40 protein-coding genes are annotated in these 42174 nt (G+C 68.6%); 20 read left to right on the plus strand and 20 right to left on the minus strand.

Features of this window, described 5'->3' with window-relative positions; all coding sequences use genetic code 11:
- The first annotated feature begins 158 nt into the window (after positions 1-158).
- On the plus strand, positions 159-2099 hold the full coding sequence (gene mrdA / locus LWW96_RS06530; RefSeq protein ID WP_291485218.1) for a penicillin-binding protein 2: 1941 nt from the start codon (positions 159-161) through the stop codon (positions 2097-2099).
- Positions 2100-2160: 61 nt separating this feature from the next.
- Here the strand turns inward: mrdA and LWW96_RS06535 are convergent, their stop codons facing one another.
- The 5 genes from LWW96_RS06535 to LWW96_RS06555 form a co-directional block, all read right to left on the minus strand.
- Positions 2161-3051 carry a DMT family transporter gene (locus LWW96_RS06535; RefSeq protein ID WP_291485220.1) on the minus strand — a complete coding sequence of 297 codons (891 nt, stop codon included), beginning with the start codon at positions 3049-3051 and terminating at the stop codon, positions 2161-2163.
- Positions 3052-3143: 92 nt separating this feature from the next.
- Positions 3144-3896: an amino acid ABC transporter ATP-binding protein gene (locus tag LWW96_RS06540; protein WP_291485222.1), complete on the minus strand. Its 753-nt coding sequence runs from the start codon at positions 3894-3896 to the stop codon at positions 3144-3146.
- Positions 3893-4675, minus strand: a complete 783-nt coding sequence (locus tag LWW96_RS06545) for an amino acid ABC transporter permease (RefSeq protein WP_291485224.1) — start codon at positions 4673-4675, stop codon at positions 3893-3895. Before LWW96_RS06545 ends, LWW96_RS06540 begins: the two co-directional genes overlap by 4 nt.
- Before the next feature lie 127 nt (positions 4676-4802).
- On the minus strand, positions 4803-5567 hold the full coding sequence (locus LWW96_RS06550; RefSeq protein WP_291485226.1) for an ABC transporter substrate-binding protein: 765 nt from the start codon (positions 5565-5567) through the stop codon (positions 4803-4805).
- A 244-nt stretch (positions 5568-5811) separates the two neighbouring features.
- A complete protein-coding gene (locus LWW96_RS06555) occupies positions 5812-6570 on the minus strand; it encodes a TSUP family transporter (protein ID WP_291485228.1) in 759 nt (252 codons plus the stop codon).
- A gap of 359 nt (positions 6571-6929) precedes the next feature.
- On the opposite strand from LWW96_RS06555, the gene LWW96_RS06560 reads away from it, so the two are divergent.
- Positions 6930-8279 (plus strand): ammonium transporter, encoded by a 1350-nt coding sequence (locus LWW96_RS06560; RefSeq protein ID WP_291485230.1) that lies wholly within the window; start codon positions 6930-6932, stop codon positions 8277-8279.
- Between the two features lie 62 nt (positions 8280-8341).
- Positions 8342-8677, plus strand: coding sequence for a hypothetical protein (locus LWW96_RS06565; RefSeq protein ID WP_291485232.1), 336 nt, complete (start codon positions 8342-8344; stop codon positions 8675-8677).
- 28 nt (positions 8678-8705) lie between these two features.
- Here the strand turns inward: LWW96_RS06565 and LWW96_RS06570 are convergent, their stop codons facing one another.
- Positions 8706-10397 carry a GMC family oxidoreductase N-terminal domain-containing protein gene (locus tag LWW96_RS06570; RefSeq protein ID WP_291485234.1) on the minus strand — a complete coding sequence of 564 codons (1692 nt, stop codon included), beginning with the start codon at positions 10395-10397 and terminating at the stop codon, positions 8706-8708.
- A gap of 295 nt (positions 10398-10692) precedes the next feature.
- Between LWW96_RS06570 and LWW96_RS06575 the strand changes: the two genes are divergently transcribed.
- The 4 genes from LWW96_RS06575 (at position 10693) to LWW96_RS06590 (ending at position 14486) form a co-directional block, all read left to right on the plus strand.
- On the plus strand, positions 10693-11820 hold the full coding sequence (locus LWW96_RS06575) for an ABC transporter permease (protein ID WP_291485236.1): 1128 nt from the start codon (positions 10693-10695) through the stop codon (positions 11818-11820).
- A gap of 172 nt (positions 11821-11992) precedes the next feature.
- Positions 11993-12835 carry an ATP-binding cassette domain-containing protein gene (locus tag LWW96_RS06580; protein ID WP_291485239.1) on the plus strand — a complete coding sequence of 281 codons (843 nt, stop codon included), beginning with the start codon at positions 11993-11995 and terminating at the stop codon, positions 12833-12835.
- Positions 12835-13797, plus strand: a complete 963-nt coding sequence (locus LWW96_RS06585; RefSeq protein ID WP_291485241.1) for an MlaD family protein — start codon at positions 12835-12837, stop codon at positions 13795-13797. Before LWW96_RS06580 ends, LWW96_RS06585 begins: the two co-directional genes overlap by 1 nt.
- A gap of 8 nt (positions 13798-13805) precedes the next feature.
- The gene (locus tag LWW96_RS06590; RefSeq protein ID WP_291485243.1) at positions 13806-14486 is read left to right on the plus strand and encodes an ABC-type transport auxiliary lipoprotein family protein; all 681 of its coding nucleotides are present in this window, start codon (positions 13806-13808) and stop codon (positions 14484-14486) included.
- 33 nt (positions 14487-14519) lie between these two features.
- On the opposite strand, the gene LWW96_RS06595 is transcribed toward LWW96_RS06590, so the two are convergent.
- The 3 genes from LWW96_RS06595 to LWW96_RS06605 are packed head-to-tail and all read right to left on the minus strand — an operon-like array spanning position 14520 to position 19317.
- The gene (locus LWW96_RS06595) at positions 14520-15911 is read right to left on the minus strand and encodes an NAD(P)/FAD-dependent oxidoreductase (protein ID WP_291485245.1); all 1392 of its coding nucleotides are present in this window, start codon (positions 15909-15911) and stop codon (positions 14520-14522) included.
- A 43-nt stretch (positions 15912-15954) separates the two neighbouring features.
- Positions 15955-17385 carry a DUF1501 domain-containing protein gene (locus LWW96_RS06600; protein ID WP_291485247.1) on the minus strand — a complete coding sequence of 477 codons (1431 nt, stop codon included), beginning with the start codon at positions 17383-17385 and terminating at the stop codon, positions 15955-15957.
- A 48-nt stretch (positions 17386-17433) separates the two neighbouring features.
- Complete coding sequence (locus tag LWW96_RS06605; RefSeq protein ID WP_291485249.1) at positions 17434-19317, minus strand: DUF1800 domain-containing protein; 1884 nt, start codon at positions 19315-19317, stop codon at positions 17434-17436.
- 353 nt (positions 19318-19670) lie between these two features.
- On the opposite strand from LWW96_RS06605, the gene LWW96_RS06610 reads away from it, so the two are divergent.
- From LWW96_RS06610 to LWW96_RS06620, 3 genes are all read left to right on the plus strand, one after another.
- Complete coding sequence (locus LWW96_RS06610) at positions 19671-19889, plus strand: CsbD family protein (protein ID WP_291485251.1); 219 nt, start codon at positions 19671-19673, stop codon at positions 19887-19889.
- An 83-nt stretch (positions 19890-19972) separates the two neighbouring features.
- Positions 19973-20554, plus strand: a complete 582-nt coding sequence (locus tag LWW96_RS06615; protein WP_291485253.1) for a hypothetical protein — start codon at positions 19973-19975, stop codon at positions 20552-20554.
- A 163-nt stretch (positions 20555-20717) separates the two neighbouring features.
- Positions 20718-21236 carry a hemerythrin domain-containing protein gene (locus tag LWW96_RS06620; RefSeq protein ID WP_291485255.1) on the plus strand — a complete coding sequence of 173 codons (519 nt, stop codon included), beginning with the start codon at positions 20718-20720 and terminating at the stop codon, positions 21234-21236.
- Positions 21237-21528: 292 nt separating this feature from the next.
- Here LWW96_RS06620 and LWW96_RS06625 read toward each other — a convergent pair whose 3' ends face one another.
- From LWW96_RS06625 to LWW96_RS06650, 6 genes are all read right to left on the minus strand, one after another.
- On the minus strand, positions 21529-21852 hold the full coding sequence (locus LWW96_RS06625) for a hypothetical protein (RefSeq protein WP_291485257.1): 324 nt from the start codon (positions 21850-21852) through the stop codon (positions 21529-21531).
- Positions 21849-23288: a cell envelope integrity protein CreD gene (creD, locus tag LWW96_RS06630; RefSeq protein WP_291485259.1), complete on the minus strand. Its 1440-nt coding sequence runs from the start codon at positions 23286-23288 to the stop codon at positions 21849-21851. The genes LWW96_RS06625 and creD overlap by 4 nt, the downstream gene beginning before the upstream one ends.
- A 193-nt stretch (positions 23289-23481) precedes the next feature.
- Positions 23482-24951: a two-component system sensor histidine kinase CreC gene (gene creC, locus LWW96_RS06635; RefSeq protein ID WP_291485261.1), complete on the minus strand. Its 1470-nt coding sequence runs from the start codon at positions 24949-24951 to the stop codon at positions 23482-23484.
- A gap of 71 nt (positions 24952-25022) precedes the next feature.
- Positions 25023-25718, minus strand: coding sequence for a winged helix-turn-helix domain-containing protein (locus LWW96_RS06640; protein WP_291485263.1), 696 nt, complete (start codon positions 25716-25718; stop codon positions 25023-25025).
- A 6-nt stretch (positions 25719-25724) separates the two neighbouring features.
- Positions 25725-26360, minus strand: coding sequence for a MarC family protein (locus tag LWW96_RS06645; RefSeq protein WP_291485266.1), 636 nt, complete (start codon positions 26358-26360; stop codon positions 25725-25727).
- 159 nt (positions 26361-26519) lie between these two features.
- A complete protein-coding gene (locus LWW96_RS06650; RefSeq protein ID WP_291485268.1) occupies positions 26520-27269 on the minus strand; it encodes an SDR family oxidoreductase in 750 nt (249 codons plus the stop codon).
- Positions 27270-27360: 91 nt separating this feature from the next.
- Here LWW96_RS06650 and LWW96_RS06655 point away from each other — a divergent pair, with 91 nt between their 5' ends.
- Positions 27361-28056, plus strand: a complete 696-nt coding sequence (locus tag LWW96_RS06655; protein ID WP_291485271.1) for a dienelactone hydrolase family protein — start codon at positions 27361-27363, stop codon at positions 28054-28056.
- Between the two features lie 87 nt (positions 28057-28143).
- Here LWW96_RS06655 and LWW96_RS06660 read toward each other — a convergent pair whose 3' ends face one another.
- The 5 genes from LWW96_RS06660 to hemB all read right to left on the minus strand — a co-directional run bounded on the left by LWW96_RS06660 (position 28144) and on the right by hemB (position 33750).
- The gene (locus LWW96_RS06660) at positions 28144-28650 is read right to left on the minus strand and encodes a midcut-by-XrtH protein (RefSeq protein WP_291485273.1); all 507 of its coding nucleotides are present in this window, start codon (positions 28648-28650) and stop codon (positions 28144-28146) included.
- Between the two features lie 78 nt (positions 28651-28728).
- Positions 28729-30327 carry a methyl-accepting chemotaxis protein gene (locus tag LWW96_RS06665; protein ID WP_291485275.1) on the minus strand — a complete coding sequence of 533 codons (1599 nt, stop codon included), beginning with the start codon at positions 30325-30327 and terminating at the stop codon, positions 28729-28731.
- Between the two features lie 856 nt (positions 30328-31183).
- On the minus strand, positions 31184-31363 hold the full coding sequence (locus tag LWW96_RS06670) for a hypothetical protein (RefSeq protein ID WP_291485277.1): 180 nt from the start codon (positions 31361-31363) through the stop codon (positions 31184-31186).
- 159 nt (positions 31364-31522) lie between these two features.
- The gene (locus LWW96_RS06675; RefSeq protein WP_291485279.1) at positions 31523-32683 is read right to left on the minus strand and encodes a magnesium transporter CorA family protein; all 1161 of its coding nucleotides are present in this window, start codon (positions 32681-32683) and stop codon (positions 31523-31525) included.
- 56 nt (positions 32684-32739) lie between these two features.
- Entirely contained in the window at positions 32740-33750 is a 1011-nt protein-coding gene (gene hemB, locus LWW96_RS06680; RefSeq protein ID WP_291485281.1) for a porphobilinogen synthase, read from the minus strand.
- Between the two features lie 305 nt (positions 33751-34055).
- Here hemB and LWW96_RS06685 point away from each other — a divergent pair, with 305 nt between their 5' ends.
- The 9 genes from LWW96_RS06685 to LWW96_RS06725 form a co-directional block, all read left to right on the plus strand.
- Positions 34056-34484 (plus strand): CopD family protein, encoded by a 429-nt coding sequence (locus LWW96_RS06685; protein WP_291485283.1) that lies wholly within the window; start codon positions 34056-34058, stop codon positions 34482-34484.
- Positions 34485-34572: 88 nt separating this feature from the next.
- Positions 34573-35670 (plus strand): VanZ family protein, encoded by a 1098-nt coding sequence (locus tag LWW96_RS06690; RefSeq protein ID WP_291485285.1) that lies wholly within the window; start codon positions 34573-34575, stop codon positions 35668-35670.
- Between the two features lie 74 nt (positions 35671-35744).
- On the plus strand, positions 35745-36092 hold the full coding sequence (locus LWW96_RS06695) for a (2Fe-2S) ferredoxin domain-containing protein (protein WP_291485287.1): 348 nt from the start codon (positions 35745-35747) through the stop codon (positions 36090-36092).
- Between the two features lie 266 nt (positions 36093-36358).
- Positions 36359-37012 (plus strand): alpha/beta hydrolase, encoded by a 654-nt coding sequence (locus LWW96_RS06700; RefSeq protein ID WP_291485289.1) that lies wholly within the window; start codon positions 36359-36361, stop codon positions 37010-37012.
- A 131-nt stretch (positions 37013-37143) separates the two neighbouring features.
- Positions 37144-38313 (plus strand): D-alanyl-D-alanine carboxypeptidase family protein, encoded by a 1170-nt coding sequence (locus tag LWW96_RS06705; protein WP_291485291.1) that lies wholly within the window; start codon positions 37144-37146, stop codon positions 38311-38313.
- Between the two features lie 293 nt (positions 38314-38606).
- On the plus strand, positions 38607-38984 hold the full coding sequence (rpsL, locus tag LWW96_RS06710; protein ID WP_015012185.1) for a 30S ribosomal protein S12: 378 nt from the start codon (positions 38607-38609) through the stop codon (positions 38982-38984).
- A gap of 175 nt (positions 38985-39159) precedes the next feature.
- Positions 39160-39633 carry a 30S ribosomal protein S7 gene (gene rpsG, locus LWW96_RS06715; protein WP_005798541.1) on the plus strand — a complete coding sequence of 158 codons (474 nt, stop codon included), beginning with the start codon at positions 39160-39162 and terminating at the stop codon, positions 39631-39633.
- A gap of 159 nt (positions 39634-39792) precedes the next feature.
- Positions 39793-41895: an elongation factor G gene (gene fusA / locus LWW96_RS06720; protein WP_291485293.1), complete on the plus strand. Its 2103-nt coding sequence runs from the start codon at positions 39793-39795 to the stop codon at positions 41893-41895.
- A 140-nt stretch (positions 41896-42035) separates the two neighbouring features.
- Positions 42036-42174: GTP-binding protein (locus tag LWW96_RS06725; RefSeq protein ID WP_291483475.1), on the plus strand; the 139-nt coding region annotated here is incomplete at its 3' end.

Here is a 42174-nt window from a genome sequence, read left to right on the forward strand (position 1 = left end):
CCAGCTGGGTGCTGCTGGCGCCCCAGCGCCGGCCGCCTGACAGCGACCAGAACCGGCCTTTGTGACATGACGCACCGTGTGAGCTGCTTCGCGTCGTTTTGCTGGGCTGCGCCTGTGGCGCGGTCTTCTGCGTCCGTGTGGCGCCCGGGAGTTCACGCATGACCGAGGTGCGCAGCAGCGAAGCCGACGCCTCGCGATTCCGGGTCCGCGCCGTGGTGGTGGGCTTGGTGGTGATGGCAGCGTTCTGCCTGGTGGCGGCACGCCTGGTGTACCTGCAGGTGGTGCGCCATGAGGACCTGGCTGCCCAGGCCGAAAGCAACCGCACGGCCGTGGTGCCCATCGTGCCCAACCGGGGGCTCATCCTGGACCGCAACGGGGTGGTGCTGGCCACCAACTACTCGGCCTACACGCTGGAGATCACGCCGTCGCGGGCCGGCACGCTGGACGAGACGATCGATGAACTGTCCAAGGTGGTCGAGATCCAGGCCCGCGACCGCCGCCGCTTCAAGCGGCTCATGGAGGAATCGCGCAATTTTGAGTCGCTGCCCATCCGCACGCGCCTGACCGACCAGGAGGTGGCGCGCTTTACGGCCCAGCGCTACCGCTTCCCGGGCGTGGACATCAAGGCGCGGCTCTTTCGCAACTACCCGCTGGGCGAGGTGGCCAGCCATGCCATCGGCTACATCGGCCGCATCAACCAGACCGAGAAGGCCCGCATCCAGGACTCGGAGGACGAGGCCAACTACCGGGGCACGGAGTACATCGGCAAGCTGGGCGTCGAGCAGAGCTTCGAGAGCGCCCTGCACGGCACCACGGGCGTGGAGCAGATGGAGACCTCGGCAGGCGGCCGCGCGGTGCGCAAGCTCTCCAGCCACGCGGCCACGCCGGGCGACAGCGTGATGCTGTCCATCGACATCAAGCTGCAAAAGCTCATCGAGGACATGTACGGCAACCGCCGCGGCGCGCTGGTGGCCATCGACCCGCGCAACGGCGAAATCCTGGCCCTGGTGAGCAAGCCCACCTTCGATCCCAACCTGTTCGTGGAAGGCATCGACGTGGAGAACTGGACGGCGCTCAACGAGTCCATCGACAAGCCGCTGCTCAACCGCGCGCTGCGCGGCACCTACCCCCCGGGTTCCACCTACAAGCCGTTCATGGCGCTGGCGGCGCTGCAGCTGGGCAAGCGCTCGCCCAGTCTGGTGATGAACGACCCCGGCTTCTACACCTTTGGCGGACACACCTTCCGCAGCCACGAAGGGGGCCTGGGAGCGGTGGACATGCACCGCGCGATCCAGTTTTCGAGCAACACGTATTTCTATTCGCTGGCGGTGGACATGGGCGTGGACACCATCCACGACTTCATGAAGCCGCTGGGCTTCGGCCAGTCCACGGGCATCGACCTCAACGGCGAGGTGCGCGGCGTGCTGCCCAGCACCGAATGGAAGCGCAACACCTACAAGCGCGCCGACATGAAGCGGTGGTTTCCGGGCGAAACCGTGTCGCTGGGCATTGGCCAGGGCTACAACAACTTCACCATGCTGCAGCTCGCGCTGGCCGAAGCCACGCTGGCCAACGGCGGCACCCGCTACCGCCCGCACCTGGCCAAGGCCGTGCGAAATGCCGTGACCGGGGTGGTGACCGACATCGAGCAGCCGCCGGGCGAGAACCTGGGCTACCTGGCACGCAATGTCGAGATCGTGCGCAACGCGCTCGTGGCGGTGAACAAGGGCGGAACGGGCACGCGCGTGTTTGCCGGCGCGCCCTACACCTCGGCGGGCAAGACCGGCACCGCCCAGGCGGTGAGCCTGGGGCAGAACGTCAAGTACAACGCCAAGGCGCTGGAAGAACACCAGCGCGACCACTCGCTGTTCGCGGCGTTCGCCCCGGCCGAGAACCCCACCATCGCCCTGGCCGCCATCGTCGAGAACGCCGGCTTTGGCGCCGCCCACGCCGCGCCCATCGCCCGCCGGGTGTTCGACTACTGGCTGCTGGGCGAGTACCCCAGCGAGGAAGACCTGGCGGCCGTGCAGAAAGGCCAGGCCTCAGCCCCCATCGGCAAGCCCCGCAAGGTCAGCGAGGTGCCGCTGGCGGCGCCGTGAGTTTGCTATATAAATAATAGCTGCTTGCGCTTGCTGGATAAGCGCCAGGGCCGTATTTGATTCAAACCGGTTTGCCGGTGCTTGGTGCCGGCTGGATCTGGCTGAACACCAGGGCCCCGACGATCAACGATGCGCCACCGATCCCCGCCCAGCCCAGCCGCTCGCCCAGCAGCACCCAGGCCGTGAGCGCGGCGAACACCGGCTCCAGGCCGAACACGATGGCGCTGCGCAGCGCGTCCACCCGCTGCTGGCCCCAGGCCTGCAGCGTCACCACCACCACGCTGGCCAGCAGGCCCAGGTAGAGCAGTGCCAGCAGCGCGTCCGCGGGCAGTTCGCCCGCCGTGCGCAGCCAGCCCATGCCGCCGTCGCGCGCCAGCAGCAGGGCGGTGGACGCCAGCGCCATCACGGTGGCCTGCGCGGCGGCCATGCGCGTGGCCCGCAGCGGCTGCGCTGCCGTGCGGCGCGCGCATTCTTCCAGCGCCAGGATGTACAGGGCGTAGAACACCGTGCTGGCCAGTGTCAGCGTATCGCCCAGGTTCCAGGGCTCGTTCTCGTGGAACATCAGCGCCATGCCGGCGCAGGCCATGGCGCAGGCCGCCCACAGCCGCCAGCCGTAGCGCCGGCCCAGCGCGGCCATGGCGATCAGCGGCACCACCAGCACGTTCAGCCCGGTGACGAAGGCATTGCGGTTGCTGCTGGTGCGCGCCAGCCCCTCGATCTGCAGCCAGAACGCCAGGAACAGCAGCAGGCCCAGCGCGCAGCCCCAGCGGCGCTCGTGCGGCAGCATGCCGCGCCACAGCGGCGCCAGCACCACCAGCGCGATCGCGAAGCGCAGCCAGATGATCTGCAGCGCATCGAGGTGGGCCGACAGCAGTTTCATGGCCGGGAAGGTGGTGCCCCACACCACGGTCACGGCCAGCAGGGCTGCCAGGCCCCAGCGTTCAGTACGCATCGGAAAAATTCCCCAAACCCATAAGAACCTGTTCAAAGAAAAAGGGCCGCCGGTTGCCCGGCGGCCTCTGCGCTGCGGCGCTTCGCACCGCGTCAGTGGCTCACCTGCCCCAGGAACGCCCGGATGCGGTCGCTGGCCGGGTTGCCGAAGAACTCCTGCGGCGCCGCATCGTGCGCGATGCGGCCCTGGTCGAAGAACATCACCCGGTCGGCCACCTCGCGCGCAAAGCCCATTTCGTGGGTGACCACGATCATGGTCATGCCGCCGCGCGCCAGGCTGCGCATCACGTCCAGCACTTCCTTGACCATCTCCGGGTCCAGCGCCGAGGTGGGCTCGTCAAACAGCATGACCTTGGGCTGCATGGCCAGCGCCCGCGCAATGGCCACCCGCTGCTGCTGCCCGCCCGAGAGCTGCCAGGGGTACTTGTGCGCGTGGTCCTGCATGCCCACGCGCCGCAGCAGCTGCAGGGCCTCGTCGTTGGCTTGCGGGCGCGGCGTGTGGCGGATGCGGCGCGGCGCCAGCGTCACGTTGTCCAGCACGCTCATGTGGCCGAACAGGTTGAACTGCTGGAACACCATGCCCACCTCGCAGCGCTGGCGCTGCAGTGTGGCGTGGTCGTCGCTCACCTCCACGCCGTCGATGGTGATGCGCCCGCTGTCGTGCGGCTCCAGGCGGTTGATGGCGCGCAGCAGGGTGCTCTTGCCCGAGCCGGATGCGCCGATGATCACGGTGACCTCGCCCGTGTGGAACACGGTGGAGACATCCTTGAGCACCTGGTGCGTGCCGAACGACTTGCACACATGCTCGGCCACGATGTAGGGCTTGGGGGGAACCTGGGGGTTCATCGGTTGCGGCCCTCCACGTCGAAGCGGTACTCGACCGCGTTGGAGATCTGCGTCACCAGGGTCGTCAGCAGCAGATAGGTGATGGCCACGGTGGTCAGCGTGGCAATGGGCTGGAAGGTGGCCGACTGGATGCGGTTGCCCACATTGGTCAGCTCCACCACGCCGATGGCGTAGGCCAGCGAGGAGTCCTTGAGCAGCGCCACGAAGTTGCTCACCAGCGGTGGCAGCGAGATCTTGAACGCCTGCGGGAACACCACGTCCAGGAACACATGCATGCGGCCCAGGCCCAGCGCCTTGGCGGCCTCGGTCTGCCCGCGGGGCACGGCCAGCAGGCCGGCGCGCAGCGCCTCGGCGTTGTAGGCGCCCACGTTCAGCCCCAGGGCCACCACGGCGGCGGCGAAGTCGGGCAGGTTCAGCCCTGGCACCAGCACGGGCAGGGCAAAGTACACAAACAGGATCTGCACCAGGAGCGGCGTACCGCGGATGGCCCAGATGTACACGCCGGCCACCCAGCGCAGGGGCACCCAGCGGGCCGTGCGCGCCAGGGCGGCGGCGGTGCCCAGCACCAGCCCCACGGCGCCGCTGACCAGCGTGAGCCACAGCGTGGTGCGCGCCCCTTCCGAGAACGCCTGGGCGTTGGGGCCGATGGGGTCGGGGAGGTACGACAGCAGGTGGCCCAGCAGCGCCAGGGCCAGCACCATCAGCACCAGGGCCGCCACCAGCGTGGCATTGCTGCGCTGCTGCCGGGACCAGCTTTGTGGCCAAAGAGCGAGAAGCATGGATCAGACGACCCGGAGGTCTTGGTTGGAAATCGGACCGGTGGCCGGGCGATCATGCGCTCGCCACCAGAAACGGCAAGGGTGCGCAGCAGGCCTGAGCCGTCTGCGCACCCCAGGGGCCATCACATCAGTTGCAGCGCACGTCCTCGTTGAAGTACTTCTTGGAAACGGCGGTGTAGCTGCCATCTGCCAGCACTTCTGCAAAGGCCTTGTTCCAGGCGTCGGCCAGGCCAGTGTTGCCCTTGGCCATGGCCGGCGCGATGCGCTCGATGAACAGCATGTCGCCCAGCTTGAAGCCCGCCTTCGCGTTCTTGGCGGCGGCCTCCTTGGCCACGAACTTGTCGCTCACCCAGGCGTCCACGCGCTTGGAGATCAGGGCGCGCTGGGCGTCGGTGTCCTGCGGGAAGTTCTTCACTTCCTTCACGCCGCTGACCTTTTTCACCTGCTCCAGGTAGCTGGTGCCCGTCTGCACGGCCACCACCTTGCCGGCCAGGTCCTTGGCGTTGCGGATCTTGTCGTCCATGGCCACGATGATGCCGCCCGAGCAGTAGTGGGGCGCGGCAAAGGTGACGGCCTTGGCACGCTCTTCCGTCACGCCGTGCGAGGCGATCACGGCATCCCAGCGGTTCTGGCCCAGGCCGGTGAGCAGGGCGTCGAAGCCCAGTGTCTTCCACTCCAGCTTCAGGCCCATCTTCTTGACCACCAGCTCGGCCACTTCCACCTCGAAACCGGTGAGCTTGGTGCCCTCGAAGAAGTTGAACGGGGCAAACTGGCCTTCGGTGGCCACGATGATCTTGCCGTCCTTCTTGATCTCATCCAGCGTGCGGGCCTGGACGGCAAGGGCGGCGCACAGCGCCACGGCGGTAACAACGGCGGACTTGAAAAACTTCATGGCAGGTTCCTGCGGGGGTGGTTCAGGTACAAAAAAACCGGCATGCAGGGTAGGCAAGCCGGAGCGGTGATTCAGGCATCGCCATCAGCGATGGGTCTCGTCATCAAACGGAAATGCGCAGAAATTATAGGGTGCGCGTTCGCCGGGGGGCCATGCAGGGCAACCCCGATGACCTCGCCCTGTGCCGGTGGTAGGCCCTTGCCCCGGGTTGCAAGGACAGTGCCACCGCGCGCGGCGGTTCCGGTCAGCGCAGGAAGGCGTCATAGCCTGTCTTGAGAATCAGCGTGCCCACTACGGCGATGAAGATGGCCCGCACGAAGCCCGTGCCGTGCTTGAGCGCCAGGTGCGTGCCCAGCAGGCTGCCCACCACGTTCGCCACCGCCAGCGTCACCGCGAAATGCCACCACACATGGCCCTTGGCCGCAAACAGCACGATGGCCGCCACGTTGGTGGCGCAGTTGAGCAGCTTCGCGGACGCCGAGGCATTGAGAAAGTCGTAGCCCAGCAGCCGCACGAACAGAAACACGAAGAAGCTGCCCGTGCCGGGCCCGAAGAACCCGTCGTAGAAGCCGATCAGCACCCCGATGAGGCTGGCCGCCAGCACCTCGGCCCGGCCCGCAAAGCGCGGGGTGTGGTGGCGCCCCAGGTCCTTCTTGGCCAGGGTGTAGAGCAGCACGGCCAGCAGCACCAGCGGCAGCAGCTTGCGCAGGAACTCCCCCGACATCACCGTGACCGCCCACGCCCCGGCGAACGCGCCGGCAAACCCGGCCAGCGCGGCCGGCAGCAGGGCCGGCCAGCGGATCTGCACCCTGCGGCTGTACTGCCAGGTGGCCATGGCCGTGCCCCACACCGACGCCGCCTTGTTCGTGCCCAGCAGGGTGGCCGGCGGGGCACTGGGAAACGCCGCGAACAGGGCCGGCACCATCACGAGGCCGCCGCCACCGACGATGGCGTCCACAAAGCCCGCCAGCAGCGACGCAAGGGTCATCAAAATCCATTCCATCGCAGCATTTTCGCACCCTGGGTGCTATCGATTCAGGAACTGGCGGCAGCGGGGCAGGCCGCTGGCGCGGCCCCCCAAAAGAAAAAGGCGCTGGGATCGCCAGCGCCTGAAAAATGTGCATCTCGTTGGATGCTTGGAATATTGGGTTATTGGTAGAAAGGTTGTCTCCTCGGCCCCTCGCTTGGCACACCGAAGCGCGCTTTCGAGTGGCATCACTGTAACGGTTGCACTGCGGTGGTGCATTGGGGGTTTCCCGCCCCCGTGTGGGGCGCCGCTGGGGGCTGCCAAGGTGCCCAGGCCGGGTTTGGGGCTGGCACGTCTCGTGCAAAGCGCAGCCTATTTCGCCGAGGGGAGACTTCATGCGGGCAACAAGCCGGTGGATGGCGGCCGTCTGGCTGTGGGGGTGCGTTGGCGCCAGCGCGTTGGCGCAGGCGGTGCCCGAAGGGGCGTTGGCGGTGGCGGCTCCGAGCCGCCCGGCCGTGGTGGAGCAGGCGGCGCTCAATGCCGCCGACACGGCGTGGATGATGACCTCCACGGCGCTGGTGCTGCTCATGACGCTGCCGGGCATCGCCCTGTTCTATGCGGGCATGGTGCGCCGCAAGAACGTGCTCAACACCATGGCCAGCGTGGTCGCCATTGCCGCGCTGGTCAGCCTGCTGTGGTTCGGCGCGGGCTACTCGCTGGCGTTCACGCCGGGCAGCGCCTGGCTGGGCGGGTGGGAGCGGGCGGGCTTTTCCGGGCTGGACTTCGACCTGGCGGGCGGCAAGGTGGCGGTGAGCCACGTGGCGCCGCGCATTCCAGAGTCGGTGTACGCCATGTTCCAGCTCAGCTTCGCGGTGATCACGGCCGCGCTGCTGGTGGGCGCGCTGGTCGAGCGCATGCGCTTTTCCGCCATGCTGGTGTTCATCGGCCTGTGGACGCTGCTGGTGTATGCGCCCGTGGCGCACTGGGTGTGGGAGCCGGGCGGCTGGCTCGCGCGTCTGGGTGCGCTGGACTTTGCCGGGGGCTCGGTGGTGCACGTGAACGCCGGGGTGGCGGGGCTGGTGTGCGCGGCGTTCCTGGGCCGGCGCACGGGCTACGGGCGCGAGGCTTTCGAGCCCTACAGCCTGGGCCTCACCATGGCGGGTGCCGGCATGCTCTGGGTGGGGTGGTTCGGGTTCAACGCGGGCTCGGCCGTGGCGGCCGACGGACGTGCCGGCCTGGCCATGGCCGTCACGCACGTGGCGGCGGCGGCCGGGGCGCTGTCCTGGATGATGGGCGAATGGATTGTCCGCGGCCGCCCTTCGCTGCTCGGGCTGTGCTCCGGCCTCGTGGCGGGGCTGGTCGCCATCACGCCCGCGGCGGGGTTTGTCACGCTGCGCTCGGCGGTGGTGATCGGCGTGGCGGCCGGGCTGGCGTGCTACTGGGGCGCCACGGGGCTCAAGCGGCTGCTGCGCGTGGACGACTCCCTGGACGTCTTTGGCGTGCACGGCATCGGCGGCATCGTGGGCTCGCTGCTCACGGGTGTGCTGGCCAGCCGCACTGTGGGCGGCGTGCAGGGCGACCTGCTGACCCAGGCGCTGGGCACCGGCGCCGTGGCCCTGTACAGCCTGGCGGTCACGGCGGTGCTGCTGTGGGCGGTCAACTTTGCCATGGGCCTGCGCGTGGACGAGCAGAGCGAGCAGACCGGCCTCGATATCGCGCAGCACCGGGAGCGCCTGGGCGGATAGGGTCCGCCCCCACGTTTGTTTTGCCAGATGCGTCTGTCCCCTAGCGACAAGGAGTCCGCCCCATGTCCGACCCCGACAAGCTCGCCATTGCGGCCCACCTGCACGTGCTGCTGCGCCGCAAGACCGGGCGCGTGACCGACACCGAATGGATGGCGGCCAACGCCGAATATGCGCAGGAGGTGGTGCGCTTTGCGCGCCAGCGTGCGCGCGAGGACAACGCGCCCGAGCTGGCGGAATGGGCCGACCGGCTGGAGCACGCGCTACTGGCCACGCCCGCCGCCGCGCCCCGCCGGCCTTTGCTGGACGCCGCCGCGCAGGCCGTGCGCCAGCGCGCAACACCTGCGCCTCCGTCCCCGCCAGCGCCCGAAGCACCGCGCTACGTGGGCGGCATCCGCTGACGGGTCTGGCCGGGCGAAAGGCCCGCAATCACCGCGCGCGCCGCGCGGCCAGGATCCACTCCGCCGCCTTCTCCGCAATCATCAGCGTGGGCGAGTTGGTGTTGCCGCTGGTGATGCGGGGCATGGCGCCCGCATCCACCACGCGCAGGCCCGCCACCACACCGCCGCGCCCGTCGCGCACGCGCAGCTGCGCATCGAGCACGGCCATCGGGTCGCTGTCGCGCCCCATCTGGGTGGTGCCCACGGGATGGAAGATGGTGGTGGCAATGTCGCCGGCCAGGCGCGCCAGGTCCTCGTCGCTTTCAAACTGCACGCCGGGCTTCCACTCCTGCGGCTGGTACCGGGCCAGCGCGGGCTGGGCCACGATGCGGCGCGTCACGCGCAGGCTGTCGGCGGCCACCTGGCGGTCTTCGGGGGTGGAAAGGTAGTTGGGCGCGATGGCCGGGGCGGCACGGAAGTCCGGGCTCTTGATGGTCACCGTGCCGCGGCTGGTGGGGTTGAGGTTGCACACGCTGGCCGTGAACGCGGGAAAGCTGTGCAGCGGGTCGCCGAAGGCGTCGAGCGACAGCGGCTGCACGTGGTACTCGATGTTCGGGTACGGCTGGCCGGGGCTGCTGCGGGTGAAGGCGCCCAGCTGCGACGGCGCCATGCTCATGGGGCCGCTGCGCTTCATCGCGTATTCGAGCCCGATCTTGGCCTTGCCCCAGAGCGAGCTGGCCAGTGCGTTGAGCGTGGGCACGCCGTTCACCTTGAACACCGCCCGGATCTGCAGGTGGTCTTGCAGGTTGGCCCCCACGCCCGGCAGGTCCACCGCCACGTCGATGCCGTGCTGGCGCAGCAGCGCGGCGGGGCCGATGCCCGAGAGCTGCAGCAGCTGCGGCGAGTTGATGGCGCCCGCGCTCAGGACGACCTCGCCCATGGCGTGCGCCGTGACCATCTCCCGGCCGTCCCACACCTGCACGCCGGTGCAGCGCGTGCTGCCGTCGGCCTGCTTTTCGAGCACCAGCTTGGCGGCGTGCGCGCTGGTCCACAGCTCGAAGTTGGGGCGACCGTAGCAGGTGGGCCGCAGGAAGGCCTTGGCCGTGTTCCAGCGCCAGCCGCTTTTCTGGTTCACCTCGAAGTAGCCCACGCCCTCGTTGCTGCCGCTGTTGAAGTCGTCGGTGGCGGGGATGCCGGCCTGCTGCGCCGCCTGGGCGAAGGCGTCCAGCACGTCCCAGCGCAGGCGCTGCTTTTCCACGCGCCACTCGCCGGTGCTGCCGGTGGCCTTGTTGCCGTGCAGGCGCTTGAAGTGTTCGCTGGCGCCCTCGGGCCGGTCCAGGCGCCAGTGGTCCTCGTGGCGGCGGAAGTAGGGCAGCGCGTTGTCCCAGCGCCAGGTGGCGTCGCCGGTCAGCTCGGCCCACTGGTCGTAGTCGCGGGCCTGGCCGCGCATGTAGATCATGCCGTTGATGCTGCTGCAGCCGCCCAGCGTCTTGCCGCGCGGGTAGCGCAGCTGGCGGCCGTTCAGGCCCGCGTCGGGCTCGGTCTGGTAGAGCCAGTCGGTGCGCGGGTTGCCGATGCAGTACAGGTAGCCGACGGGGATGTGGATCCAGTGGTAGTCGTCCTTGCGCCCGGCCTCGATGAGCAGCACGCGGTGGCCGCTGTCGGCGCTCAGGCGGTTGGCCAGCAGGGCGCCTGCCGTGCCGCCGCCGATGATGATGGTGTCAAACGTGGTGTCGCTCATGGGCCGGGGAAGAAAGGGAAAAAAGGGACGAACAGCTGTGCCAGGGTCGCGGGCCATTGTGCGGGTTGGGCCGACCCTGTCGAGAGGGAGAGCCCTGCTTGCTATATTTTCAATAGCTGTTTGCGCTTGCCAGTGTTGCGCCAGCGGCCATTTTGATAATAATTGCACGCGGCGGCGTTGCGGCTGTGCTTGGCGGGCTGCTGTCTGACGGGCCCGAGCCGTTGCGCTCCGTTACCATGCACGCTCGCATTGCCTGCGTGCCTTGCTTGGCGGCGCGCCCGCACTGCCCACCCCCATGACCGACCTCGCTCCGCACCTTGTTGTCCGCACCGACACGCCCCAGGGGCCGTGTGCGCAGCTGCGTGGGCGCTGGGGCGCGGCCGAGCTGGGGACCGAGGCCCAGTGGAAGGCCGTGGCCGGCCAGCTGCGCAGCCACCCGGCCAGCCCCACGCTGGCGTGGGACCTGCGCGAGCTGCAGTGGCTGGACCATGTGGGCGCGCAGCTGCTGTGGAACCACTGGCAGCATGCCTGGCCCGCCCAGCTGGCCTGCACCGAGGCCCAGCGCACGATGCTGGAGCGGGTGGCCCACTTCACCTGCGCGGCACCGCCCACCGAACCCTGGCGGCTGGGCGAGCAGGCGGACCACCTGGGGGTGCTGGTGCTGCACGGCCTGGACCACGCGCGCCACGTGCTCGAAATGGTGGGCCAGCTGGTGCTGGACCTGGGCCGCCTGGCGCGCAAGCCGCGGCGGGGGCCGTGGCGCGACGTGTCGGGCCACCTGTACCGCATGGGCGCCACGGCGCTGCCCATCACGGCGCTGGTGGGGTTCCTCATCGGCGTGGTGCTGGCCTACCTGATGAGCCTGCAGCTGCGCCAGTTCGGGGCCGAATCGTTCATCGTCAACATCCTGGGCATCTCGCTCATCCGCGAGCTGGGCCCTATGCTCGCGGCCATCCTGGTGGCGGGGCGCTCGGGCTCGGCCATCACGGCGCAGATCGGCGTGATGCGCGTGACGGAAGAGCTGGACGCCATGCGCGTGATGGGCATTCCGCACAGCTTCCGCCTGGTGCTGCCGCGCACGCTGGCGCTGGCGCTGGCCATGCCGCTCATCAGCGTGTGGACCACGCTGGCCGCGCTGGCCGGCGGCATGCTGGCGGCCGACCTCACCATGGACATCTCGCCCGCGTACTTCGTGCAGGCCTTGCCGGCGGCCGTCAAGGTGGGCAACCTGGGCCTGGCCATGGCCAAGTCGGTGGTGTTCGGCGCGTTCATTGCGCTCATCGGCTGCCACTGGGGGCTGCGGGTCAAGCCCAATACGCAAAGCCTGGGCGAGGGCACCACGGCGTCGGTGGTCACGTCCATCACCATGGTCATCATCGTGGACGCGCTGTTTGCGATCGCGTTCAAGAATATAGGGATATGAAGAGGCATCCCCCTGTGGCGCTGCGCGCCTTCCCCCTTCTCTCGAATCACTGCGTGATTCGGGAAGGGGGACGCCGCCAGCGCGGCGGGGCGGCCCTTGCGCGGCGGCCGCTGGGCTGGGCCGTGCCGGTATCGGCCGCCGTGGCCATAGTTGCGCAACAAGGGGGCCGGCCATGACGGAGCGCATCGCCAAGCCCGAGCACATCGCCGTTGCGCCCGGCGAGCCGCCCATCGTGGATGTACAGGGCCTCTGGACGCAGTTCGGCAAGGGCGACGAGGTCTTCACCGTGCACCAGGACCTGAACTTCAGCGTGCAGCGGGGCGAGATGCTGTCGCTGGTGGGGGGCTCGGGCACGGGCAAGACGGTGCTGCTGCGGCAGATCCTGGGGCTGGCCAAGCCGGCGCGCGGCACGGTGACGGTGCTGGGGCGCCCGGCGTCCGAGATGGGGCGCGAGGGCGCGGCCAGCCGCGTGGGCATGCTGTTCCAGCACGGCGCGCTGTTCTCGGCCTTCAACGTGCTGGACAACGTGGCGTTTGCGCTGCGCGAGCAGGGCACCCTGCCACCCGACCTGGTGCGCGATGCGGCCCTGGTCAAGCTGCAAATGGTGGGGCTCAAGCCCGAGCACGCCACCCGCATGCCCGCCGACCTGTCGGGCGGCATGGTCAAGCGCGTGGCCCTGGCGCGGGCGCTCATCATGGACCCGCCCCTGCTGCTGCTGGACGAGCCCACCGCCGGGCTGGACCCGAGCAGCTCCGACGACTTCTGCGCCCTGCTGCGCGAGCTGCGCGCATCGCTGGGCCTCACCGTGGTCATGGTCACGCACGACCTGGACACCCTGTTCGCGCTGAGCACGCGCGTGGCCGTGCTGGCCGACAAGAAGGTCATCGTCACCGGCGCGCCGCACGAGGTGGCGCATTTCCAGCATCCGTTCATCGAACACTTCTTCCTGGGCGAACGCGGCCAGCGGGCCATGGCGCCCGCACCGGCGGCGCCGCCTGACAAGGAAACCCCCTGATGGAAAACAAATCCCACGCGCTGGCTGCAGGCATCTTCGTGCTGGTGGTGGCCGCCATGCTGGCCGGGCTGGCCATCTGGCTCACGCGCGACGACGCCAACTACGAGCTGTACGAGCTGTCCACCAAGGACGGCGTGGGCGGCCTGCAGCCCCAGGCCGCCGTGCGCTACAAGGGCGTGGCCGTGGGCAAGGTCACGCGCATCGGCTTCGACCCCCAGGTCAACGGCAATGTGCTCATCCGCATCGCCGTCAACGAGCAGGCGCCCATCAGCGCCACCACCTTTGCCGTGCTGGGCTACCAGGGCGTCACCGGGCTCGCCCACATCCTGCTGGACGATGCCGAGAAGCCCTACCCCGAGCTGCCCCCCGGCCCCAGCGGCCTGCCGCGCCTGCCGCTCAAGCCCTCGCCCTTTGGCAAGCTGGCCGAGCAGGCGCCGGCCATCCTCACGCAGGTGGAGGAGGCCACGCGGCGCATCAACCAGGTGCTGGGCGACGGCAACCAGCAAAAGCTGTCCGAAGCGCTCGGCAACATCGCCCAGGCCGCCGGCAGCGTGAACGCGCTGACGCAGCGCCTGGACGCCACCGTGGCCCAGCGGCTGGACCCTGCCCTGGCCGCGCTGCCGCCGCTGGCCGGCGATGCGCGCAAGACCCTGCAGACGCTGCAGCAGGCGGGCACCAACGTGTCCACCCTGGCGGCCGACCTGGGCAAGACCACGCAGCGCCTGAACGCCGAGGGCGGCGCCATCGACCAGATCACGCTGGGCACGCAGTCGCTGGCGCGCGCGGCCGACCAGTTCAGCACCACCACGCTGCCGCGCATGAACCGTGCGGCCGACGACACCTCGCGCGCGGCCCGGCAGCTCAGCCGCACCGCCGGCGGCGTGTCCGACAACCCGCAGCTGTTCATCTACGGCTCGGGCCGCATTCCCCCCGGCCCGGGCGAACCCGGCTTTGCGCCTTGAGGAGTTGTATGAAAACTATCAAAAGAATAGCTGCTTGCGCCCGCCCATCAAGCGCTGCAGCCCTTTTGGGTGCATTGCTGCTGCTGGCGGGCTGCTCGGCCCTGCCCAGCCCGCCCACGCGGCCGGTGCTGTACGACTTCGGCCCCGGCGTGGTGGCCCCCGCGCCCACCGACCGCCGCGCTCCCTTGCCGCCGCTGGCGCTGGCCGACGTGGACGCCCCCGGCCTGCCCGAGGGCAGCAACGCCGTGCTGTACCGGCTGGCGTATTCCGACGCCCAGCAGCTGCGCCCCTACAGCCAGGCCCGCTGGAGCCAGCCGCCCGCACAGCTGGTGCAGCAGCGCCTGCGCGAGCACCTGGGCCAGCGCCGGGCCGTGCTCAAGGCCGACGACGGCGCGGCGCAGGCGCGCGACCCGGCCCAGGGCGGCAAGCTGCCGCTGGTGCTGCGCGTGGAGCTGGAGGAGTTCAGCCACCTGTTCACCAGCGCCACCGAGAGCGCGGGCGTGGTGCGCCTGCGCGCCACCGTGGTGGACCTGACCCCGGCCGGCGAGGCCCTGCGCGGCCAGCGCGTCTTTACCGTACGCACCCCGGCGCGCACGGCGGACGCGGCCGGCGGCGTGGCCGCGCTGGCCGATGCCACCGGCCAGGTGGCGCAAGAGCTGGCGGCCTGGCTGGAGCAGCTGGGCGGGTAGCAGCCCTGCCCAGGCCAGCCCGGCACGGGCCCGTCAGGAGCGCTGCGGCCCTGTGCTGGTGCCGGTGGCAGTGCTAGCCGTGGCCGGCGCGTCCATGCCCGCCACCACCCGGGCCGAGCGCGCAAAGCTCCAGTACGCCCAGGCCCAGTCCATCAGCACCACCAGCCGGTTGCGAAAGCCGATCAAAAAGTACACGTGCGCGAACAGCCAGAACAGCCAGGCAAAGTAGCCTGAGAACCGCACCGGCCCGGCGGGCGAGGTGAGGTCCACCACCGCCGAATTGCGGCCGATGGTGGCCAGGTTGCCGTAGTCGCGGTAGCGCAGCGGCTGCGTGGGCTGGCCCTGCAGGCGCCGCAGAAGGTTGGCCGCCGCCGCGCGGCCCATCTGCTTGGCGCCCGGTGACACGCCGGGCACGGGCCGGGGCGGCTGGCCGGGCACGTGGCTTTGCGCGGCGGCCAGGTCGCCGATGACGCTGATCTCCGGGTGACCGGGCAGTGCCAGGTCGGGCTCGACCACGACGCGGCCGGCACGGTCGGTGGTGCAGCCTGTGGCCTCGGCCAACTGGCGGCCCAGCGGCGAGGCCGCCACGCCCGCCGCCCAGATGATGCATTTGCTCTTGATTTGATAGCTGGTCGCGCCCGACCCATCTGCGCCAGAGGGCGGTTGGACCATCAAACCCTCTGCGTCGATGGCGGTGACGCGGGCCTGCACCCGCACGTCCACGCCCAGCTTTTCCAGCTGTTCGCGGGCGCGCTGGCTCAGCGTTTCGGGCATGGACTGCAGCACGCGCGGGCTGCCCTCCAGCAGGATGATCTTGGCGCTGGCCGGGTCGATGTGGCGGAACTCGCCCGGCAGGGTGTGGCGCGCGATCTCGGCCAGCGTGCCCGCCATCTCGACCCCGGTCGGCCCGCCGCCCACCACCACGAAGTTCAGCCAGTCCGCGCGCCGCTGGGGGTCGGACTCCTTCTCGGCGGCCTCGAACGCCAGCAGGATGCGGCGGCGGATCTCGAACGCGTCCTCCAGCGTTTTGAGGCCGGGCGCGTAGGGCGCCCACCGGTCGTTGCCGAAATAGCTGTGCGTCGCGCCCGCCGCCACGATGAGGTGGTCGTACGGCAGGGCGAGCCCGTCCCGCAGGTGCACCATGCGTGCGGCCACGTCCACGCGCGCGACCTCCCCGAGCAGTGCGGTGGCGTTGGGCTGGTGGCGGAACAGGTGGCGGATGGGGGCCGCGATGGCGGGTGCGGACAGGCCGGCCGTGGCCACCTGGTACAGCAGCGGCTGGAACAGGTGGTGGTTGGCCTTGTCGACCACCGTCACGTCCACCGCCGCATGGCGCAGGGCCCGTGCGGCCTCCAGGCCGCCGAAGCCGCAGCCGACGATGACCACCCGGGGGCGGCGCCCCGTGGGGGCTGGGGATGTGCTCATGCGCCGATTATTGGGCGCCCGGCGGGCGGCGGCTTGTCAGGTTTTACAGAAACCCCAGGTCGGTCGGGTAGTCCGGCCGGCCGGCGGCGGCGCCGAAGTGCCCGATGTTGGGCAGCACGCCGGCCATTTCGCCGTCGGCCACGCCGAACCACTTGGCCAGGGTGGCGGCGTACTGGTCCACCGAAGTGGACGGCAGCAGCCGGCCCTGGCCCACGTGCCACTGGTCTTCCGGCGCGGCGGTGTTGCCCACGCTGACCGGCGGCGCACTGCCGTAGAAGGCCTTGCCCTTGACGGCGCCGCCCACCACGAAGTGGTGGCTGCCCCAGCCGTGGTCGGAGCCGTCGCCGTTGGAGCTGAGCGTGCGGCCGAAGTCCGACGCGGTGAAGGCCGTCACCTTGTCCGCCACGCCCAGTTCCACCGTGGCGCTGTAGAAGGCGGTCAGCGCGTCGCTCAGGCGCTGCAGCAGGCCCGGCTGCTGGGCAATCAGGTTGTCGTGCAGGTCGAACCCGCCCAGCGACACCATGAACACCTGGCGCTTGCTGCCCAGGCCGTTGCGCGCTCCGATGAGGCGGGCCACCATCTTGAGCTGGTCCGCCAGCGGGTTGTTGGCCGGGAAGGCGGTGGTCAGGGTGGTGCTGGCCAGTGCGCTGGTGATCTGCCCTTCGGACGCCACGGCCCGCGCGGTCACGCGGGTGTATTCGTTTTCCAGCAGGTGGCTGCTGGGCTGCTGGATCAGCGCCGTCAGGGCCCCCCGCACGGCGCTAGAGCCGTACACGTTGTTCTTCACCCCGTTGATCGCCACGGCGCCCGAGGGGCTCACCTGGTACTGCAGGGCCGAGTCGCCCGACAGGAACACCGCGTTGCCCGTGACGGAGATGCAGGTGAACAGCGAATTGCCGTTGGAGGACAGCGCCAGGTCGCCGATGTTGCCGCCCCAGCCCACGGTGGAGCCTTCGGGCGAGGACGATTGCCACACCGACTGCTGGTCGTTGTGCGAGAACAGCTTGGGCGGCAGCGGAAAGGCCTTGCGGTCGGGGCTGTTGTACTGCGCGCGCGTGAGCGGCACCACCAGCGGCCCCACGTTGAGCTGCACGGCGGCCTTGCCGCTGTTGAAGAGGCCGGCCATTCCCGTCATGGCCGGGTGCAGCGCGTACTGGCGGCCGTCGGGCAGGGGGGTGGCAGGCGTGAGCAGCGTGGGCGTGAGCGACGCCTTGGGCAGCGCGATGCTGCCGCGGATGGCGCTGTAGCGGCTCCAGCTGGCGTCGTCATAGGTGACCACGGTGTTGGCGTAGTCGTTGCCGCCGTAGAGGAACACGCAGACCAGGGCTTTGTAGTCGTCCGCGGCAAAGGCCGCGGCTTCGCCCATGGCGGCCAGGTTCAGGGCAAAGGGCAGGGCGGTGCCTGCCAGCCCCAGCTGCGCGGAGCGCCGCAGGAAGGCGCGGCGGGAATGGAGTTCGGGTTGAAGCAAGTGCATGGCGGGGCTTCTCGGGGGCGGTCGGGCCGGCGGGGCTGCCGGCCGGGTTCATTTCTGGACGAGGTACTCGGCGCTGGCCATGACCAGGAACACGGCGGCGGCCACCCGGTCGCGCTTGGCGTTGTCGGTGCTGGCCGCGGTGATGTTGATGGTCTTGAGCGCGTCGGCGATGAGCTTGACGGTGGCGGCCGAGAGCTGGCCGGCGCACATCAGCAGGTTGATGCGGGCCACCAGTGCGTCCGCATCGGCCACCAGGGCCAGCTCCTGCGTGTAGGCGGCCTTGATGTCGAAGCCGTTGTTGGGCGTGCTGGCGTTGTGGGGCACCTCGGGGCCGTTCACCCAGAGGCCGTTGCGGATGGCGCCCTGCATGAAGTTCAGGTAGCCGCCCACGCTGCTTTCGTTGACCAGCTGGAATTCCGGCGCCACGGCGCCGGTGGCCGCCAGCGCGGTGGACGGCGGCACATAGCCGGGCCGGAAGAAGTTGAACACCGAGGGCGAGCGCAGCGGGCTCTGGCCCAGGCGCGATCCCGGGTCGCTGAGGTTGCCGATCTTCCAGGTGCCGAAGGTCGAGTTCAGCCCGAAGGTGCGGCCCCATTGCACGAAGCGCAGCATGGGCTCGCGCAGCTTGCCGAAGCCCGGCTGCGTGAGGCCCGCCGGCGAGCGGGCCTCATCGTCGAGCAGGATGGCGCGGATCACGGCCCGCAGGTCGCCGCGCACGCCCGCGCCATTGTTGGCAAAGGCGGCCGACACCCGCGCCACGTAGCCGGGCGACGGGTTGCTGGTGACCAGGCGCTGGATGAGCTGCTTGCCGATGAACGGCCCCACGTTGGGGTGGTTGAACAGTGTGTCCAGGGCCATGCGCAGCGCCTGCGCGCCCGGCGTGCCCGCCGGGATGGTGGTGCCCAGGAAGCTGGCAGCCAGCGCGGAGTGGCGCGACTCGGTCAGCGCCATGGGCAGCCGGGTGAACGTGGTGCTGGAGACGGTGCGGTTCGTGCCCGGCACGGTGGTGGGCGTGTTCTGCGACTGGTCGTAGTCGTAGCCGGTGAACACCCGCGCGAGGTTGGTCACGTCGCTCTGGCTGTAGCTGTCGATGGGCTTGCCCGCCCCGTCGCGCTGGGGCGTGCCGTCGGGGTTGAGCAGCACCAGCCCGATGGACATGAGCTGCATGATCTCCCGCGCGTAGTTCTCGTCGGGCTGGCGCCCGGTGGCGGGGTTTTCCTTCTGGTTGCCGCGGGTGTTCAGGTAGAACCCCATGGCCGCGTTCAGCGTCACGTCCTGCAGCAGGCTGCGGTAGTTGCCGAAGGCCTGGAACACGAGCTGGTCCCAGTACCAGGCGATGGCGTGGCTGCGCCAGTTGAAGTCCAGCCCCGAGAGCGACACCACGCAGATCTCCGACAGCGCCAGCGCCACCCGCTTGCGCAGGCCGTCCGGCGACTGCAGCAGCTGGTGCCAGATCATGTAGTCGCCGGGATAGCTGTTGTCGTAGAACCCGGTGTCCTTGTTGACGTCGGCATAGCCCCGCTCGTTGAGCCACTGCCATCCGCTCTGGGACAGGGGCGCATTGAACTGGGCTTCCAGCCAATCGGCATACGTGGTGGAGCGCAGTGCCGCAATCTCGGCGGGCGTGGCGGAGAACTGCGCCTGCAGCAGGAAGCGGGCGGCCTCCTGGTCCGTCTGCGGGGCGGGGTAGGTGCCCACCGCGCCCGCCTGCGGAACCCCGGTGCCCAGGCCGGTGGAAGGTCCGTCGCCGCCCCCGCCGCCGCAGGCGGCCAGCGAGACGGCGGCGGCCACCCCGGCGGCCACCGGGCGCAGGACGGCCGGGGCCGGGTGCACGGTCCCCGCCCGGGGCTGGGGTAGGGAAGAAGAAGCAGGGGCGGGGGACTCCGCGGCTGCCGCAGGCGCGGCGAGCGGTTCCTCGTGGGTAGTTTGCATGGCTCGTGGGAATCGAAAAAAGGCGCCGTCGGGGGGCGCGTTTCGCACTTCACCACAGCGAATTCCCCTACGGATGCACAAACGTTACCAAATGAAACGCTTCTCTCGAAGAGGGCAGGTGTAACGCTGGCGGGATGATGGGGAATTGCAACATTTTGTGGACTGGGCCGGGCGGTCGAGGGGCGCCCCGGTCTGTCTGGCACGCACCGTAGGCTTGTGCTGACGCACGCAACGCAGGCCGGACTACGGGCCGCGCCGCCCGCCTTTTCTAGAGTTCATCCCATCGCATCACGCACCTGTTCCACGCATTCCGGGTGGATGGCTGACGCGAAATCTTTTCGAGGATGCACGCCATGAATGAAGACACCGTCCAAGGCAACTGGAAGCAGTTCAAAGGAAAAATGGTCGAGCAGTGGGGCAAGCTCACCAACGACGACCTTGATGTCATCGACGGCAAGCGCGAACAGTTCCTGGGCAAGCTGCAAGAGCGCCAGGGCATTGCGCGCGACGAAGCGGAAAAGCAGCTCCGCGACTGGCAGGCCCGCCACCCCGACTTCCGTTTCAACGACTGAGACGTGGCCCCGCCGGGCGCCGCGACCCCGCCGCCCGGCCGGACCCTGATGGATTCCCAATTTCGTTCACCGAGGAGAACACCATGCAATTCACACGCACCCTGATGGCTTCTGTCGTCGCCGGCCTGCTGGCCACCTCTGCACTGGCCATGACCGACGCCGACTACAAGGCGGGCAAGGACCGCATTTCCGCTGACTACAAGGCCGCCAAGCAAAAGTGCGATGGCCTGAAGGACAACGCCAAGGACGTCTGCATGAAGGAGGCCAAGGGCGCCGAAGACGTGGCCAAGGCCGAGCTGGACGCCCAGCACAAGCCCAGCGCCAAGGCCACCCGCAAGGTGGCAGACGCCAAGGCCGATGCCGCCTATGACGTGGCCAAGGAAAAGTGCGACGACCTCAAGGGCAATGACAAGGACGTCTGCGTGAAGGACGCCAAGGCCGCCCGCGTGAAGGCCAAGGAAGACGCCAAGGTGGCCGAGGCCCAGGCCAAGCCCGCCGACAGCGCCGCCGCCAAGAACGCCGATGTGGCAGAGGCCCGCAAGGACGCCAATGCCGAGAAGAACGACGCCGCCTACAAGGCCGCCAAGGAGCGCTGCGACGCCATGTCGGGCGACGCCAAGTCCAAGTGCGTGGACGACATGAAGCGCATGTACGGCAAGAGCTGATCCCCGGCTCCCTGAAAACGCCAGCCCCGCCCCGAGCGGGGCTTTTTTGTGCCCGCCCCTGGAGGCGCCGCCGCGGCGGGAGCTGACCTGGGTCAAAACGCCCGGGCGGCGTCCGCCCTAAGCTCGCCCCCTGTTTTTGTCTCGCTGTCGCGAAGGGATGCCCATGGCTCAACTCGAATGGTCGGATGCACTGGCCCTGGACCTGCCGGTGATGGATGACATCCACCAGGAATTCGTGGGCCTGCTGGCCGCGGTGGACCGTGCCGATGACGCCGCCCTGCTGCCCGCCTGGCGCGCCCTGGTGGACCACACGGACCACCACTTCGCGCAGGAGGATGCCTGGATGGCATCCACCCGCTTTGCCTCGGGCAACTGCCACAGCATGCAGCACAAGGTGGTGCTGCAGGTGATGCGCGAAGGCACGGCCCGCGCCGAGCAGGGCGACCTGAAGCCGCTGCGCATCATGGCCAGCGAGTTGGCCCTGTGGTTCCCCCAGCACGCCCAGAGCATGGACGCCGCCCTCGCCCTGCATGTGCGCCGCGTGGGGTTTGATCCCGCCACCGGCATCGTGCATGCGCCCGACGCGCTGCCCGGCGAGCTGATCCACGGCTGCGGCGGCGCCAGCTGCTCCGACGAGGACCGCCCCGCCAGCGTGGCCCGCGAGGAAGCCGCGGCGGCCTGAGCTGGCCCGCGCGGCCGGGGCACTGCCACCGGCTTGCCTGCCGGGGCAGCATTCCGGATTTGCTAGATTATTGATAGCGCCCTGCGCTTGCTCAGCAAGCGCAGGGCGCTATTTTTACCTGATTAGCAACCTACCTCAGACGCTTCGTCTTCCCCACCCGTCCGGGCTGAGCCTGTCGAAGCCTTGCACGCGCGCTGCAAGCCCTGGCTTCGACGGGCTCAGCCCGAACGGATGGAGTGGTATCTGACACAAGTAACTAATCAGGTATTTTTATGGCCGTTGTCTGTGGCCGTCAGTCGCCCAGCGGGCGGCGCGGCAGCAGCAGGGCCGCCATGCGCCAGCACAGGTCGCGCAGCGCACGGCGCAGGGCGGGGGAGTCGGGGCCGGGCTCGGCGTGCGGATCACAGGGGCGGAATGCCGCGTCCAGCACCTGCTGCTTGGCGCCCCGCAGCGCGCCCCGGTCGCGCCGCTGCAGGGCGGCCGCCAGCTGGTCGCGGTAGCGTTGCACCCGCGCGGCTTCCGCGGCCGTCAGGCCTGCCGTGGACGGCTGCGGGGCGGGGCCGGCGAGGTGCCGGGCCCAGGCCTGCGGCCCCAGGGATGGCGCCTCGGCGCTCATGCGGCCTCCGGGCGGGGCGTGGTGGGCGGCGCGGGGCGGCGGGGCGTGCCCGCCGGGGACGACAAGCTGTACCAGTTCACCTTGCGCGTGAGCACCATCACCGCGGCCAGCACCAGGAAGAGCGCGATGGAGCCCACCACCAGCGCCGTCTGTTCCAGCTGCAGCAGCAGGTACAGCAGGCCGTACAGCACCGCGATGCCCGCGCCCAGCGGAATGCCGCGCGCCAGGCCGCCCAGCATGTGGCTGGCGTAATAGCCCAGCAGCAGCACGCAGGCGCCCGCTGCCACGGCATACGACACGCCAAATGGCAGGTGTTCCGACAGGCTCACCAGCAGCAGGAAGAAGCTGCACAGCGCGCTGCCCACCAGCAGGTACTGCACGGGGTGCACGCGCAGTTTCTTCATCAACTCGAACAAGCCCACGGCCACGAAGGTGAGGGCGATGAACAGCACGCCGTACTTGGTGGCCCGGTCGCTGAGCGAATACGGGTTCACCGGGTCCACAAACGCCACGCTGAAGCTGTCGGCACAGGTGCTGCCTTGCGAGGCGCTGCCCGTGCCGTATTCGGGGCTTCGCGGATCGTTGTCCAGCCCGCCCGCGCACACGGGCTTGCCCTCGGCAATGTCGGCCTGCGCCGTGGTGGCCAGCGACGACAGGCGCCAGGTGGCCGCAAAGCCGGTCTTCTTGACCTCGCGCTCGGACGGCAAAAAGCGCCCCGCAAACGACGGGTGGGGCCAGCCGCTGGTCATCAGCACCTCGGTGTTGCCGCCCAGCGGCACGATGGCCAGGCGCTCGGTGCCCACCAGCTCCAGGTCCAGCGTGGCGGCCAGCCCCTCGGCCTTGCCGCGCACCGACTCGGGCAGCACGGCGTGCAGGCCCCGGCTGTAGGCGGGGTGGAAGGTGCCGGGCTTGAGTGCCAGCGCCTGGTGGTCCAGTGTGAACTGCGCGGTGCGGATGCCGCGTGCGTCGCCCACGGCCATCATCACGATGGGGGCGCCGCAGTGCATGCGCGAGTTCTTCATGGTGCTTTGCGGCACCAGCCCGGCCATCGAGCCCCACTGCGCCGCCACCTGGGCCTTCAGGGTGTAGGTATTCACCTTGTGCAGGCCGCGGGCGCGCTCCTCCATGGCGGCGCCGGTGCTGATCTTGAGCTGCTCGGGCATGGCCGTCAGGCGGAACTCGCGGCGGCGCTCCACCATGCGGCGCTCGTCGCCCTTGCCGGTTTCCTCGTCCCAGCTTTCCACGCAGGCGCTGTGGATCAGCGGGCCCATCAGGGTCTGCGGGCCGGCCAGGCTGTCGGCCACGCTCTGGGCCGTGAGGCTGCGGTAGCGCTGCCGGTCGCGCACCACGCCCTCGATCATCGACAGGCCGATCATCAGCAGCACGACGACCGCGCCCAGCGCGGCCAGTTTGGTGAACAGGGGGTGTTTGAACAAGAGATCCTCCACAAGTGCATGTTGTGGAGCGAGTGTTGGCGCCGGGTGTGAGGGGGCGATGAAGTTTGTGAGGCGAGGGTGAAGTGGCGCAGGTCCCTTCAGCCAGGCTCGGGCCAGGCTTTTCCGGGCGCCGCGCAAGGCTTTGACAAGCTCAGCCCGGGCGGTTGTTGGTGCTTAAGGGCGGCCGTTCCGTTCAAGGGTGGGCAGCAAACACCAGCTCCACCCGCAGCCCCGGCGCCGTGTTGCGCACCACCATGTGGCCGCCGTGCAGCGCCATCACGCGCCGCACAATGGCCAGCCCCAGGCCCGATCCGCTGCGCTCGCCGCCGGGGCGCGCCGTGGTGAAGAAGCGCTCGCCCAGGCGCGGCAGCGCGTAGTCGGGCACGCCGGGCCCGGCGTCCTGCACGGCCACGGTGGTGCCGGCCAGCTCCACCCGCACGGTGCTGCCTTCGGGGGCGAAGTCGATGGCGTTGTCCAGCAGGTTGGTCAGGGCCAGGGTCACCAGCTCGGCCTCCCACGGGCCGCTGGCTCCCGCGCCGGCCAGCGCCAGCGTGATGCCGCGCTGCGCGGCGCGGGCGCGCGTCTGGGCGATGGCGGCTTCCGCGCAGTCCTGCAGCGCCACGGGGGCGCGGCCCTCGGCGTGGTGGCGCTGCTCCAGCTTGGACAGCTCCAGCAGCCGGTCGATGATGCGCTGCAGGCGCTCGCTTTGCTGCACCACTTGGTGGGCGAACTCGGTGCGGTCGGCGGCGGGCAGCTCGTCCTGCAGCAGCTCGCCCGCGCCGCGGATGGCGGCCACCGGGCTTTTCAGCTCGTGCGTGAGGGCGCGCACATAGCCTTCGATGTAGTCGCGCCCCTCCAGCCGCGCCCGCATGCGGTCCATGGCGCGGGCCAGGTCGCCCAGCTCCCCGGGCACCTCGGGCACAGCCAGCGCGGCCGGCTGTGGCACGGCGGGGTCGTGCACCTCGCCGTCGGCCGGGCCCTGCACGCTCAGGGCGTAGTCGCGCAGGCGCCGCACGTTCCACACCATCCACAGCGTCACGGCCACGCCCACGGCGGCCGAGAGTGCCAGTAGCAGCAGCCCGCCCATGAACACCTTGCGCTCGGCGCGGTCGATGAAGCGCTGCACCGTGCGCGTGGGCTTGGCCACGGTGAGCACGCCCGCGATCCGGTTCTGCACGTAGATGGGCGCAGCCACATGCATCACGCCGCTGGTGTCGTCCTCCTGCACGTCGCGGGTGGAGCGCGCGCCGTATTCGCCCCGCAGCGTGCGTGCCACGTCGCGCCAGCGCGAATAGTCGGCGCCCACGGCGCGGTTTTCCGAGTCGAACAGCACGCGCCCGGTGGTGTCGGTCACGTAGATCCGGTAGTCGAGCGACTGCTTGGAAAACCCCCAGATGGCGGCGTCGATGGGCCGCGTGGCGTAGCGGCGCACATGCTGCGCAAACGGGCTGGCGCGGCTGTTGCCGGCGTCCGCTGCCAGCCGCCCGGCGGCCAGGTCTTCGCTGGCCAGCTCGGCCAGGATGTTGGCGGTGTCCACCATCATGTCTTCCATCACCTCCCGCACGCTGGGCTTGATCTCGGCCATGAACACGCGCAGCACAAAGAACGCGGCGATGCCGTTGATGAGGAAGAAGGCGAACAGCAGGCGGATGCCGAGGCGCATGGCGTGGCGGGATTATTCAAAAATGATAGCTGCCAGCGCTTGCTGGATAAGCGCTGGAGGCTATTTTTACGTCAAATATCAACACAGTACCCCATGCCCCGGTGCGTGCTGATGTACTCGCGCCCCGGGTCCACCTCGCGCAGCTTGGCGCGCAGGGTCTTGATGTGGGTGTCCACAGTGCGGTCGGTGCTCTCGCTGTCGTCGCCCCAGGCGGCGGCCAGCAGGGCCTCGCGCGAATGGATGCGGCCTGCGCCGCGCAGCAGGTGGGACAGCAGGCGGTATTCGCGCCGCGTCAGCGGCAGGGCCTGGCCGCGCAGGCTGATGCGCTGGCCGGGCTCGTCGTCATGGAACAGCGGCACGGCGGCGGGCGCCGGGCTCGCGTGGCCGTTGCCGTGGCCTGCGCGGCGCAGCAGGGCCTTCACGCGCGCGGCCAGCTCGCGCGGGCTGAAGGGCTTGGTCAGATAGTCGTCGGCGCCCAGCTCCAGGCCCAGCACGCGGTCGATCTCTTCGCCCTGGGCGCTGAGCATCAGCACCGGCACGGCCGAGGTCTGCGCCGCGCCGCGCAGATCGCGCAGCAGGTCGAGCCCGCTGCCGTCGGGCAGGCCCACGTCCAGCACCAGCAGGTCAAAGCGCGTGCACTGCAGCTGCTGGCGCGCATCGTGCACCAGCAGGCTGTGCGTCACGGCCAGGCCGTCGCGCTCCAGCGCATAGGCCACGGTGCGGGCGATGGCGGGGTCGTCTTCGAGCAGCAACAGGCGGGCGGACATGGGCGGTCAGCGCGCGACAAGGATGGGGAACAGCTTGCCCAGCCCATCGGCCATCACCTCCACCGCCAGCGCGGCCAGGATCAGGCCCATGAGCCGGGTCATCACGTTGATGCCGGTCTTGCCCAGCACGCGCGCAATCGGGTCGGCCAGGGCAAAGCACACGGCCGTGGCCAGCGCGATGACCACGCCGTAGCCCACCAGCGCGGCGTGCTGCATAAAGGTCTGCGCACGGTCGGCATAGATCACCACGGTGGACATGCTGGCCGGCCCGGTGAGCAGCGGGATGGTGAGCGGCACCACGGCAATGCTGCTGCCGGCGGCCGCCTTCTCGGCACCTTCTTCGTACTCGTTGGTGGTGGGCTTGGCCTCGGCGGGCTGGGCGTTGAGCATGTTCATCGCGCTGATGAGCAGCAGCATGCCGCCACCCACCTGGAAGCTCTGCAGCGAGATGTTGAAGAAGTCCAGGATCTGCAGGCCCAGCAGCGCGCAGGCCGCAATCACGCAGAACACGCTGAAGCTGGCCACCTGGATGGTGCGCCGCCGCTGCGCATACGAGAAGCCCTGGGTGTAATGGATGAAAAACGGGACGATGGCCAGCGGGTTCACGATGGCCAGCAGGGTGATGAGGGGTTTTAGATCCATATCAATTCTCGATGGCGTTGACCACGACCCCCAGACTTTGAAACCGGCGCTGCCAGAAGCCAGGGACGCCGAGCAAGGGCCGCCCCGCAGGGAGGGCGTCGTTCCCCTCCCGCGAAGCGAGAGAGAGGGAACGCGCGAAGCGACTCAGAGGGTGTTTCATTACCTTCCTCCGGAGACTTCGAGCAGGGACATGGTGGTGTACGGCGACGCGTCCGACATCAGCCACACGATGGCTGCGGCCACCTCTTCGGACGTGCCGCCGCGCTGCATGGGCACCTGGTGGGCCAGGTCGCGCACGCGGTCGGGCAGGCCGCCGCTGGCGTGGATGTCGGTCTCGATCAGGCCCGGGCGCACGGCGTTCACGCGGATGCCCTCGGCCGCCACCTCGCGCGCCAGGCCCACGGTGAAGGTGTCGATGGCCCCCTTGGCCGCGGCGTAGTCCACGTACTGGCCCGCCGCGCCCAGGCGCGCCGCGGCGCTGGAGACGTTGACGATGGCGCCGCCCTGGCCACCGTGCCGGGTGCTCATGCGGCGCACGGCCTCGCGGGCGCAGACGATGCTGCCGATCACGTTGATGTCGAACATGCGGCGCAGCCGTGCGGCGCTCATGGCGTCCACGCGGGCGGGCACGTCCACCACGCCCGCGTTGTTCACCAGTGCGGTCAGGCGGCCCAGCTGGGCGTCCACGGTGGCAAACATCGCCAGCACCTGGGCCTCGTCGGCCACGTCGGCCTGCACGGCCAGGGCGGTGCCGCCGGCGGCGCGGATCTGCTGCACCACCGCGTCGGCGGCGGCCTGGTTGCCCTGGTAGTTCACGGCCACCGCCCAGCCCTGGCGCGCGGCCAGCACGGCGGTGGCGGCGCCAATGCCACGGCTGGCGCCGGTGATTAACGCGATCTTGTTCTTCATGGAATGCGGTCTCCTGCAAGAATGCCGCATTGGAACAGGTTATGGCAACCGCCAGCCCGTCCGTTTTTCCATCTCACCAAGGAGCTGCACCATGGGTCAGTTTGTCGATCTGCAATCTCGCGACGGTTTCACCTTTCCGGCCTGGGTGGCCCGGCCCGACACGACCCCCCGCGGTGCTGTGGTGGTGCTGCAGGAGATCTTCGGTGTGAACTCGCACATCCGTGCGGTGGCCGACCGCTTTGCCGCGCGCGGCTACCTGGCCGTGGCGCCGTCCACGTTCCACCGCGTGCAGCCGGGGGTGGACAACGGCTACTCGCCCGACGACATGAAGGCCGGCATGGCGCTGAAGGCCGCTGTGGAGGCGCTACCGGCGCCGGGCGTCATGCAGGATATCCAGACCGCCATCGACTACGCCGCCCGGGAGGGCGGCGGCCGCAAGGTGGGCCTGGTGGGCTTTTGCTGGGGCGGGCTGCTGACCTGGCGCGCGGCCTGCACGCTCACGGGCCTGTCCGCCGCGGTGCCGTACTACGGCGGCGGCATGACCACGCCCGAGGAAGCCGCGCGCCACCCCACCGTGCCGGTGCTGGCCCACTTCGGCCAGCGCGACCACTTCATCCCCGTGGACGGCGTGCAGGCCTTTGCCCGCGCCCATCCCGAGGTGGAAGTCCATCTCTACGACGCCGACCACGGCTTCAACTGCGACCAGCGGGGCAGCTACGACGAGCCGGCCGCCATGGCAGCGCGGGACCGCACGCTGGCGTTCTTCGACAAGCACCTGGCGGGCTGAACCCTGCGCGGCATCCCTGGCGCGACGGCACGGTAGCGCGTACTTCGGGGCGCGGCGACGGCGCTGGTTTCGGCCGGGGCGCCTGCGTCAGAGCTCGAAGGTTTGCACGTTGCAGCTGGCCCCGGGCGGCAGCACCGTGTTGGCCTGGCAGGTGGTGGCGGGGTCGTCGCGGGAACTGTCGGGGGTGACCGACAGGACGCGCAGCGGCACGCCCGACGTGTTGGTCACGGGCCGCACACCGTAGCCGATGGGCAGCTGCACGGTGCCGCCGGCGGGGTTGTCCATCACAAACGCGATGGATGCGACGGCGTTGCCCACCAGCCCGCTGCCTTGCGTCGCCGCGAACAGGCCTGCGGCGGCCAGCGCCAGGCCCATCACCACGCGGCTGCCTTGCTTGTTGCGCAGGGCGCGCAGGGCCGCGAAGGCCACCAGGGCGGACAGGCCCAGGGCGCCCCATTCGCCCAGGGTGGGCACGCTGGTGGCCAGGGGCGCATAGCTCACGACGATGTCCGCGGGCTGGGCGGCGGCCAGCAGGGGAGCGCCAGCCAGGGTGGCGAGCGCACCGGCCCGCAGAAAGCGCTGAAAAGAGGTCATGGTTCCTGGTCCTTGCAGGGATGAAAGTTACAAATTGTAGCGACAACACCCGGGGTGCCACAACTGCGGGGGCGGCGCTCAGGAGGCGGTGAGCAAGGCGCGCGCTGGCGCAGCACCGGCGGGGCGCCGCAGCAGCCCGTCGCGCACCTTGAAGCTGGAAGCCGCCTGGGCCAGCCGATGGGCCTGCTCGCGCAGGCTCTGGGCAGCGGCCGCGGATTCCTCCACCAGAGCGGCGTTTTGCTGGGTGGCCTGGTCCAGCTGGGCGATGGCGCCGTTGACCATGGCAATGCCGTCGGACTGCTCGCGGGCGCTCGCTGCGATCTGGGCGACCACTTCGGTCACGCGCTCCACCGAGGTCACGATGTTCTGCATGGCGGCGCCGGCATCCTGCACCAGCTGCGTGCCCGCACCTACCTTCTCGACGCTGGTGGAGATCAGGCCCTTGATCTCCTTAGCCGCTTCGGCGCTGCGCTGCGCCAGGCTGCGCACTTCGCCCGCCACCACGGCAAAGCCCCGACCCTGCTCGCCGGCGCGGGCGGCTTCCACGGCCGCATTCAGCGCCAGGATGTTGGTCTGGAACGCAATGCCGTCAATGGTGCCGATGATGTCCGCAATGCGGCGGGAGCTGGTGTGGATGTCTTCCATGGTGTCCACCACCTGCGCCACCAGGTGGCCGCCCTGCGACGCCACCTGTGCCGCAGACGATGCCAACGAGCTGGCCGTGCGTGCGGCCTCGGCCGACTGCTGCACCGTGGCCGTGAACTGCTCCATGGACGATGCCGTCTGCTGCAGGTTGGCGGCGGTGTGCTCGGTGCGGGACGACAGGTCCTGCGTGCCGCCGGCAATCTGGTCGCTGGCGCTGGCAATCTCGTCGCCCGCGTCGCGGATCTGGCCGATCACCGTGCCCAGGGCGTGCTGCATGTCCCCCAGCGCGCGCAGCAGCTGGCCGGTTTCGTCATTGCTGGTGCTGGCCACGGTGGCCGTGAGGTCGCCCTGGGCGATGGTGCCGGCCACGGCTACTGAGGTGCCCAGCGGCCGGGTGATGCTGCGCGTGATGGCCACCGCCAGCACCATGCCCAGGCCGCAGGTGATGGCGCCCAGCGCAATCAGCCAGTAGCGGGCCTTGTCGTTGGCGGCCTTGATGGGTGTGGCGGACTCGTCCAGCGCCTTGCGCTGCATCTCCATCAGGGCTTCCACGCGGGACATGTACTGCTTGGCGGCGGGAACAAAGCGGGACTCCAGCAGCGCGTCCGCCTGCTCGGGCTGGCCGTCGCGGCGCAGGCGGATCACCTCGTCGCGCGCCTGGGTGTAGTCGCGGCGCAGACCGCTGATCTCCTTGAACAGCGCATGCTCGGCGTCGGTCTGCATCAGGCCTTCCACCTTTTTCTGGATCTCCGTCGTGGCGCCGGCCGATTGCTTCTGCTCATCGGCGAAGTAGGTGGCCAGCGCGGCATCGCTGCTCTTGGCAATGGCCGTGGTGCGGCGAACGGCCGTGTGGATCAGGCGGTACCAGTCGGTGATGAGCCGCTCCTTGGCGAGCGGTTGTTCGATGACGGCCTGGGTGGAGGCGGAAGCCGTCTGCAGCTGCCAGACCCCCAGCAAGGTACCCAGCAGCGACAGCGCCAAGAGCAATCCAAAGCCCAGGGACAGGCGTTTTCCAATGGCAAGTTGATTCATAACAGGTGAACTTTTGAGGGTGCGGCCGGTGCCGCAGCCGCCGCTTGCAGCGGTCGGCGGGGTTCATGTTACGAATTGCAACTTTTGACACATTGACATGCCTCAAGCCTTGCCCAGCCGCGCCGGGGCGCAGGGGCCACGGGGGTTTGGGTAGCAGGATGGGTTCGCCAGACCCCTGCATTGGATTAAGTGCACAAGTAAATACCCCCTGATTTTCATTTGTTTGCAAACTCCTTGCGAATATCCTGTCAATATTTATATGTATTTATAAAAATAGACAAGGAAATGAGATTCAATTTGCGTCTATCGAAATGTGCCATTTCGGTGAGTTTGGTGATGCCGGCAATGCAAGCGGCCACGGCAGCCCAGCAGTGCCTGGCGCTTCCTGGTATTTACGGTGCGGTCACGGTGTCGGGCTGTGATAATGACCCAGTTCAGGGTATTAAAAACCCGACGGGCTCTACGACATTCCCGGGTCTGTTCCCGGATGGCTTTGACGGTGTTGGGCTGGGAGACATGCCCGACATTTCGATGAGTTCCTGCACCTATACCTTCAACCACCCCGTTCTGGCGAGTTCAATCACGGTGGACTTGACTTCGATGGAGCCAGCGTGGAGTTACCCGGTTCGGGATACTTTCTCGGTGGCGTTAGACGGCAATCCGTATCCCTTCACAAATGCCGATATCGTGCAAACGCCCTTGCTGCCAGCGAGTACTGCATTTGGTCCGGGCCTCCTGGATCAGCAAGGCGGTGCCATCATCTCCGCACCGGACAGCAGTAGCTCTGGCAAAGTGAAAATATCGGCCAGCGACTGGATCAGCTCGGTGAAACTGACCATGCAGGGCAGTGCGATCGTCAGGGTTTGCCTTGATGACGCAGCTCCAGTGTCGCCGCCGCCTCCGCCGCCTCCGCCGCCGCCTCCTCCTCCCCCGCCGCCGCCTCCCCCGCCGGCTCCGGCTCCGGCTCCGGCTCCGGCTCCGGCTCCGGCTCCGGCTCCAGCTCCAGCTCCAGCTCCAGCTCCAGCTCCTGTGGCAAAACCGGTGGCAGTGCCGGTGGGGCTGGGGGGTGTCGGCGCTGCCGCCGCAGGCATTCTGGCCTCCGGGGCCTTTTTGGCCCGCAGGCGCAGGAGTGGAAAGCGATCCTGAGCGACCAACGTGCTGCAGCGCCGCCCACCCCGGACCAGCGCTGACGACCTCAGCGGCCGGTGCGCGCCAGGTAGCGCTTGCGCCAGAACAGCAGCACCAGGGCCAGCGCAATCAGGGCCATGGCGGCCATGGCCCACCAGAAGCCGTCGGACTTGTGGATGAGCGGGATGAACTCGAAATTCATGCCGAAGATGCCGGCGATGAGGTTCAGCGGCAGGAACACGGCGGTAAGCGCGGTGAGCGTGCGCATGATGTCGTTGGTGCGGTTGCTTTGCACGCTGAAGTGCATCTGCACCGCGGTTTCCGTGCTTTGTTCCAGCCGGCGCACGTGGTGCACCACGCGTTCGATGTGTTCGAGCACGTCGCGGCTGCGCACCTTGAGCAGGTCCAGCTCGCGCAGCGCGGCCGGGGTGTCGGGGGTGTCCCAGGTTTCCAGCGCGTCGATCCAGTCCTGCACCGCGCTGCGCTGGTCTTCGCAGGTTTCGTCCAGGCCGTGCAGGGACAGGCGGGCTTCCAGCAGCGACGTCCAGTTCACATAGCGGGCGCGGGGCTTGAGCAGCTCCGTCTGCCAGTGGTCGAGCTGGCGGGTGAGTTCGCGGCGCAGGTCCAGGTAGCCGTCCACCATCAGGTTGACCATGCGCAGCATCAGGTCCGCCGGGCTGGTGGGGATCCGGCTGCCCGCCACCGGGCTTGCGCGGCCCTCGCGCACGTCGCCCTGCGCGGCCGGCAGGGCGGCGAGCAGCCGCGCTGCGTAGGCGTCGCGCACCAGGCAGTCGGTGGGGTGCACGGTGAGCAGCACCTTGTCGAACACGGCGAAGCCGACCGGGCTGGTGTCGATGCGGCGCAGCACCGGCGGGCCGCTGCGCCGCGCGGGCCCTTCGGGGGCGGGAGCGCCCTCCGCCGGGCTGGCCGCGCCCCCGCCGTCACCTGGGCCGCCCCCGCCGCCGGCGCCCAGCCTGCGGAAGACCAGCAGGTCGTACTGCGAGGTGTAGTCGTAGTGCGACGGCAGGTGGGCGTTGAGCAGGTCGGACACATGCAGATCCACCAGCTGCAGCCCCAGCCACGCCTGCAGGTGCTGCTGGATCTCGGGCAGCCGCAACTGAAAGGCCGGCCGCGCACACGCCAGCCACAGGAAGCCCTGCGCCGGCAGCGGATGGGGCAGGGCGTGGAGTTCCTGGACGCCGCCGCTGTGGATGTGGAAGATGCGCATGCCGCTCAGTTTTGCATGAAAAGTGCCTCTAGCGCTTACGGGGTATGCGCTGGCAGCTATCGTTTCAGGAGCAACCGGGCAGCGTCGCGGGCGAAGTAGGTCAGCACGCCGTCGGCGCCCGCGCGCTTGAAGGCCAGCAGGGCTTCCATCATCACGGCATCGTGGTCGAGCCAGCCGTTGGCGGCAGCGGCCTTCAGCATGGCGTACTCGCCGCTCACCTGGTAGGCGAAGGTCGGCACCTTGAACTCGTCCTTCACGCGCCGCACGATGTCCAGGTAGGGCATGCCGGGCTTGACCATGACCATGTCCGCGCCTTCGGCGATGTCGATGGCCACCTCGCGCAGGGCTTCGTCGCTGTTGCCCGGGTCCATCTGGTAGACGTTCTTGTCGGCCTTGCCCAGGGCGCCGCGCGTGCCCACCGCGTCGCGGAAGGGGCCGTAGAAGGCGCTGGCGTACTTGGCGCTGTAGGCCATGATGCGGGTGTGGATGTGGCCCTGCACCTCCAGCGCTTCGCGGATGGCGCCGATGCGGCCGTCCATCATGTCGCTGGGCGCGACGATGTCCACGCCCGCCTCGGCGTGCGTCATCGCCTGGCCCGTGAGGATTTCCACGGTCTCGTCGTTGAGGATGTAGCCCGTGGCGTCCAGCACGCCATCCTGGCCGTGGCTGGTGTAGGGGTCCAGCGCCACGTCGGTCAGCACGCCCAGGTCGGGGAATTCCTTCTTGAGCGCGCGCACCACGCGCGGAATCAGGCCGTCGGGGTTCAGCGCTTCCTTGCCGTCGGGCGTCTTGAGTTCGGTCTCGATCGAGGGGAACAGTGCCAGCACCGGAATGCCCAGCTGCACGCAGTCCTCGGCCACGGGCAGCAGCAGGTCCAGGCTCAGGCGGTCCACGCCGGGCATAGACGGCACGGCCTCGCGCCGACCCGTGCCTTCGTGCACGAACACGGGGTAGATCAGGTCGTGCGGCGACAGGGCGTGCTCGCGCACCAGGTTGCGAGTGAAGGCATCGCGGCGCAGGCGGCGCGGGCGGTTCTGGGGGAAAGGAGCGGGGCTTTGGAGATGCATGGTGCCAAAGATTATCCCCCTGCGCGCCACTGGCCGCGCGGGCGCGCCGCCCTGGGGCGGAACGTGCCGGAGGGGCGCTGGACAGGGGCCGGACGCACTGCGCGGCCCCCCGGGCAATGCCGCTTGTAACACTTTGGCGCCGGTGCTAAATTGGCAGCGGGCGGTCTGCCGCCCCCCGCTTTCCCTCCCTGAGCGGGGCCTCGGGTTGCAGCGATGCAAAACAGGCTTTCCCGGCCCGGCGGTCTTGCCGGGCTTTTTTTTGGGCGCGGCCGTAGCGTGCGGCAGGGACACTTAAACTGCGCCCCATGCTCTGGGTAAAAGCCTTTCACATTGTTTTCGTGGCCAGTTGGTTTGCCGGCCTGTTCTATTTGCCGCGCATCTTTGTCAACCTGGCGATGGTGGCGCCCGGCTCGGCCGCGGAACGCGACCGGCTGCTGCTGATGGCGCGCAAGCTCCTGCGGTTCTCCACGCTGCTGGCCGTGCCCGCCGTGGCGCTGGGCCTGTGGCTGTGGCTGGGCTATGGCATCGGCCGCGGCCCGGGCAACGGCTGGCTGCACGCCAAGCTGGCGGTGGTGGTGCTGGTGATCGGCTACCACCATGCGTGCAGCGTGATGCTGCGCAAGCTGGCCGACGGCACCAGCCGCCGCACCCATGGCTGGTTCCGCTGGTTCAACGAGGTGCCGGTGCTGCTGCTGCTGGCGGCCGTGGTCCTGGTGGTGGTCAAGCCGTTCTGAACGAAAAGGGGGCCTGTGGTGTCGCAGCGTCCGGTGATCTGGCGGCGCAGCCCGCGGGGCCGCCGCTGCGGGGGCAGGTGACCCAGCCATGCACCGCACCTCCGCCTGGCCCCTCGCGCTGATCTACGCGGCGCTCATTGTCTTTGCCAGCCTGTTTCCCTTTGACGGGTGGCGGGCGCAGGGCATCGATCCGCTGGTGTTTCTGCTGGCACCGCTGCCGCCCCCGTACTGGACGGGGTTCGATATCACCGTCAACGTGGCGGGCTATGCCCCCCTGGGTTTCCTGCTGGTGCTGGCCGTGCTGCGCTCCGGCGGCGGGCGGGGCGTGGTGCTGCTGGCCACGCTGGCGGGCATGCTGCTGTCGCTGTCCATGGAGTTTCTGCAGATCTACCTGCCCCGGCGCGTGCCGTCCAACCTCGATCTGCTGCTGAACACCGCGGGCACCCTGCTGGGCGCCCTGGCGGCGGCCCTGCTGGAACGCCTGGGCGCCATCGACCGCTGGAGCGATTTCCGCGGGCGGTGGTTCGTGCAGGACGCCAGCGGCGCCATCGTGCTGCTGGCGCTGTGGCCGCTGGCGCTGCTGTTTCCGGCGGCGGTGCCGTTCGGCCTGGGGCAGGTGCTGGAGCGGCTGGAGGCCGCGCTTACCGAGGTGCTGGCCGACACCCCGTTCCTGGAGTGGCTGCCCCTGCAGGACACGGCCTTCGATCCCCTGTCGCCCAGCGGCGAGCTGCTGTGCGTCCTGCTGGGTCTGCTGGCCCCTTGCCTGCTCGGGTACTGCGTGATCCGGTCGGTAGGGCGCCGGGCCCTGTTTGCCGTGGCGGTGGTGGCCGTGGGGGTCACGCTCACGGCGCTGTCGGCGGCGCTGAGCTGGGGGCCGGTGCACGCGTGGGAGTGGATGGGCCCTGCCACCCGCGTGGGCGTGTGGGCGGCGCTGGGCCTGGCGCTGCTGCTGCTGCCGCTGCCCCGGCGGGCCAGCGCGGCGGTGCTGCTGCTCACGCTGGCGTGGCACCTGGCGCTGCTCAACCAGGCGCCGACCAGTGCCTACTTTGCCCAGACCCTGCAGATCTGGGAGCAGGGCCGCTTTATTCGCTTCTACGGGCTGGGCCAGTGGCTGGGCTGGCTGTGGCCGTATGCGGCGCTGCTCTACGTGCTGCTGCGGGTGTCCCGGCGCGACCGCGCGGGCTGAAATCCGCCGCCAGCACTGCAGCGCCCGCCTGCGACCACGGGGCAGGACCGGGCCAGGGTTCGTAGAATGCCGGCATGAGCGATACCCCCCAAGCGCCGGGTTACTACCAGCGCCACATTTTCTTCTGCCTGAACGAACGCACCAACGGCGAGGACAGCTGCGCCCACCACAACGCCCAGGCCGGCTTCGAGCGCTGCAAGGCCCAGGTCAAGGCCGCCGGCCTGGCCGGGCCGGGCAAGGTCCGCGTGAACAAGGCCGGCTGCCTGGACCGCTGCGCCGGCGGGCCGGTGGCCGTGGTGTACCCGGAGGCGGTCTGGTACACCTACGTGGACAGCGCCGACATCGACGAGATCGTCGAATCCCACCTGAAAAACGGCCAGGTGGTGGAGCGCCTGCTCACGCCGCCGGAACTTGGGCGCTGAAAGCGGCTCCACCTTCTTCTTTCGCTTTTTGCGTTTTTCGTGTTTTTGGCCTTGAGGGATCCTCTGCACAAATCACCGCGCCGTGTGCATCCGCGGGCTCGGGCGGTCTGCCGCGTTGCAAATCCTCGCAATAGCACCCGCTATTGCTGCGTTTTGCGCCTTGCAGCCCCCCCGATCCGCAGCGCACACTTTCCGCTCGATTCGTGCAGAGCACCCCTGGCGCTTGCCTATCAAGCGCTGGCAGCTATTGATTTGGTAGTACATCCGTGAACGCCCAGACCGAACGCCTGACCCTGTCCGGCCCTGCAGGCGCCATCGAGGCCGTGCGTGACGCCGCCGCGCTGGCCGAGGGCGCTGCCCCGCGGGGCGTGGCTGTCATTGCCCATCCCCATCCGCTGTTTGGCGGCACCCTGGACAACAAGGTCGTGCAGACCCTGGCGCGCGCCTTTGTGCAGTGCGGCTGGACGGCCGTGCGCTTCAACTTCCGGGGCGTGGGCGGCACGGCGGGCACCCACGATGAGGGCCGGGGGGAACTGCAGGATCTGCTGGCCGTCGTGGACCAGGTGGCCCCGGGCGGTGCTGCCGGTCCGCGCATTGCGCTGGCCGGCTTTTCCTTCGGCGCCTTTGTCACCAGCCATGCGCTGGCGGCGCTCTGGCCCCAGGGCCGTGTAGAGCGCGCCGTCCTGGTCGGCACCGCGGCCAGCCGCTTCACCGTGGCGCCCGTGCCGGCAGAGGCCCACCTGCGTACGCTGGTGATCCATGGCGAGCAGGACGACACCGTGCCGCTGGCCGCCGTCATGGACTGGGCCCGTCCCCAGATACTGCCTGTCACCGTTATCCCCGCAGGGGGGCATTTCTTTCACGGACAATTGCCGCTCCTGAAAAACTTGGTGGTCCGCCACCTGCAGCCCGGCGGCTGATCGGGACCGCGCCAGCGGGCGAGTCCCGGCGCTGCGCCGGCCCGCCTGCAGCCTTTGCGGGTTCCTTTTTGCCCTCGTCGCCCTCCTCCTTTTTTTCTTTCTCTACGGCTCCCCGCTGCCTTCACCTGCCCATGAAACGAATCCTGTCCGTGCTGCGAACCCTGGCCGTCTTTGCTGCCGTGGCCCCCGCGGCCTTTGGCGCCCATGCCCAGGCGCCCCAGCCCCCCGAAATCGCCGCGCGCACCTACATGCTGGTGGATGTGACCGCTGGCCAGGTGCTGGCCGCCAAGGACATTGACGCGCCGGTGGAGCCGGCCTCGCTGACCAAGCTCATGACGGGCTATCTGGTGTTCGACGCGCTGCGCGCCAAGAAGATCTCGCTGGAGCAGAAGCTGCCGGTGAGCGTGCGCGCCTGGAAGATGCCCGGCTCGCGCATGTTCATCGACCCCAAGATGCAGGTGCCGGTGGAAGACCTCATCAAGGGCATGATCATCCAGTCCGGCAACGACGCCACCATGGCGCTGGCCGAGGGCGTGGGCGGCACGGCCGAGAACTTCGTCAAGCTCATGAACGACCAGGCCAAGGCCCTGGGCATGAACGGCACGAGCTACAAGAATCCCGAAGGCCTGACCGAAGCCGGCCACACCACCACGGCGCGTGACCTGAGCGTGCTGGCCACGCGGCTGATGAAGGACTTCCCGGAGTACATGCACTACTACGCCACCAAGCAGTACAGCTACCCCGGCACGCCCGCCTCCAACGGCAGCAACCGCAACACTCTGCTGTTCCGCGACCCCACGGTGGACGGCCTGAAGACCGGCCACACCGCCGCCGCCGGCTATTGCCTGGTGGCCACGGCCAAGCGCGAGTTCCCGGGCGTGGGTCCGCGCCGCCTGCTGTCCATCGTGCTGGGCGCCGCCAGCGAGAATGCCCGCGCCAACGAAAGCCAGAAGCTGCTGAACTGGGGCTACACCGCGTTCGAGGCCGTCAAGCTTTTCGACGCCGGCAAGCCCGTGGCCACCCCCGCCGTCTGGAAGGGCACGGAAAGCGTGCTCAAGATTGGCCGCGACGATGCCATCGTGGTGGCGGTTCCTTCCGGCAGCGCGGGCAAGATCAGCACGCAGATCGTGCGCCCGGATCCCCTGGTTGCGCCCTTCACCAAGGGCCAGTCCGTGGGTTCGCTGAAAGTGGTGCTGGGCGACCAAGCGCTGGCCGAAGTGCCCCTGGTGGCGCTGGAAGAAGTGCCGCAGGCCGGCATCCTGGGCCGCGCCTGGGACGCGATCCGGCTGTGGATTAAGTAGCGGAACCATCCCCCTGAGCGGCTTCGCCGCTTCCCCCTTCTCTCGAATCACTGCGTGATTCGGGAAGGGTGACGCCGCCAGCGCGGCGGGGCGGCCCTTGCGCGGCGGCCCTGGCCTGGGCCGTGCGCTTTCGATGGCCGTGGCGGAGCGGATCTTCTATCCGGGCGGGGCCAAAAACATCGCCCCGCTTGCCCGTTTTGGGTCTTGCTGCTACATTAGAAGGCTTTTCGGAATTTCCGAAGGGTTTCACGTTTTCGCTTTCACGAAGCATATTCACGTTTAGGGACGTATTCATGCCAACCATCAATCAACTGGTCCGTCAGGGGCGCGAGGTCGAAAAGACCAAGTCGAAGAGCCCCGCGATGGAAAACTCTCCCCAGCGCCGTGGCGTGTGCACCCGTGTGTACACCACGACGCCCAAGAAGCCGAACTCCGCTCTGCGTAAGGTTGCCAAGGTGCGCCTGACCAACGGTTTCGAAGTCATCTCCTACATCGGCGGTGAAGGCCACAACCTGCAGGAACACAGCGTGGTGCTGGTTCGCGGCGGTCGTGTGAAGGACTTGCCCGGTGTGCGTTACCACATCGTGCGCGGTTCGCTGGACCTGCAAGGCGTGAAGGATCGCAAGCAGGCCCGCTCCAAGTACGGCGCGAAGAAGCCCAAGGCCAAGTAAGCCCTGGATCTTCTGCCGGTCTGAGAATTTTTCGGTGCTGTTCCCCGCGTGGCGCGGTGTTCAGCGTAGTGACCCCAAACGCAGGTGTTCTGCGCGGGTCGAGTAAGTGGGAGTCCTGGATTGGCTCTCGCGGTTCCGGAAACGGTGCCAACTGAAGCAAAGATAGAGGTAAAAAATGCCACGTCGTCGCGAAGTCCCCAAACGTGAAATCCTGCCGGATCCCAAGTTCGGCAATGTAGAGCTGTCCAAATTCATGAACGTGATCATGGAAGGCGGCAAGAAGGCAGTTGCCGAGCGCATCATTTACGGCGCTCTGGAACTGATCGAGAAGAAGCACCCTGACAAGGATCCCCTGGAAGCCTTCACCGTTGCCATCAACAACGTGAAGCCCATGGTGGAAGTGAAGTCCCGCCGCGTCGGCGGTGCCAACTACCAGGTGCCCGTGGAAGTGCGTCCCGTGCGCCGCCTGGCCCTGTCGATGCGCTGGATCAAGGAAGCCGCCCGCAAGCGCGGCGAGAAGTCCATGGCCCAGCGCCTGGCCAACGAGCTGCTGGAAGCCACCGAAGGCCGTGGCGGCGCCATGAAGAAGCGTGACGAAGTGCACCGCATGGCCGAAGCCAACAAGGCGTTCAGCCACTTCCGCTTCTAAGCACAGCAAATCGACGATCGTTTTCGTCGCCAAGCGCAAGGCTGCCGGCCCCATGTGCCTGCAGCCTTGTGGCGATTGAGGCGGTCACAAAATTGACGGACGGCAGCCCCACAATGGCCGCCCCGTCCCCCGAATCACACGACCCATCAAGGACTCACCATGGCTCGCAAGACCCCCATCGAGCGCTACCGCAACATCGGTATCTCGGCCCACATTGACGCTGGCAAGACCACGACGACCGAGCGTATCCTGTTCTACACCGGTGTGAACCACAAGATCGGTGAAGTGCACGATGGCGCCGCCACCATGGACTGGATGGAGCAAGAGCAAGAGCGCGGCATCACGATCACGTCGGCTGCCACGACCTGCTTCTGGAAGGGCATGGACATGTCCTACCCCGAGCACCGCTTCAACATCATCGACACCCCCGGCCACGTGGACTTCACCATTGAAGTGGAGCGTTCCATGCGCGTGCTGGACGGTGCCTGCATGGTGTACTGCGCCGTGGGTGGCGTGCAGCCCCAGTCGGAAACCGTCTGGCGCCAAGCCAACAAGTACAAGGTGCCCCGCCTGGCCTTCGTGAACAAGATGGACCGTACCGGTGCCAACTTCTTCAAGGTCTACGACCAGATGCGCCTGCGCCTGAAGGCCAACCCCGTGCCCGTCGTGATCCCGATCGGCGCGGAAGACAACTTCAAGGGCGTGGTCGATCTGCTCAAGATGAAGGCCATCATCTGGGACGAAGCCTCGCAAGGCATGAAGTTCGACTACCAGGATATCCCCGCGGATCTGGTGGAGTCGGCCAAGGAATGGCGCGAAAAGATGGTGGAAGCTGCGGCCGAAGCCTCTGAAGAGCTGATGAACAAGTACCTGGAAGAGGGTGACCTCTCCGAGGAAGACATCAAGCTCGGCCTGCGCACGCGCACCATCGCCACCGAAATCCAGCCCATGCTGTGCGGCACGGCGTTCAAGAACAAGGGTGTGCAGCGCATGCTGGACGCCGTGATCGACTACCTGCCTTCGCCCGTGGACATTCCTCCCGTGGCCGGCACGGATGAAGACGAGAAAGAAACCAGCCGCAAGGCCGACGACGGCGAGAAGTTCTCCGCCCTGGCGTTCAAGCTGATGACCGACCCGTTCGTGGGCCAGCTGACCTTCGTGCGTGTGTACTCCGGCGTGCTCTCCAAGGGCGACACCGTGTACAACCCTGTGAAGGGCAAGAAGGAGCGTATCGGCCGTATCGTGCAGATGCACGCCAACGAGCGCCAGGAAGTGGACGAAATCCGCGCCGGCGACATCGCCGCCTGCGTGGGCCTGAAGGAAGTGACCACGGGTGAAACCCTGTGCGATCCCGATGCCATCGTGACGCTGGAGCGTATGGTGTTCCCCGAGCCCGTGATCTCGCAGGCCGTGGAACCCAAGACCAAGGCTGACCAGGAAAAGATGGGCCTGGCGCTGCAACGCCTGGCTTCGGAAGATCCGTCGTTCCGCGTGCGCACCGACGAAGAGTCCGGCCAGACCATCATCTCCGGCATGGGCGAGCTGCACCTGGAAATCATCGTGGACCGCATGAAGCGCGAATTCGGCGTGGAAGCCAACGTGGGCAAGCCCCAGGTGGCCTACCGCGAAACCGTGCGCAAGTCGGTCGCCGATGTGGACGGCAAGTTCGTGCGCCAGTCTGGTGGTAAGGGCCAGTACGGCCACGTGGTGTTCCGCCTGGAGCCCAACGAAGCCGGCAAGGGCTTCGAGTTCATCGACGAAATCAAGGGTGGCGTGGTGCCCCGCGAGTACATCCCGGCTGTCGAGAAGGGTGTGATCGAGGCGCTGAACACCGGCGTGCTGGCAGGCTTCCCCGTGGTGGACGTGAAGGTCGCGCTGACCTTCGGTTCGTACCACGACGTGGACTCGTCCGAGCAGGCGTTCAAGATGGCCGCCATCTTCGGTTTCAAGGAAGCAGCCCGCAAGGCCAACCCCGTGATCCTGGAGCCCATGATGGCCGTGGAAGTGGAAACGCCTGAAGACTACGCCGGCAACGTGATGGGCGACCTGTCCAGCCGTCGCGGCATGGTGCAGGGCATGGACGACATGGTCGGTGGCGGTAAGGTCATCAAGGCCGAAGTTCCGCTGTCGGAAATGTTCGGCTACTCGACCACCCTGCGCTCCATGTCGCAAGGCCGCGCCACGTACACGATGGAATTCAAGCACTACAGCGAAGCTCCTCGCAACGTGTCCGAAGCCATCGTGGCGGCCCGCGCCAAGTAATTGGCTCCCGGCCCGGGCGTTGCGCCCGGGCTTTGTTTTGTCTGCGATCCGGTGCCATCCTGTTTCCTGTGCGGGATGAATCAGCAATCGGATGCAGACGTAAAACCACTACACAGGCATTGCTCTTTGGAGAGATTGAAATGGCAAAAGGTAAGTTCGAACGTACCAAGCCCCACGTGAACGTGGGCACGATCGGCCACGTGGACCATGGCAAGACGACGCTGACGGCAGCGATCGCCACGGTGCTGTCCGCCAAGTTCGGCGGCGAAGCCAAGAAGT

It is taken from the genome of Acidovorax sp. (assembly GCF_021287135.1).
Lineage (GTDB): Bacteria > Pseudomonadota > Gammaproteobacteria > Burkholderiales > Burkholderiaceae_C > Acidovorax.

What these genes read in the sequence shown, in the direction of transcription:
- mrdA (WP_291485218.1), top strand. Translation starts at nt 159, where the DNA reads ATGACCGAGGTGCGCAGCAGCGAAGCCGACGCCTCGCGATTCCGGGTC.
- LWW96_RS06535 (WP_291485220.1), bottom strand. Translation starts at nt 3,051, where the DNA reads ATGCGTACTGAACGCTGGGGCCTGGCAGCCCTGCTGGCCGTGACCGTG.
- LWW96_RS06540 (WP_291485222.1), bottom strand. Translation starts at nt 3,896, where the DNA reads ATGAACCCCCAGGTTCCCCCCAAGCCCTACATCGTGGCCGAGCATGTG.
- LWW96_RS06545 (WP_291485224.1), bottom strand. Translation starts at nt 4,675, where the DNA reads ATGCTTCTCGCTCTTTGGCCACAAAGCTGGTCCCGGCAGCAGCGCAGC.
- LWW96_RS06550 (WP_291485226.1), bottom strand. Translation starts at nt 5,567, where the DNA reads ATGAAGTTTTTCAAGTCCGCCGTTGTTACCGCCGTGGCGCTGTGCGCC.
- LWW96_RS06555 (WP_291485228.1), bottom strand. Translation starts at nt 6,570, where the DNA reads ATGGAATGGATTTTGATGACCCTTGCGTCGCTGCTGGCGGGCTTTGTG.
- LWW96_RS06560 (WP_291485230.1), top strand. Translation starts at nt 6,930, where the DNA reads ATGCGGGCAACAAGCCGGTGGATGGCGGCCGTCTGGCTGTGGGGGTGC.
- LWW96_RS06565 (WP_291485232.1), top strand. Translation starts at nt 8,342, where the DNA reads ATGTCCGACCCCGACAAGCTCGCCATTGCGGCCCACCTGCACGTGCTG.
- LWW96_RS06570 (WP_291485234.1), bottom strand. Translation starts at nt 10,397, where the DNA reads ATGAGCGACACCACGTTTGACACCATCATCATCGGCGGCGGCACGGCA.
- LWW96_RS06575 (WP_291485236.1), top strand. Translation starts at nt 10,693, where the DNA reads ATGACCGACCTCGCTCCGCACCTTGTTGTCCGCACCGACACGCCCCAG.
- LWW96_RS06580 (WP_291485239.1), top strand. Translation starts at nt 11,993, where the DNA reads ATGACGGAGCGCATCGCCAAGCCCGAGCACATCGCCGTTGCGCCCGGC.
- LWW96_RS06585 (WP_291485241.1), top strand. Translation starts at nt 12,835, where the DNA reads ATGGAAAACAAATCCCACGCGCTGGCTGCAGGCATCTTCGTGCTGGTG.
- LWW96_RS06590 (WP_291485243.1), top strand. Translation starts at nt 13,806, where the DNA reads ATGAAAACTATCAAAAGAATAGCTGCTTGCGCCCGCCCATCAAGCGCT.
- LWW96_RS06595 (WP_291485245.1), bottom strand. Translation starts at nt 15,911, where the DNA reads ATGAGCACATCCCCAGCCCCCACGGGGCGCCGCCCCCGGGTGGTCATC.
- LWW96_RS06600 (WP_291485247.1), bottom strand. Translation starts at nt 17,385, where the DNA reads ATGCACTTGCTTCAACCCGAACTCCATTCCCGCCGCGCCTTCCTGCGG.
- LWW96_RS06605 (WP_291485249.1), bottom strand. Translation starts at nt 19,317, where the DNA reads ATGCAAACTACCCACGAGGAACCGCTCGCCGCGCCTGCGGCAGCCGCG.
- LWW96_RS06610 (WP_291485251.1), top strand. Translation starts at nt 19,671, where the DNA reads ATGAATGAAGACACCGTCCAAGGCAACTGGAAGCAGTTCAAAGGAAAA.
- LWW96_RS06615 (WP_291485253.1), top strand. Translation starts at nt 19,973, where the DNA reads ATGCAATTCACACGCACCCTGATGGCTTCTGTCGTCGCCGGCCTGCTG.
- LWW96_RS06620 (WP_291485255.1), top strand. Translation starts at nt 20,718, where the DNA reads ATGGCTCAACTCGAATGGTCGGATGCACTGGCCCTGGACCTGCCGGTG.
- LWW96_RS06625 (WP_291485257.1), bottom strand. Translation starts at nt 21,852, where the DNA reads ATGAGCGCCGAGGCGCCATCCCTGGGGCCGCAGGCCTGGGCCCGGCAC.
- creC (WP_291485261.1), bottom strand. Translation starts at nt 24,951, where the DNA reads ATGCGCCTCGGCATCCGCCTGCTGTTCGCCTTCTTCCTCATCAACGGC.
- LWW96_RS06640 (WP_291485263.1), bottom strand. Translation starts at nt 25,718, where the DNA reads ATGTCCGCCCGCCTGTTGCTGCTCGAAGACGACCCCGCCATCGCCCGC.
- LWW96_RS06645 (WP_291485266.1), bottom strand. Translation starts at nt 26,360, where the DNA reads ATGGATCTAAAACCCCTCATCACCCTGCTGGCCATCGTGAACCCGCTG.
- LWW96_RS06650 (WP_291485268.1), bottom strand. Translation starts at nt 27,269, where the DNA reads ATGAAGAACAAGATCGCGTTAATCACCGGCGCCAGCCGTGGCATTGGC.
- LWW96_RS06655 (WP_291485271.1), top strand. Translation starts at nt 27,361, where the DNA reads ATGGGTCAGTTTGTCGATCTGCAATCTCGCGACGGTTTCACCTTTCCG.
- LWW96_RS06660 (WP_291485273.1), bottom strand. Translation starts at nt 28,650, where the DNA reads ATGACCTCTTTTCAGCGCTTTCTGCGGGCCGGTGCGCTCGCCACCCTG.
- LWW96_RS06665 (WP_291485275.1), bottom strand. Translation starts at nt 30,327, where the DNA reads ATGAATCAACTTGCCATTGGAAAACGCCTGTCCCTGGGCTTTGGATTG.
- LWW96_RS06675 (WP_291485279.1), bottom strand. Translation starts at nt 32,683, where the DNA reads ATGCGCATCTTCCACATCCACAGCGGCGGCGTCCAGGAACTCCACGCC.
- hemB (WP_291485281.1), bottom strand. Translation starts at nt 33,750, where the DNA reads ATGCATCTCCAAAGCCCCGCTCCTTTCCCCCAGAACCGCCCGCGCCGC.
- LWW96_RS06685 (WP_291485283.1), top strand. Translation starts at nt 34,056, where the DNA reads ATGCTCTGGGTAAAAGCCTTTCACATTGTTTTCGTGGCCAGTTGGTTT.
- LWW96_RS06690 (WP_291485285.1), top strand. Translation starts at nt 34,573, where the DNA reads ATGCACCGCACCTCCGCCTGGCCCCTCGCGCTGATCTACGCGGCGCTC.
- LWW96_RS06695 (WP_291485287.1), top strand. Translation starts at nt 35,745, where the DNA reads ATGAGCGATACCCCCCAAGCGCCGGGTTACTACCAGCGCCACATTTTC.
- LWW96_RS06705 (WP_291485291.1), top strand. Translation starts at nt 37,144, where the DNA reads ATGAAACGAATCCTGTCCGTGCTGCGAACCCTGGCCGTCTTTGCTGCC.
- rpsL (WP_015012185.1), top strand. Translation starts at nt 38,607, where the DNA reads ATGCCAACCATCAATCAACTGGTCCGTCAGGGGCGCGAGGTCGAAAAG.
- rpsG (WP_005798541.1), top strand. Translation starts at nt 39,160, where the DNA reads ATGCCACGTCGTCGCGAAGTCCCCAAACGTGAAATCCTGCCGGATCCC.
- fusA (WP_291485293.1), top strand. Translation starts at nt 39,793, where the DNA reads ATGGCTCGCAAGACCCCCATCGAGCGCTACCGCAACATCGGTATCTCG.